This is a genomic window from Streptomyces sp. H51 (assembly GCF_035656535.1).
GTDB lineage: Bacteria > Actinomycetota > Actinomycetes > Streptomycetales > Streptomycetaceae > Streptomyces.
On sequence record NZ_JAYMHD010000067.1, the window covers coordinates 1 to 57,671 of the forward strand.

Here is a 57,671-nt window from a genome sequence, read left to right on the forward strand (position 1 = left end):
GCCGTATGGAACATCGACTCCTTCGACCAGTGGGGCGTCGAACTCGGCAAGGTGCTGGCCAAGCGCGTCGAACCCGCGCTCACCGAAGGGTCCGACGTCCCCGGCCTCGACCCCTCCACCAGCGCCCTGGTGGCCGCGTACCGCGAGCTCAAGGAAGTGAACTGAACCATGACTGCTGTGCAGTTGGGCCTCATAGGCCTCGGGAGGATGGGCGGCAACATGCGCGAGCGGCTGCGCCGCGCGGGCCACACCGTCATCGGCTACGACCGCAACCCCGACCTGTCCGACGCGGCGAGCCTGGCCGACCTCGTCGACAAGCTCGCCGCCCCGCGCACGGTCTGGGTGATGGTCCCGGCCGGCTCCCCCACCCAGTCGGTGATCGACGAGCTGGGCACGCTGCTGTCCCCCGGCGACGTCGTCGTCGACGGCGGCAACTCCCGCTGGACCGACGACGAGAAGCACGCCGCCGAACTCGGCGCCAAGGGCATCGGCTTCGTCGACGCCGGCGTGTCCGGCGGCGTGTGGGGCCTCGAGAACGGCTACGCCCTGATGGTCGGCGGCGACAAGGAGCACGTCGACCGGCTCCGGCCGGTCTTCGACGCCCTCAAACCGGAGGGCCCGTACGGGTTCGTCCACGCGGGCAGGGTCGGCGCCGGGCACTTCTCCAAGATGGTCCACAACGGCATCGAGTACGCCATGATGCAGGCGTACGCGGAGGGCTGGGAACTGCTGGAGAAGGTCGACTCGGTGGACAACGTCCGCGAGGTGTTCCGCTCCTGGCAGGAGGGCACCGTCATCCGCTCCTGGCTGCTCGACCTCGCGGTCGACGCCCTCGACGACGACGAGCACCTCGACAAGCTCCGCGGCTACGCGCAGGACTCCGGCGAGGGGCGCTGGACCGTGGAGGCGGCGATCGACCACGCCGTGCCGCTCCCGGCGATCACCGCGTCGCTGTTCGCCCGGTTCGCCTCCCGGCAGGAGGACTCCCCGCAGATGAAGATGGTCGCGGCGCTGCGCAACCAGTTCGGCGGTCACGCCGTCGAGGCGAAGGGCTGACCGTCAGGTGGGCGACCTCCTGCTGGTTCGGCACAGCGAGACGGAGTGGAGCGTGTCGGGCCGGCACACCAGCCGGACCGACCTGCTCCTCACCCCGCGCGGTGAGGAGCAGGCCAAGGCGCTCGCTCCGCTGCTGTCGCACCGGCCCTACGCCCTGGCCCTGACCAGCCCGCTGCACCGGGCGACCCGCACCGCGGAACTGGCGGGCCTGACGGGGACGATCACCGACCCCGACCTGCACGAGTGGGACTACGGCGGCTACGAGGGCATCACCACCGTCGAGATCCACCGCACCCGGCCCCACTGGGACCTGTGGCTGCACGGCGTGCCGCCGGCCCCGGACGGCGCTCCGGGCGAGTCGCCGGCCGAGGTGGGCCTGCGGGCGGACCGGGTGCCGGCCCGCGTCGACGCCGCGCTGCAGAACGCCTCCGGCGACGTCGTGCTGGTCGCCCACGGCCACTTCCTGCGTGTGCTGACGGCACGCCGGCTCGGGCTGGCCCCGGCGGACGGGCGGCTGTTCCAGCTGGCGACGGGAACCGTGTGCCGCCTGTCCACCGAACACGGCCGCCCGGTCATCGCCGAGTGGAACACCAGGCCGTAGAAGCCGATGGGAACACCAGGCCGTGGAACTCGTGTCGGGACACCGGGTCGTGGGCCCCGGCGACCGGCCAGCTAAAGTCCCCGCCTGATGGACACAGACGAGCTGACACCCGCCGAGCGGCGGGTGTGGCGGGCCTACGCGACCGGCACCACGGTGGACTTCGGCGAGGGAGAGGAGGAGCAGGCCCGGGACCCGGCGCACGGCGACGGCTGGGGGCCGGAACGCACCGTACGCGCCCGGGTGTTGCGCGCACTGCTCCTCAACGGCCCCCAGGAGCCCGGTGAGGTGGCGGCCCTGAAGGTGATGGGCGCGCGGATCACCGGGGTGCTGAACCTGCGGTACGCGACCGTCGGCAGCGTCGTCCACCTGGGCCACTGCCGCTTCACCGACGTCCCGGACTTCTCCGGGGCGCAGCTGACCTACCTCAACCTGCGCGACTCCGTGCTGCCCGGCCTCCTGCTCCCGCGGACCCGGGTCGACGGCAGCGTCCGGCTGACCCGCTGCCGGATCGACGGCCCCGTACACCTGGGCGGGGCGCAGATATCCGGGATGCTGATCCTGGAGCGGGCGGAGCTCACCGCGTCCGGGCCGGAGCCGGTGCTGAAGCTCAACCACGTGAGCATCGAGGACGACCTGTGCGCGCCGGGGCTGCGCACGCGGGGCGAGATACGGCTGGACGGGGCGGCGGTCGCCGGCTCCGTCGACTTCGAGGACGCGCGGCTGCACCATCCGGGCAGGGCCGTCATCGACGCGCAGACCCTCGTGGTGGAGGGCGACCTGCTGATGCGGCGGGTGTCGACGTCCGGCTGGATCGGGCTGCGCGGCGCCCGCGTCGCGGGCCGCCTCGACCTGTCGTACGCCCGCCTGTCGAACCCCGGCGACACGGCCCTGCGGGCGAGCAGTTGCACCGTCGGGGAGCTGTGGCTGCGCGGCGGTCCGCCCCTGGACGGACGGCTCAACCTGCGCCGCGCCCAGGTCGACGTCCTCTTCCTGGAGCCGGACGTGGTGCCCCGGGAGGTCCAGCTCGGCAATCTCGTCTACACCACCCTCACCCCCCATGTGCCCGCCGAGCGCCGCCTGGTCATGCTGGAACGCGAAGCGGAGGGCTATGTCCCGCATTCCTACGAGCAGTTGACCGCCGCCTACCGCCGCGTCGGCGACGACCAAGCGGCCCGGCTGGTCCAGCTCGCCAAGCAGCGCCGCCTGCGCTCCACCCGCGCCTGGTACGGGCGGATCTGGGGCTACGTCCAGGACGCCACCGTCGGTTACGGCTTCCGGCCGCTGCGCGCCTGCGCCTGGCTGCTGTCCCTGCTCGCGGTCGGCTCGGTGGCGTACGCCCTGCACCATCCCCGCCCGCTCAAGGCGGCGGAGGCCCCGCACTTCGACCCGGTGTTCTACACCCTCGACCTGCTGCTGCCGGTGATCTCCTTCGGCCAGGAGGGCGCGTTCGCGCCGGACGGCTGGTACCAGACGCTGTCCTACGCGCTCGTGATCACCGGCTGGATCCTGGCCACGACGGTCGTCACCGGCATCACCCGCACCGTCAGCCGCCAGTGAGGCCCGGCTCTCCCGGCTGGTTCCCCAGTGGCCCGGAGCCCCGGAGGCCGGCGTGGCCTCCGGGCGCCCGAGTGTTCACTGCACGCCGGGAGACGTCAGCACCGTCGTGCCGAGGTGACGGCCTGACGCCACCACCCGCACCACGAGCGCCACGGCGCCGGACGCCACGGCCTCCGATGCCCTCACACGTTCGACCAGCCCCGCTCGCACAGCGCCAGCCGGTAGCCGCCGGGGTCCTGGACGGTGACGCCCCACCGGTTCCCGTGCGGGTCGGGCGGAGAGCACGCGCCTGCCACCGTGCGCCTCCAGCCGGGCGACCAAGTCGTCCGGCACCGGCCCGTCGACGTAGATCACCAGCAGGTCCCCTCGGTCCGCCACCCGACGGACAGCCCGAAACCGTCCGCCCAGAACCGCTCGGCGGCGGCCAGTTCCCGGGAGGGACGGGCGATGCGGAGATGGCTGCGGCCGTCGATGGGCACCCGGCCACCCACCGGACCATCGGCCGTCCGCCGTCCGCCGTCCGCCGTCCGCCGTCCGCCGTCCGCCCTCCGCCGTCCGCCCTCCGCCGTCCGCCCTCAGCCTTCGGATCAGGTCGGCTGTGAGGTACGGCGCCCCGGGGCCGATCCGAGCGCAGGCTCCCGTCGGCGGACCGCCGCGCGGCGTCAGGAAACCGCCGCGTCGAGGACCGGGGACAGCTCGCGGACGACGGTCTCCAGGGCGCGCACGTCCTGTTCGGCGCGGGCGATGAGGATGGCTCCCTCCAGGGCGCTGATCATGAGCGTGGCGAGCGGTTCGGCGCGCCCGGCCGGCACCCCCATGCCGGTCAGCGCCTCGGCGACCGGCGCGGTCCAGGCGGCGAAGGCCGCGGCCGCCGCCTGCCGGGTGGACTCGGCCGACTTCGCGCACTCCACCGTCGCCGCCGCGACCGGGCAGCCGCCGGCGAAGCCGGCCTGCCGGTACTCGTCGGTCCACTGACCCGCCATCGCCGCGAACAGGCCGCCCGGCGTGGGCCGTTCCAGGCCGGCCAGGAAGCGGGCGACGCGCTTGGCGGCGTAGCGGCCCGCCCAGGCCACCGCCTCGTTGACGAGCTGTTCCTTGCCGCCCGGGAAGTAGTGCTGGAGCGAGCCGCGGGGCGCCTCGGCGTGCGCGGCGACATCGCGCATGCCGGTCGCGGCGACGCCCTGGCGCCGGATGAGCTGGGCCGCGCTGAAGACCATCCGGTCACGCGGACCCCGTTCGGGCACCGCCATCGCCCACCTCCCGTCCCGTCGGTCCTCCGTGACGCACGGAACCTTTCACCCGGCGCACTCTATGACAGCCGTCATGACAGCGGCTACTATGACGGCCGTCATAGAACTATGACCGTCGTCATGAACGGCGGCCACGCGGACAGGAGGCGGTGCACCGTGCACGTCGGCTTCGTCGGGCTCGGCGTCATGGGCCGGCCCATGGCGCTACGGCTGGCCCATGCGGGAACGCCCCTGGTCGTGTGGAACCGCACGCCCTCCCGCGCCGAGCCGCTGCGCGCGGCCGGGGCCGAGGTGGCGACCGAGGCCGCCGAGGTGTTCGCGCGGGCGGAGGTGGTGATCCTCATGCTGGCCGACGACCTCGCGATGGACACCGTCCTGGGCCGCGGCACCCCGGCTTTCGCCGCCCGCGTCGCCGGGCGCACGGTCGTTCACATGGGCACGACCTCGCCCGAGTACTCCGCGGCGCTCCAGGCCGACGTCCGCGCCGCGGGCGGGAGCTACGTCGAGGCCCCCGTCTCCGGCTCCCGGGTCCCGGCGGAGAACGGGCAACTGGTGGCGATGCTGGCCGGGGAGCTGGAGGACGTGCGGACCGTACGGCAGCTGCTGGCCCCCATGTGCCGCGAGACGTTCGTCTGCGGCCCGGCGCCGAACGCCCTGCTGATGAAGCTGGCGGTCAACCTGTTCCTCATCACCCAGGTCACCGGCTTCGTCGAGGCCTTCCACTTCGCCGACCGGCAGGGCCTGGACCGGCGGCTGTTCCTCCAGGTCCTGGACGCGGGCCCGATGGCCAGCGCCGTCTCCCGGATGAAGGCGCCCAAGCTGCTGGACCGGGACTTCGCCGTGCAGGCGGCGGCGCTGGACGTGCTGAAGAACAACCATCTGATCGCCGAGGCCGCCCGCAAGCAGGGCCTCGCCTCACCTCTCCTCGACGTCTGCCACGCCCTCTTCCGGGAGACGGTCACGCTCGGGCACGGCGGCGAGGACATGGCGGCCGTCCTGCACGCGCTGGAGGCGCGCACCGCGGACGGCGCCACCGGCTGACACCCGGGCGGCACCGGCCGGCCGTCATCCCCGGTTGCCGCCCCGGGCGACCCCGTACGCCCGCTCCACCCGCAGCCGCACCACCAGCCGCCGGTCACGGACCATCGCGGCCCGGAAGTCGTCCCAGTCAGGGTGCTCGCCGAGCACGTCGCGGTAGAGCCGGACCAGTTCCTCGACCGTGTCGTCGTGCGGGTCCGCGGCGACGGGCGAGAGGTCGGCCGTCCCCTCGACGACCGTGTACGCCCACCGGTCGGCGGTGGTCGCGTGGTACGACGCCCGCGGGTCCCGGCGCAGGTTGCGGGTCTTGGCACGGTCGTCGGTGACGGAGATCCGGACGATCCGCTCCTCCGGGTCGTAGTGGTGGCTGACGTTCGAGAGCTGGGGCCGGCCGTCGCGCTTGAGGGTGACCAGCACCCCGCCGCGGACTTCGGAGAGCAAGCTGAGCAGCGCGTCCTCGGTCATACCGGGGTCAACCGCCGCTGCCGCCCGCCGCATTCCCGTCGACGCCCGCCGCATTCCCGTCGACGCCCGCCGTATTCCCGTCGAGGCCCGCCGCAGGAGCCGCGCGCCCCGGTGGCATATGACCGGTGAGCAACGGGGCCGTATCCGTGTTCCTACGGGATCATGGGGTGCGGGGCCGGTCGGGACGCCTGCCGGGCGGGGTGTGCCGGACCGCACCTCGGGAACGTGATCGGAGGAGAGCGATGGGACACTTGCGACAAGAGGTCGATCCGGGCGAGGCGGGGCTGGACGCGAAGGCGCTCGACCGGCTCGACCGGCACTTCGCCCACCACGTCGACGAAGGACGCCTGCCCGGTTTCCTGGTGGCCGTGGCCCGCGGCGGCCGGGTCGCCCACCTCACCGCGCACGGCCTGCGCGACATCGCGGCCGGGCTGCCCGTCGAGACCGACACGCTGTGGCGCATCTACTCCATGACCAAGCCGGTCACCGCGGTCGCCGCGCTGATCCTCACGGAAGAGGGCCGGCTGTCGCTGGACGACCCGGTCGCCCGGTACCTCCCGGCCTTCGCCGACCCCCGGGTCCACGTGAGCGGCACGGGCGCCGACGTCCGCACCCGCCCGGCCGCCGGGCCGATACGGATCCGGCACCTGCTGACCCACACCGCCGGCCTGACCTTCGGCTTCTACCACGCCCACCCCGTCGACGCCCTCTACCGCGCGGCCGGCCTGGAATCCTCGGTGGTGCCGGGCACCGACCTCGCCCGGACGGTCGACGTGTACGCGAGCCTGCCGCTGCAGTTCGATCCGGGTACGCGGTGGAACTACTCCGTCGCCAGCAACGTCCTCGGCAGGGTCATCGAGGTGGTGTCCGGTCAGCCGCTCGACGCGTTCTTCGCCGAGCGGATCTTCGGCCCGCTCGGCATGGCCGACGCCGGATTCCACGTCCCGGAGGAACAGGCGCCCAGACTCGCCGAGTTGTACGGCGACACCGGCGACGGCGGCATCGAGCCGATCCCCGGGCTGCCGTTGCGCGGACGGCCCCGCCTGCTGTCCGGCAGCGGCGGCATGGTGGCCTCGGCGTACGACTGGCACCGCTTCATGGAGTTGCTGCGCCGCCGCGGCGAACTCGACGGCGTCCGCCTGCTCGCGCCCGGGACGGTGGACCTGATGACCAGGAACCACCTGCCCGGCGGCGCCGACCTGCGCTCCTTCGGCAGCCGCCCCGCCCACGACGTGCCCGGCAACGACGGGGTGGGCTTCGGTCTCGGTGTCTCCGTGGTCGTCGACCCGGCCCGCACCGTGGCGCCCGTCGGCCTGGGCACGTACGGCTGGAGCGGGGTCGCCACCACCACGTTCTGGGTGGACCCCGGCCGCGACCTGACCGTGCAGTTCTACACGCAGCTGCGGCCCAAGTCGTCCAACGTGTTCTTCCCCGAACTCAAGCGGCTGGTGCACGAGGCCGTCACCGGCTGAGACCGCCCTCCCCGCTGCCGGTGCCGACGCCGAGTTCACGGCAGGCGAGCCGGAAGCGGTCCAGGCAGCGGCCCCACGGCCCGCCGACGCCGAACGCCAGCAACTGGGGCAGCAGCGCGGCCGAGAAGTCGGTGCTGGACTCGCTCGGCAGCAGGGACGGCAGGTTGTCGATGGCGATGAGGTCGAGCGGCGGCTGCTCGCGCAGCCGGCGCGCGGGCTCGTCCCAGTCGGTCGTGCGGTCGTAGACCGGCAGCACGTTCAGGGGCGAGCCGACGTCGCAGGTGACGTCGCAGAGGGTGCGCAGGCGGCGAGCGGGGTCGTCGAGGTCCTGCTCGCGCAGGAAGGGCGGGACGGGGCTGGTGGCGAGCACCGCGTTGACCATCACGTCGTGCCCCAGCAGGGCCCGGCGGTCGAGGTCGCGGGTCTCGGCGAGGTCCCAGCACGTCGGCTCGACGCCGGCCGCCCGGAAAGCGGCGCGTGCGCCGCGACCGCTGCGGCCGAGAGCGCCGATCACCAGAGCGGTGAACTCCGGGTCCCCGGCGGCGGGCCGGAGCGTGGCGTCCAGTTCGTCCTTCGCCGTCGGCGTGAGGGGCGCGACCAGCCGGCCGCGGTGCCGCAGGACGGCGAGCGCGGCGCCCAGGTAGCCGGCCCAGAAGCCGAAGGCGGCGAGGCGGCGGCCGGTGTCGTCGACCAGGTATTCGAGGTCGTAGAGCGCGCCGCCGCCCGCGGCGAACCGGCGCAGCAGGTCCGCGGCCCCGGGCTGCCGCTTGTAGGCGTGCCCGAAGAAGACGTGCCGGTGCGTCAGCTCGTCCGGGCCGTCGGGGAGTTCCTTCAGCCCCAGCACCACCGCGTCCTCCGGCGCCGACACCCAGGAGCCCGCGGGTGCGACGTCGCAGCCGGCCGCCTCGTACTCCTCGACCGGGAAGATCCGCTGCGGGGACTCCTCGACGGTCATCCGCACGCCGCTGTCGACCAGCCGCCGGGCGTCGGACGGCACGACGGGCGTGCGCCGTTCGGTGCTGCGGACCTCGTGGCGCAGCCACAGGTGGAGCTCTGTCATACCGGGTGGGCCTCCGGGGCGCGGGGCGCCGGCCGCGACACGGCCGGCGCTCGAAGGGCTGACGTCCACGAAGGGTACGCGGCCCGGAACGGAGCCGCGGACCACCCCGCCGGTCGCCGGGCTCTACCGGAGGTGCGCCACCGCGTCCAGGTGGGGCAGGTGGTGATCCAGCCGCTCCCGCTTCGTGCGCAGGTAGGTGATGTTGCTCTCGCACGGCGGGATCAGCAGCGGCACCGTCTCGGTCACCTGGATGCCGTGCCGGGTCAACGCCTCCCGCTTGCGCGGGTTGTTGGACATCAGCCGTACCGAGTTGACGCCTAGGTCGTGCAGGATCCCGGCGGCGACGCCGTAGTCGCGCGCGTCCACCGGCAGCCCGAGCGCCAGGTTGGCCTCGACGGTGTCCAGGCCCTCCGCCTGCAGCGCCATCGCCCGCAGCTTGGCCAGCAGCCCTATGCCGCGCCCCTCGTGGCCTCTCAGGTACACGACGACGCCGCTGCCCTCGGCGGCGACGGCGCGCAGCGCGGATGCCAGTTGGTCGCCGCATTCGCAGTGCTGCGAACCGAACGCGTCACCGGTGAGGCACTCGGAGTGCAGGCGCGTGAGAACATTCTCGGTGCCGATCTCCCCGTGCACGAGCGCCACTTGCTCGTCACCGCGGTCGTGGTCCAGGTAGCCGACCGCACGGAATTCCCCGTACACCGTGGGCAAGGGGGCATTCACGATCCGCTCCACGCCCGTGCGCTGCGCCGGCTTCTTGCCGAGTACCCCGATTTTTTCTGTCATGATCTGATTCCTAAACAGAGACGAAAGGCCGTGAGGGAATGGATGGTTCGGGCGCGCGTACGGCGGCGTACGGTCTGGTGCCGACGGACACTGCGGAGGAGGTACGGACCAGAGGCGCGGGCGTCTCAACGCAGGTGGCCGTCCTTCCGGTCGGCAGCTTCGAACAGCACGGTCCGTTCCTCCCGTTGGCGACGGACACGCTCGTCGCCTGTGCCGTGGCCCGGGAGATCGCCGCGGCGTACCCGGTGCACCTCCTTCCTCCGGTGACGGTCTCCTGCTCGCACGAGCACGCGGGCCGGCCGGGGACCGTCAGCATCTCCTCCGTGACCCTGCACGCGGTGGTGCGGGACATCGCCGACTCGCTGCGCCGCTCCGGCGTGGACGCCCTGGTGGTGGTCAACGGGCACGGCGGCAACTACGTGCTGGGCAACGTCGTCCAGGAATCCTCCGCCCGCGGCGAGCGGATGGCTCTCTTCCCGGCCGCGGAGGACTGGGAGACGGCCCTGCTGCGCGCGGGGGTGGTCACCTCGCCGCTCACCGACATGCACGCGGGAGAAATCGAGACCTCCATTCTTCTGCACGCCCACCCCGAAATGGTCCGACCCGGTTACGAGAGTGCCGACTTCGTCGCGGACGACCGGCGTCATCTGCTCACCCTCGGTATGTCCGGCTATACCGATTCGGGCGTCATCGGGCGCCCTTCGCTGGGTTCCGCGGAAAAGGGCCGGGAGTTGCTGGCTAGCCTGACGGAATCCTTCGGCGCGTATTTCTCCCTGCTCACCTCGCTGACCTCGCCCACCTCGCGGGACGGGTCCGCATAGTCTTCCCCGCCGGCCGCCGCCGTGGAAGCCGCGCGCAGACCCTCGTACCAGCGGACGACGAGGACGACGGCCCCCGGCAGGCTCGCCACGAAGCTCAGCACCCCGTAGACGACGGCGACCGCCAGGCCACTGCTCGCGCCGATTCCGGCGGCGCCGAAAGCCCAGGCGGTGACGCCCTCGCGGGGGCCGAAGCCGCCGACGTTCAGGGGCAGTCCCATGGCGAGCAGTGCGAGCACCGCGAGCGGCAGCAGGACCGCGACGGACGCCCCGGCCCCGGCGACCCGCGCGGACAGCACGAACATCGCGACATGACCGGCCAGGACGAGGACGGACGAGACGACGACGCCCGGCCCGTTGCGGCGCGACAGCAGCGCCTCGCGCGCCTCCCGCGCCTCGGCGAGGGTGGCGCGCAGGACGCGTCCCCGGCGGGAGGACGTCCCGTTCATCCGCAGGGCCACGACGACGGCGAGCGCGCCCGCGGCGGCGAGGACGGCGAGCGGCGCGAAGTGGCGGGCCTCGCCCAGCACCGGGGACGGCATGGTCAGCAGCACGGCCACGCCGACGACGGCCAGCGCCGCCTGTCCGGCGGCGCGTTCCAGCACGACGGTCCGCACGCCGCGGCCGAGGTCTCCCTCGCTCCGCCCGTGCCGCACGGCCCGGTGCACGTCGCCGAGAACGCCGCCGGGCAGCGCCGCGTTCAGGAACAGGGCGCGGTAGTAGTCGGCGACGGCCGCGCCGAACGGCAGCCGGATCCGCAGTCCCCGGGCCACCAGCGCCCAGCGCCAGGCACTCAGCACGGTGGTGGCCAGACCGATGCCGAGCGCCGCGAGCAGCGTCGTCGCGTCGATCCGCCGCAGCCCGTCCAGGAACACGCCGGTGCCCAGCCGCCACATGAGCACGGCGAGGATGGCGACCCCGGCGACGGTCCCGAAGTGCGTCCGCACGGCACGCGACGCGAACAGGGCCCGCCACCGGGCCGCGCGAGGACGGGCCGCGCGGGGACGGGCCGCGGCTCCGGCGGGGGGCTCGGCCGGGCCCACGGACTCGGCCGGGCCGAGGGCAGCCCCGGCCGGGAACTCGGCGAGGGCAGCCCCGGCCGGGAACTCGGCGAGGGCCCGGCCACTCCCGGCCCTGAACTCGGCGAGGCTCGGAGCGCCTTGAGCCGGGTGTCCGGCGATGCCTGGGGCGGTCTCAGCGGGCGAGGACCCGGCGGTCCGCTCGACGGCCGGGTCCTCGCCCGCCCCGGCCCCGCCGGGTGCGGCCCCGCCGGGTGCGGCCCCCCGCGCCGTCACCGTCACCGTCTCCACGCTCATGCTCATGCTCACGCCCGCGCACCGCCCGCCGACGGCCGGGGCAGGGCCAGCAGGTCGCTGTGGTGGACGACGACGTGCAGTTCGCCGGCCTCGCGGGCGGCCAGCCGCTCGCGCAGATACCGTTCCGCGCGCGCCTTCAGTTCGGGGCGCTGTTCGACGGCCGCGCCGACCCAGCCGCGCAGCCACTGGACCGTCAGCGCGGCCTCGCCGGGGCCGAGCCGCCACGGGCTCGGCTGGATGCGTACCGTCGCCCCGCGCTCGGAGAACGCCTCGGCCGCCGCGGTGACCGCGTCGGGTCCCAGCAGCCCGCCCCGGCGCTGGTGGGCGTTGAACGCCTCGATGATCTCCTGGTCCAGCGGATCGGACGGGGTGAGTTCGACGCGTCCGGCGACGGACAGGGTGAGCAGCGCCGGGCAGCCCGCCCCGGTGCAGGCGGCGGCCAGCGTCTCGACCTCCTCGCGGTCGAGCACGTCCAGCAGCGCGGACGCCGTCACCAGCGACGCGCCGGCAAGGGCGTCCGGGGTGAGCCGGGCGACGTCGCCGCGCCGCGCCTCGACGGTGACGCGGCTGCCGTCGGCGGCGGAGCGCGGTCCGGTGGCGGCCGCGAAGTGCAGGAGGTAGGGGTCGCGGTCGTGCAGGATCCAGTGCTGGGCGCCGTCCAGTCGAGGGGCGAGCCAGCGGCCCATCGAGCCGGTGCCGCACCCGACGTCGTGGACGATCAGCCCGGACCGCCCCGGCAGGTCGGCGAGCCGGACGCGCAGCGGGTCGAGCAGGTCGTGCGCGCGGGCGGCCGCGTCGACGGGCTCGCGCAGCTGGAGCCATTCGGGGGCGTAGCGCGGCGGCTCGGACTCGTCCTGCGGCCCGTCCTCGCGCAGGCGTACGGTGGCCCGTTCGCCGGGCCGGAGGGTCGGCCCGGTGGGCCCGGCGCCGGGGATCACGGCGCCCTCGCCGGGAACGACGGAATCCCCGCCCGGGATCGCGGCGTCCTCGTCGGCGATCACGGCGTCCTCCGTCCCGTCGGCGTCCGTGGAACGGGCCGCCGCCCGCGCGCCGTCGGCGCTGCTCGGCCCCGGCTGGGCCGGGATCGTCCCGCTCACCCGCGCCGTCCCGTTCATGCCGCCCTCCTGGGTTCGTTCGGCAGCTTGCCCAGTACGCCGGCGAGGCTGCGGGCCGTGGTCGCCCAGCCGTCCAGCGCCGCCCGCCGGCTCCGGGCGGCGGCCTTCAGCCGGCGCCGTACGTCGGCCTCGCCGAACCAGCCGCGCAGTTCGGCGGTGAGGGCGGCCGGGTCCTCCGGCGGGACGAGGATGCCGGGCACCCCGCCGTCGGGGGCGCGGCCGACCGCCTCGGGGAGGCCGCCGACGTCGGTCGCGAGCACCGGGACGCCGCGGGCGAGGGCCTCGGTCACCGCCATGCCGTACGTCTCCGCGTAGGAGGTGAGGACCATCAGGTCGGCGGCGGCGTAGCTGGCGTCGAGTGCGGCGCCGGACCGCGGCCCCGCGAGGTGTATGCGGTCCTCGAGACCGTGCCGGCGGATCAGCGCCCGCAGTCGGGCGACGTACTCCGGGTCCTGGCCGAGTCCGCCGACGCACACGCAGCTCCACGGCAGGTCGGCCGCCGCCGCCAGCGCCTCCACCAGCCGGTGCTGGCCCTTTCGGGGTGTCACCGCGGCGACGCACAGCAGCTGGGACACGCCGTCGGTGCCGGAGGCGAGCGGCGCGATGTCGGCGCCGGGGGCGGCGACGTGCACCCGCTCGGGGGCGAGGCCGTGGTGGGAGACGAGGCGGCGGACCGCCCAGTCGCTGGTGGCGACGACGGCGGGCACCGCCCGCAGGACCGCGCGTTCCCGGGCGTCCAGTTCGGCGGCGGCCGCCGGTTCCAGGCCCGTCTCGTCGCCGAGCGGGAGGTGCACGAGGACGGCGAGCCGCAGCCGTTCCGTCTCCGGGACGACGATCTCGGGGACGCCGCAGGCGACCAGGCCGTCCAGCAGGACGACCGAGCCGTCCGGCAACGCGCGCAGCACGCTGGTGAGTTCGGCGCGGGCGGCGACGTCCGGCCGGGGCCAGCCGCCGCTCACCGCGTGCTTGTGCACCTGCCAGCCGAAGCCGGGCAGGTCCAGGCTGACGCGCCGGTCGTAGGCGTTGCCGCCGCTCGGCGCGGCCGGGTCGTCGACGCCGCCCGGCATGACGAAGTGCACGGAGCGCAGGGACATGGGGATGATCTCGGCGTTCTCGAGGGCGGAGTGCTGCACGGGGACGTAGTCCAGCCGCGCCCGGTCCATGGTCGTGTCGGTCACAGCGCACGCTCGTAACTCGCCCAGGCGACGTGCGACTCGTGCAGGGTGACGGCGATCCCCGCGATGCCCTTGGCGCCCTCCCCGAGGGCGCCCTTGTGGATGCGCTCGGCGAGCCGGTCGGCGATGACCTTGGCCAGGAACTCCGTTGAGGTGTTGACTCCGGCGAAATCCGGCTCGTCGTCGAGGTTGCGGTAGTTCAGCTCGCTGACGACCGCACCGAGTTCCTGGGTGGCCAGCCCGATGTCGACGACGATGTTGTCGTCGTCCAGCTGCTCGCGCCGGAAGGTGGCGTCCACGAGGAACGTCGCTCCGTGCAGGCGCTGCGCCGGTCCGAAGACCTCGCCACGGAAGCTGTGGGCGATCATGATGTGATCGCGGACGGTGACACTGAACAACGGACGACCCTCCAGGTGCGGCGCGTCGGGTCCCCGGGCCGATTGCCGCCCGGGGGTACCGACTACTACGGCTGTCGACTTCCCCGCGTTCAGCCGCCTCTCACCCTTTTCTCAGGTCAGGCGCCCGCGTCGTACCGGATCCACGGATCCCCCGGACCCACCGGCCCGAACGAACCCACCGGCCCGAACGAACCCACCGGCCCGAACGAACCGACCGGCCCGAACGAACCGACCGGCCCGAACGAACCGAACGAAGCGAACGAACGGGACGGTCAGACGACGGGATCGTCGTACCGCACACGGTGGCACAGCGCCGGGATCCGCCCGGAGGCCAGGCCCGGCATCACGTCGGGCAGTTCCTCGAAGTGGCTCTCCCCGGTGACCAGGGCGTCCAGGGCCGGATCGGCGAGCAGGTCGAGGGCGAGGGCGAGCCGGTCGCCGTAGGAGCGGTTCGCGCGGGCCGGGGAGACGGTGCCGACCTGGCTGGAGCGGATGGTCAGCCGCCGGGAGTGGAAGGCCTCGCCGAGCGGGAGGCTCACGCGCCGGTCGCCGTACCAGCTCAGTTCGACGACGGTGCCCTCGGCGGCGAGGAGTTCCAGGCAACGGGCGAGGCCCTGCTCGGTGGCGCTGGCGTGCACGACGAGGTCGCAGTCGCCGAGGGCGTCCCCGGGCAGCGCGAAGCCGACGCCGAGGGCGGCGGCGGTCTCGGCGCGGGCCGGGTCGGCGTCGACCAGTTGGACGCGCACGCCCGGGAAGCGGGCGAGCAGGGCGGCGACCGAGCAGCCGACCATGCCGCCGCCGACGACCGCGATCCGGTCCCCGACCAGGGGCGCGGCGTCCCACAGCGCGTTGACGGCGGTCTCGACGGTGCCGGCGAGCACGGCACGCCCGGTCGGCACGGCGTCCGGTACGACCGTGACGGCGCCGGCCGGGACGACGTACCGCGTCTGGTGCGGGTGGAGGCAGAAGACGGTACGGCCGGTCAGCTCGGCGGGCCCCTGCTCCACGACGCCGACGCTGAGGTAGCCGTACTTCACGGGGGCGGGGAAGTCGCCCTCCTGGAACGGCGCGCGCATGGCCGCGTGCTGGCTCCCGGGGACTCCCCCGCGGAAGACGAGCGTCTCCGTGCCGCGGCTGACCCCGGAGTAGAGTGCGCGCACCAGCACCTCGCCCTCGCCGGGCTCCGGCAGCTCCACCTCCCGGATCTCGCCTTCACCCGGACGGCTGAGCCAGAAGGCGCGTGCGCTGCGTCCCATCGAGCATCCTCCTGAACGATCGGCAAGTGGTTCACGTACCGAGATGTGCACAGGCCGCGCACGGTACGCGGCGTTGATCGACTTTGTCATACGGCCGGAGGATGTGCGGTGGCCCTGAACAACACTTACGACGCGAGGCCGGTCCAGCAGGAGACCGCTGTGGGGGCGGGCGTGCAGGTTCTGCTGCTGGCCCTGCTCGGCACGGCGATCGGCATGGGGCCGGCGGGCTGGCTGACCGGCCTCGCCTTCGCCGTCGCCACCTGGGCGGTGCTCTCCCGGGCCCTGCACCGGACCCGCCCGGCGTCCTTCGGCCCGGCCAACCGGGTCACCCTGGGCCGTTCCATCCTGGTCGGCGGCGTGACGGCGCTGGTCGCGGACTCCTTCGAGAGCTCCCCGCCGGTCACGGTCTTCGTCGGTCTGACGGCCGTCGCCCTGATCCTCGACGGCGTCGACGGCAAGGTCGCCCGCGCCACCGGCACCTCGACCCCGCTCGGCGCCCGCTTCGACATGGAGGTCGACGCGTTCCTGATCCTGGTGCTCAGCGTGTACGTCTCCATGTCGATGGGCCCCTGGGTCCTGCTGATCGGCTCCATGCGCTATGTCTTCGTCGCCGCGGCCCGCCTCCGGCCGTGGCTCACCGCCCCGCTGCCCCCGAGCACGGCCCGCAAGACGGTCGCCGCGATCCAGGGCGTGTTCCTCCTCCTCGCAGCCTCGGGCCTGCTGCCGTTCCTCGCCTCCGTCGGCGTCGTGGCAACGGCCCTGGCCCTGCTGGTGTGGTCCTTCGGCCGGGACGTGGTGTGGCTGTGGCGGAGGTCGCGGACGGCCGCGCCGGAGGGCCCCGCAGCGCACCGCGCGGAACTCGAACTGGCGTCACGCTGAACGCTCCTCGTCACCACCGGGTCACAGACTTGCGAGGAGCCCGTCCAGCGGGGCCGGCGCCCTTCCGGGGTCGATTGCCTCCACGAGAAGGCGGCCGTAACGGATCTTGCGTCCCTTCTTCGTGCCGAGGAAGCGCCGCAACTGCTGCTGCCGTGGCCGTCCTTGCTGAGCGGGCTGGTGCAGGAAGGTCTGCCAGGCCCGGAGGTCGCCCTCGGCCCGGACGACCTCCTCGACCCCGGCCGTGCCCAGCGCCCGGATGAGCTCGTCCTCCAGATCCGTCACGCACACGAAGAAGCCCCGGCGCGGCGCCCCGGCGCGCCGCAGGCCGCGGTCGTAGAAGGGCTGCTCGCGCTCGTCGCACAGTCCCGCGAGGCGCAGGCCGAGACCGGGCGGCCCGAGAAGGCCGGCGTAGCGGCCGACGTTCATCGCCCCGCCCATCGGTACGACGCCCACTCCCTCGGCGGCCAGGTCACGGCCGCGGCGGGCGGCCAGCGCCTCGACGGCCGCGAGGTCGCTCAGCCCTTCCAGCAGCACCGCCGTCCGCAGCCCCAGCCGCACGGCCAGATCATGCGCCGGCCCGCACGGACCACCGGCCGCCCAGCCACGGACGGCGTCCCGGAACGCCCGCATCTCCGCCATGTCGCGAGTCTGCCCCTCCGCCGACGGCAGGGCACGGAATTTTTCGACGGCTCGACTCCTGCCTGACCGGCCCCTCTCGCGGATCGGGGAGCTGTGGGAGCGGATCGGGGATGCGGGATTTGACAGCGCTGCTCGACACCCCCTACAACCTACCGACATGACATTCATTTTCAAAAAGTCGGAGCGGTAGTGCGGATCGCGTTCGTCGGCAAGGGCGGCAGCGGCAAGACCACCCTGTCGGCCCTCTTCACCCGGCACTTGGCCCGATCCGGCGCGCCCGTGCTCGCCGTCGACGGCGACATCAACCAGCACCTCGCCGAGGCGCTGGGCCACGACGGCCCGCTGGACGCGCCGCCCCTGGGCGCCCACCTGACCGAGATCAAGGACCTGTTACGTGGCACCAACCCCCGTGTCCCGTCCGCCGAGGCGATGATCAAGACCACCCCGCCCGGACGCGGCTCCCGTCTCCTGCGCCCGCTCGGCGACGACGAACTGCACGCGCGGCACGTGCGGCGCGCGGGCGGCGTACCGCTGATGGTGACGGGCGAGTTCGACGAGAGCGACCTGGGAGTGGCCTGCTACCACTCCAAGCTCGGCGCGGTGGAGCTCTACCTCGGCCACCTGGTCGACGGCCCCGGCGAATACGTCGTCGTCGACATGACGGCCGGCGCGGACGCCTTCGCGTCGGGCCTGTTCACCCGCTTCGACCTCACGTTCCTGGTGGCCGAACCGACCCGCAAGGGCGTCTCGGTCTACCGCCAGTACCGGGACCACGCCCGGGAGTTCGGGATCCGGATCGCCGTCGTCGGCAACAAGGTGACCGGCGAGGACGACCTTCTCTTCCTCAAGGAGCAGGTCGGTGACGACCTGTTGACGTACCTGGTCCACTCCCCCTGGGTACGCGCCGCCGAACAGGGCCGCGGACACGGTGATCCGGATTCCCTGGAACCGCACAACCGCCACGCCCTGGACGTCCTGCGGGAGACCGTCGACTCCCACGTCCGGGACTGGCGGACCCTGCACCGCCACGCCGTCGACTTCCACCTGCGCAACGCCCGCGCATGGGCGGACAAGGCGACCGGCCTGGACCTGGCCCGCCAGGTGGACCCGGACTTCGTCCCGGCCCCCGCAGCACACGCCTGACCGGCCGCACGGCACCACCGCACGGCACCACCGCACGGCACCACCGCACGACATCACCGCACCGACGACCAGACAGGACACCCCCTTCTCATGTCTCTCGACGTCTCCCCGAAGCTCCTCGCCGAAGCCGAGCACGGCGACATCCGCGAGGAGGACTTCGTGGACACCGTCCGCACGTCCCTCCCCTACGCGTACGACCTCATCGGCTCCCTCGCCATCGAACTCAGGGGCGGCACCGCCGAGTTCGCCGACAACCAGACCCCGCCCCCGTCGGAACGGGAGCGCGGCCAGCTCCTGCGCGCCCTCGCCAGCGACGCGATCCGCGGCGCCCTGGAACGCCACTTCGGCGTGAGCCTCGCCTTCCAGAACTGCCACCGGGTGGCGGCGTTCCGCCCGGAGGCGCGGGGCGGGGAGACCTACACCCGCTTCACCTCGGTACGGTCCCAGGTCCTGAACCAGTCGCCGGAGTTCAGGGACTGCTGAGCCCCGGAGCGCGGGGGCCCCGAGCCAAACCGGTTCGCGACCCCCGCGGCCGACGGGCTTACGCCCGCGCGCACCCGCCCTGTGCGACCTCGCCGTCACAGCACCCCGGGATGGCGGGTCCTCAGTCGGTGGCGGTGAGGACGTCGAGGAACCTGGTGCGGTCGACAGAGATGGAGATCCGCGTTCCGGTGTCCGCCGCGAGACGTGCTCCCCATGCGCCCCGCTCACGGTAGACCTCGACCTCGCGGAAGGTGCAGACGGATTCGTCGAGCGCGACGGCCGCGGCGAGTGGATCGTGGAAGGCCTTGCCGCCACTCCGCTTGGCCAGGTAGACCTCCATGCCCTCGCGGACGAGTGCCATGCCTGGAGTGAGCCGCCGAGCGGACAGCGCGGCGTGCATCTCGCCGTCGTAGACAACACCGTGACAGACGTTCTTCGAGACGAGGACCCGCTCACGGACGTGGGGAGAATTCAACAGCTTCAGCGCGGCCGCGGGAGCACCGTTGAAGTTGAACGTCGGACACGTCTCACGGCCCTCGAACTTGGGGAGACGGTGTTCGGGCGGCACCACGGAGTCGCCCGCGAAGCCGCCCTGCGCCACCCAACGAGGGATGTGGACGTCGGGCTTCGCTTCCAGCAGCGCGCCGGGATTCTTCAGCGGCGCCCCCGTGAGCAGGGTCGCGCCCTCCTGTGCGAACGCGCTCAGAAGGAGCTGCCGGGCCTCGGCATCGGGCTCCGCGGGAGGGACCTTCCCGAGCCATTTCCAGTGGAAGCCCGACACCACCTTCATGTCCCTGCCTGGCCGGTGAGCGCCGACCGGCACGGTCACGCCGAGGCGCCCGAGGATGTGCCTGACGATGCCTGTCTGCTCGTCCGAGCCGGGCATGACCGTCACGGCCACCAGCCGCGCCCATGGGTGCGTCGCGAGAACGCAGAGTGTGAAGACGTCGTCGGGGTCGTTGGTTTCCATGTCGAACACGATCGGGATTGCCATGACAGCGACCGTACAAAGCTGATGAGTTCGACTTCAACAGAATAAGATGACTCCCGCTCCGAACACCTCACTGAATCCGAAGTGCAGGGAATATGTCACCACGGTAGTCCTTGGAAACTCCCGCCCCCTCGCCGACCTTCGGTCGGTACTTCCACCAGTTGAACTGAACGCTGAGGCGAGTCTGTGAGGGTTGCGCCACTGCTTCCTCCATTGCCTCCTCAACCTCCTCGACCTCTTCTCGACTCGAGACCGTGTGCCACAGGGTTCCTGGGAACATGACGAAAGAATTCTCCGCGGGGAAGTACGCTTCCCAGTCCTTCGCCTCGATCTCGGGCGGCCCGTCGAACACGACGAGCGGCCCGTCGTCGTTTGTGGTCAGGTAATAGACGGAGCTGATCGAGGGATGTTCCCTGGCCAGCGTCACCGGGTTCCTCCCGACATCCTGGTGCGCTTTGAACGGAAAATTCGCATGGTAGGGGAATTCGAGCCGGCCCAGCCACCATTCGAAGCCCACCACCTCCGCCTTCGCTTCAGCCGGCAGATGGTCGAAGAGATCCATGGCCACCTGCTCGACGTAATTGGTGGGACTCGCGTCGAGATCGTGCCAGAAGGCGAAGTGATACAGCTTGCCCACGTCCATCGACGCGGTTGCCTCGTGGACGACATTCCGAAAGTCGAGAAAGGTGTCCGGGGGCATCGCCCTCTCGACCGTTTTCAGATGAGCCATGATTGATCAACCTTCGCGCTGCCGAGCACCGTGTGGCGAATTTCCTTGGAGTGACCCCCCAGTGTCGGCCATCATGGCGAGCCGCCTCTCCCGGAAACATGAGTAACCGCGACTCCACTCGGGTCGTGGGCCGGCTACTCGATGCCCGTCGCGTCGAGCAGGCGGACCAGGTCCCTGCGCCCGTACCCGAGCCGGCGGGCACGGTGGGCGCACATCAGCATCAGATGAGCGACGGTCTCCGCCGCGCAGCCGTTCTTCGTGCCTGCGTCGTACCACTCCTCGGGTTTCTCGACTCCCAGGCTGTTCATCACCAGCCCGTGCTCACGGCGGACCTCCGCCACCGTCCCGGCGATCGCGTCGAGCAGCGTCTTCCCCGGCCGCTCGCACCGCAGGGTGAAGCCGTAACCGTCCCCGCCGTCCGGTACGCAGCCCTCCGGTGGACGCGCTCGCAGACTCGCGTACCGTTCGTCCTCGTCCCCTCCCGAGGCCGACTCGTCGCGCACCAGAGCGAACCGGTGGAAGCCGGGCGGAACCGGGGGCGGTGGAGGTGTGTACTCCCACCCGGCGTCTTCGTACAACTGCCGCTTGACCTCCTCTTCTTCGGCGTGGGTCACCGTGAAGCCATTGGCGTCGTTCCGCCCGGTCGTCGTGCCGTCGGGGTTGCGGTGGAAATGCAGGCCCATGTGTGTACTCCCGCGGTCGTGGTGGGTAGGGGCGGGGAACCCCGTCGTCGGATCGAACGGGTGACGGCACCGGCCCGTGCCCGATCCTCGAAGCATCACCCGATCGCGTGACGGCACGGGCTCGATGGACCCGCGTTCGACCACAAGCGGTTGTCGGCGGCAGGGGCTATCCTCGCAAAGCGCTTGTGACACATGTGTCTTCAGACCACGGGGGGTGTCCATGCACGGCGGTGACCGCGAGTTACTTCAGGACTGTCCGGGTGGTCACCCGGGCATGTCGACCGAGGCCGGTATCGATGTGCAGCGACAGCTGGAGTCGCTGATCCAGGACTTCCGGACCAGCGACTCCCCGATGCCGGTCATCGTGCTGCACGCCGAGGACCCCGCCGACGACAACCGCGTCACCGCACTGCTCGAGGAACTGCGCGAAGGGCAGCAGCGCCACGGGACACGCCTGGCCGTCGCCCCGACCGAGCCGCAGCCGGGGGACGCCGGCCCCACGGCACGGGCGACGCGGCTCCTGTGGGACCTCGGGGACTCCAAGAAGTGGGGCGACCGGTCCGCCACCTACCGGCCCTACAACTTCCCCCGCCTCAACCTCGTCCGCGCCCTCCAGGAGGCCGCCGACGATCCGGAGATGCGCGAGCACTGGCCGACCGCGCCCGACGGCACACCGGACGGCGCCACGCAGCGGGAGCTGGCCCAGACGCAGTTGCTGCGCATCCTGGCCCGGCAGCGCTGGCGGCCCCGCAGACCCGCGCGCCGGAACCGGCAGATGCTGATCACCGATGTGCAGCAGTTCCTGCCCATGGGCATCCTGGGCGCCTTCACCGCGCTGCTCACCCGCCCCGAGTGGTATGTGGCCGCCCTGGCGGGCATCGGCCTGATGATCCTGCTCGCCGTCCTCAACCACGTCCCGGGGCGCGCTCCGCTCTTCCTGTGGCTGCGCCGGGAGAGCCGGTGGTTCCTGACCACGACGTTCCTCCAGTCCGCCGCCCGCCGTCAGTCGACCAGCGTGCGGCTGCTGCGGCCGGTCAGCTCCTGGCGGGCGATAGCGGCCCGCGCGTACGACGTGTCCGAGGCGATGCGGGAGGGCGGCCCGTTCCCGCTCCAGCTCTATGTGCTGGCACTGTTCGAGGACTTGCGGGACAGTCACCGGCGCCGCAGCTGGGATCTGCGGGGATTCAAGCGGACGCGCCCGCCGGTGCTGTTCCTGCGCCGCATAAGCCAGGAGAACGGCGGCGTCGAACTGATCAAGGCGGTCAGCGACGTCCGCAGCCGGCGCAGTGAGCTGGACCCGCTGCTGATCGTGGCGGGCGTGGCGGCGGACGACGCGGCGCTGCTGGACCGCGGCACGGACGGCGAGCCGCAGGCCAACCGGCCGGAGCCGCCGTCCCGGCCCGGGCGTCTGCAGCAGCGGCTGCGGCACTGGTACGACGAATGGGCCGGGAACCTCCGGGCCGACCAGTCGCCGAGCCGGACCAACGCCCTGCCCTGGGTGCTCAGAGTGCCGCTGCCCCGTGCGGAGTTGGTGGAGCTGCGGCAGTCGGACTGGGCCTGCGTCCGGGCCAGGCACCGGCCGCCGCTCGTCCGCGTGGTGTGGTCGACGTACAGCCTGCTCCTCGTCCTCGCCCTCGCCGTCGGCGCGGGTGTGGTGCACGCCCGCGACCTGCACCACACGTACTGCTCGGCGGGGATGCTGAGCGCCAACCGCGACACCGTACGGCGGCCCGCGTCCGGCGGCGGCACGGAGTGCGTCGGCATAGCCACCGGAGACGTCCGGTTCGGCACGTACCTCCAGGGCGGATCCGGCGGGCAGGGCGAGCGGCTGCGCGAACTGGAGGACCTGGTACGCGCCGAGAACGCGGACGTGCTGCGCCGTCATCCCGGCAAGTACGTCACCGTGGTGTACGCGGGACCCCTGAGTTCCTCGGCCGCGGACTCCTCGCTGGTCAAGGGCGCCGAGGAACTGACCGGCGTGTACCTCGCCCAGCGCGTGGTCAACGAGAACTACACGGTCAAGCTCCGGGTGCTGCTCGCCAACGGGGGCGTGGACATGGACCAGCAGCGCGTGACGGCGGACGAGATCGCCGAGTACGCCGAACACGACCCGACCGTCGTCGGTGTCGTGGGCTTCGGACGCGACCTGCAGAGCAGCCCCGACGTCACGCGCCGCCTGCACGCGGTGGGGCTGCCGATCGTCTCCGGCACCAACTCGGCGACCTACCTGCCGAAGCAGTTCTCCAACTGGTTCAGCCTCGCGGCTCCCGACGAGGACCAGGCGAAGGCGCTCGGGCTCGTCGTCCGGCAGTTGCGCGCCCGGACCAAGAACCCGTACGCGCTGGTACTGGCCCGCAACACCAAGCAGTCACAGGACCGCTACACCGACGAACAGGCCCGCTACGGCGGGCAGATGCTGCACCGGGAGGGTTTCCGGCTGCTGGGCGGGCAGCGGTACGACGTGGCCAACGGCAACCCCGAGCTGCGGCTGCACGCGGAGAGCATCTGCCGGGGCCGGAACGTCCCGTCGGTGATCTACTTCGCCGGCCGGGTCGAGGACATCGGACCGCTGATGACCCAGCTCAGCACCGTACCGGGCTGTGCGAGCCGGGAGATCTCCATCCTCACCGGCGACGACCTGAGCAAGGCCAGGTTCTCCGGCACGGGCGGCCGTGACGGTGTGGCCCCGCGGATCACCCTGTACCACGCGGCCCTCGCCGAGCTGAAGGAGGCTTCGTCGACGACCGCGTTCTACGAGGAGGCCGTCCAGTACCTGCCGTGGCTGAAGGGCAAGCAGGCCACGTACGACAGCCCCGACTTCGCCAGCGGCCAGACGGCCCTCGCCCACGACGCCACGCGCGCGCTGTACTGGGCGGCCAGCCTCGACGACGTGCCCCAGAGCCGCGCGGCGACCTGGGTCAACCTCAGGGGGGTGAAACTCGACGGGATGGCGACCGGAACGATCGACTTCACCCACGCGCCGCTGTACGGCGAACGGCACGGCCACAGCATCGTGCTCAAGCGGGTCACCAGAACCCCGCAGGGCCTCTCGGAGGCCGAGGTCCTGTGCAGCAGAACGGCCGGCAGCACCGAGCCGCTCAGCGTGCGGGAATGCTCGACAGACCCGGGACGCGGTCGTCATTGACGAGACGCGACCTCATCGACAAGGGTTCCCCGGGCGACCGGTCGGCCCGCAGGCGGGCCCCGCCCACGGACGCCCCGCTGCCGGCCGTCGTGCGGCCGCCGTCCGACGGTTCCGAGTCGGTCGGCCGCCGGACCGTCCGGTCTGCCTACTGAGCCGTGCCGCAACCGACAGCGTGGCTCATCCGAACGTCGTCGTGGGGCTCCCGCCGACGGCCGCGGGGCGCGTCGCCGGCAGGGAGCGGTCGATCTCCGCCATGATCGTGCGCGCCGAGGGGTGGAGGAAGAAGTGTCCGCCGGGCAGCATCCGCAGCCGGGACCCGCTGGACGACTGGCGGCGCCAGTCATGCAGCCGGGCCGGGGCGACCAGGGCGTCGTCGGTCCCGCCGAACACCGTCAGGGGCACCGGCAGCGGAGGGCCGTCCAGGTACTCGTAGCTCTCCAGCACGGAGAAGTCGGCGCGCAGGACGGGCAGCACGAGCTCCATCAACTCGGGGTCGTCCAGCACCTCCTGGGGCGTGCCGCCGAGGTTCCGTAACCGCTCCAGCACCTGCGCTTCCGGCGCGTCGTGAATGCGCGGCCGCTCGGGGGGCGCGTCGGGCGCGGAGCGGCCGGACACGAAGAGGTGGGCGGGCAACGGCAGGCCCCGCCGCAGCAGGGTCCGGGTCAGTTCGAAGGCGAGCAGGCCGCCCATACTGTGCCCGAAGATCGCGAACGGCCGGTCGAGGAACGGTCCGACCGCGCCCGCCAACCCGTCCACCAGCGGCCGGAGTCTGCTGATCGGGGGCTCGCCGAGGCGGCTGCCCCGGCCGGGCAGCTCCAGCGGGCAGACCTGGATGTGCTCGGGTGCGATCGCGTGCCACTCACGGTACGCCGCGGCCCCACCGCCGGCATACGGGAGGCAGAACAGGCGGTAGTCGGCATGCTCTTGAGGCACCCAGCGGCCGAACCACGGGTTGTTCACGTCGGTTCTCCTTCACGGCGGTCGCACCGGCGGTGCGGTCAGTCGGCCCCGGCCGGGGCGTCCAGCAGCTTCAGGGCACGGGAGGGACAACGCCCCACGGCACCCCGGACGGCCTCGGCCCGCTCGGCCGGCGGGTCGGACCGCAGCACGACCACCGTGCCGTCCCGGTCGGACTGGTCGAACAGGTCGGGTGCCGTCAGGGCACACATGCCCGAACCGACACACGTCTCGGGGTCGGCCTCGATGCGCATGCTCGTCCTCGTTCCCGTTCGTCAAGAGGTGGTGACCGGGCGACCGCGGTCAAGACGGCGGTTCCGGCCGTTGGCGCGGGGAAAATACGTGGGGGCGCGGATCCGGAGGAATGCGCAGAATCCTTTCACACTCAATTTCCTCGATTATGACTGGATTCGTTTCCTGCGCATCGACCCAACCTTCCAAGAATCAGGCCGACTCGGTCAAGAACTGCTCTGCCGCGTCCGCGCGGGGCTCCGCGGGCCGAAGCGTGGTGGGACGGACGGCGCGCCGACGGGCCGGACGGCACGATCCGGCCATTTGCGGGTGGCCGGCCGACAAGCCATTTGCGGGTGGCCGACCGACAACCTGTGCAGGCGACGGTACGGACGTGGGCACCGCACGAGTGGAACGCGCGTAGAGCGACGGCGCTGAGAGGGAATCCGCACTGTTGACACCCGCATCGGGCGCCCCCGATATTGAGCCGTCAATTCTTCTGTGGATGACGGCGGCTCGGGGAGGACTTCATGCGAAAGAGCGGACGATCCGCACGATACACCAAGCGCCGGGACAGCCGGACGACCCTGATGCCGGTGTCCGCCACCGGCGCCTCCGCCGCCCGTCGCACCTGGTACGGGGCACACCTCCCCCGCCGCTGAGCCGATCGGCAGCGGTGCCCGCACCGCCACGGCCGAGGCCGTCACCGCGTCAGCACCCCACTGCCGTACCCGGCCACGCAGGTCGGGGCCGGCCGGTATTCCGCGCGTTCGCCGCCGTTCCCTCTCGACGCGGCGCGTCACGAGTGCCGACGCCGTTTCCGGTGGCCCCCGTACAACACCGAACCGGGTTGCCGCCGCGCCCACCGGCCCGGACTGAACCAGCGCCAAAGGAACTCGCCGGCTCACGGCGAGAAGCTCAACGTTCGTCCAGTGCAGAGCTATGGAGGGAGTGCCGCGTGTCCCCATCACAGCCCGACGAGAAGTCCCAGGCGCCCGTCGACGAACAGGTCATTTCCCAGCAGCCGCATCTGATCCCCGTCAGATCCTTGGCGGCGGCCGACTCTCCACGGCTGGCCGGAGAGATCGAGGAGCACGCGAGGACGCTGGCCGAGTCGCAGGCCGTTCTGCCGCCCATCGTCGTGCACCGCCCCACCATGCGGGTCGTCGACGGCATGCACCGGCTGCGGGCGGCCGTGCTGCGCGGCGACGAGTCGATAGAGGTCCGGTTCGTCGAGGGCACCGCGGAGGACGCCTTCGTCCTCGCCGTCAAACTCAACGCCGAACACGGGATGCCGCTGTCCCGGCAGGACCGGGTGGCCGCGGCCCTGCGCATCATGGAGAGCCATCCGGTCTGGTCCGACCGGCGGATAGCCGCGGTCACCGGCCTGTCCCCCGGCGCGGTGGGGTCGCTTCGCGCCCGAGCCGGAGGCACCCCTCAACTCACCCTCCGTATCGGCCGGGACGGCCGCAAACGGCCGGTCGACGGAGCGGCCGGACGGCTGGCCGCCAGCCGGGTCATCGCCGAGACCCCGGACGCCTCGCTGCGGGAGATCGCGAGCAGGGCGGGCATCGCCGTGGCCACCGCACGGGACGTGCGCAGACGGATGCGCCTGGGGCAGGACCCGGTGACGCCGAAGCTCCGGCCGACCGGCCTTGACACCACCGAGAAGGTCCCCGAGCGGTCCGACGCCTCCGCGTCGACGCCGTCGCCGTTCGGCTGGAAGAACATGCTGTCCAGCATGCGCCGGGATCCCTCGCTGCGGATGTCGCAGATCGGCCGCACCCTGCTGCAACTGCTGGGCGCCCACCTGCTCACCGCGGAGCAGCGACAGGACCTCATCGGCGCCATCCCGGCGCACCGCGCCGCCGACGTGGCGCAGATGGCCCGGTTCTGCGCCGCCCGGTGGCTGCAGTTCGCCGAGGACGTCGAGGGCAGTGCCCCGGCCGCCCGGGGCGGAGCCGGCGAGCAGCACGTGCGGCCGCTCTCCTCCAATGCCTGAGCGGTCGGCACCGGCCTCCGCCCTGCCCCGGTCCGCCGGCCGCGGCAGCACACCTGGAACGCCCCCGCGCACCACATACGACAAGGGAACCCCGGATGACCGATCCGTTCGATGATCAGCAGGCTCGTTGTCTCGTGCTCGTCGACGCGGAGGGCCGGCACTCGCTCTGGCCCGCCGACGCCGCCGTGCCCGCCGGGTGGAGCGTGGCGCACCCGGCGGCGGAGCGTCAGGAGTGCCTGGAGCACATCCGGAGAACCTGGACCGATCTGCGGCCCAGATCCCTGGTCACCGCGCTCGGCCGGGACTGACGCCGAACCCGGCCGGGTGCGCGGCGGTGCGCGGCGGTACCCGCGCGCCCGCTGCCCGGCCGCGGGCGCGGCCGCCGTACGGAATATTTCGTTTCACCCGCCAGGATCACGTCGACGATCTTCTGCATGCCGGAAGTCCTCCGCATGCGGGAAGTCACCTTCGATCGGGGAGAAATGAGCGGCTGATCGCCGTGATGTCTGTCCCGGGATCGCGCGGCCGGAAGGCGGGGCCCGCCCGCCATTCATGCTGCACGCGGCGAGCACACGAGTCCAGGAAGCCCGGTCCGGTCGGTCACCGCCGCGTGTTCAACTGTTCGGGACGGTCGGTTGAACACGCTCGGCTTTCGGCCGAACAGCCTTGCGGCTGAGGTTTCTTGACGAGGCGTGTGTGCTCATGGATGCTGGCTTGCCGAGCGGGGGAATGGTGGCTGAAACAACACCAGACCGGCGATTTTGAATTTGGCGACCGCCCGCACCGGCTGTTGTCCGGCCGGGCCGGAGCGGACGTCCTCCGCAGGGAATACAAGGATCAATTCCACCTGCAGGGCGATTTGTTGCAGCTTCCCGCGACGGCTATTTCATGGACGCCCAGTGTGAGAGGTAGGTCTGATGCCGGGTCGCGATTCCGAATCGCTTGTCGACCATTTCCGGGTGACCTTCGGCGAGCATCCGCAGCACCGGACCTTCCGGTTCCTCGTGGACGGTGAGGGCGAGCCGCACTGCCTGACCGACGCCGAGGTGGACCTGCGGGCGCGCACCATCGCCGCCGTGCTCCGCGAGCGGCACCGCGCGGGAGAACGGGCGCTGATCCTGTGCCCGGCCGGGCTGGACTACATGGTGTCCTTCTTCGCCTGTCTCTACGCCGGCATCATCGCCGTGCCCGCCTACCCGCCGGACCCGGCCTTCCTCAAGCGGACCCTGCCGCGACTGGTCGGCGTCATCGAGGACGCCGAGCCGGTGGTGGTCCTCGCCCCGGCGAGGACCGTCGCCCTGGCCGGCTCCTTCCAGGAACACGCACCGGCCCTGCGGGACCTCGCCTGGCTCGCGGTGGACGACCTGGACACCGCGGCGGCCGACGGATGGCGGCACCCCGGGACCCGCCGGGACGACATCGCCTTCCTGCAGTACACCTCCGGCTCCACCAGCCGGCCCAAGGGCGTGATGGTCAGTCACGGCAACCTGCTGCACAACCTCGACGCCATGTACGGCCGGTTCTTCTCCCACGACCCCCGCCAGCACGTGGTCAGCTGGCTTCCGCCCTTCCACGACATGGGGCTGATCTTCAGCCTGCTGACCCCCGCGTACGCGGGGTTCCCCGTCACCTTCATGGCGCCGTACTCCTTCCTCAAGCGGCCCTTCCGCTGGCTGAAGGCAATGTCGGACACCGGGGCGACGGCCAGCGCCGCCCCCAACTTCGCCTACGGCCTCGCGGTGGCCAAGGTGACCGCGCGGGAGCGCGAGACCCTGGACCTGAGCCGGTGGCGGGTCGCGGTCAACGGTGCGGAACCGGTGCGGCTGCAGACCCTGGAACGCTTCACCGCCGCCTTCTCCGGCTGCGGGTTCCGGGCCACGACCCACCAGCCCTCCTACGGCCTGGCCGAGGGCACCTTGATGGTCTCCACCGGCGGCCTGGACGGCGACCCCGTATGGCGCGGCCTCGCGCCGGACGCTCTCGCGGCGGGCCGGGCCGAGGACGCCGCGCCGGGCGCACCCTCCCTGAGAGTGCCGGGTTGCGGCACCTCGCTGTTCGACCAGCGGCTGGCGATCGTGGACCCGCAGACCCGCACCGCCCTGCCCGACGGCCGGGTGGGCGAGATCTGGGTGGCCGGGCCGAGCGTCGCCCACGGGTACTGGCGCAGGGGCCCGGAGACCGAGGAGATCTTCCGGGCCCGTCTGGCCGACACCGGGGAGGGCCCCTTCCTGCGCACCGGCGACCTCGGCTTCACCGACGGCCCGGAGCTGTACGTCACCGGCCGGCGCAAGGACGTCGTCATCGTCGCCGGCCGCAACCACTACCCGCACGACATCGAGCGCACCGTGGAGGCGGTGGACGGCGGACTGCGGCAGGACTGCGGAGTGGCGGGTTCCCGCGAGATCGACGGCGAGGAACGTCTGATCGTCGTCCAGGAGTACCGCGGCAGCAAGGACCCCGCGGAACACCGGCGGGTCATCCTCGCGATCCGGGAGGCGGTCGCCCGGGAGCACGGGCTGCAGGCGTACGCCGTCGCCCTCGTACGGCCCGGCACGGTGCCGAAGACCACCAGCGGCAAGCTTCAGCGCGCCGCCTGCCTGGACGGCTTCATGAGCGACAGCCTCAAGGCGGTGGCCGTCTGGCGCCACGACCGGGACGGCGCCGTGCCCGGCCTGCCCGACGGTGGCGTCCCCTCCGGCGCTCCCGTCCTGGCGGGGGCCCAGGAGATCGAGGAATGGCTGCGGGAAGCGCTGGCCGAGGCGACCGGCAGCCGGCCCGAAGCCGTCGACCCGACCGTGCCGCTGGCCGCGTACGGCCTGCAGTCGGTGCAGATGGTCACACTGGCCGGTGATCTCGAACGCCGCCTCGGCCGACCGGTGGCGGCCACCGTCGTGTGGGAACAGCCCACCGTGGAGAAGCTCGCCAGGCACCTGGCCGGCGAGACGGCCACCGCCACCGCGGCGGCCCCCGGTCCCGCCGCCGACGGCACACCCGGTACCCCCGCCGCCCCCGGTACGCCCGCCCTCCCCGGCGACACCGGTGCGGCGATCGCCGCCCGGCTCCGGCCGTCGGCCCCTGCCGCGGTGCCCGGCACGCGGCCGGCGGCGGCCGAGCCCGTGGCCGTCATCGGCATCGGCTGCCGTTTCCCGGGCGGTGCGGACGGGCCGAAGACCTTCTGGCAGCTGCTGCGCGAGGGACGCGACGCGATCACGGAGGTGCCCGAAGAGCGGTGGAGGAGCGAGGACTTCACCGCCGAGGACCCCAAGGCCCCCGGCCGGACGGACAGCCGCTGGGGCGGCTTCCTCGACGGCGTCGACCTGTTCGATCCCGGGTTCTTCGGCATCGCGCGTCAGGAAGCCGCCCGCATGGACCCGCAACAGCGGCTGCTCGCGGAGGTCGCCTTCGAGGCGCTGGAGGACGCGGGACTGCCCACCGACCGGCTGGCCGGCTCGCCCACCGGCGTCTTCGTCGGCGTCTCCAGCTTCGACTACGCCACCCGCCAGCTGCACGACCTGGAGGCCATCGACGCCTACACCGGCACCGGCAGCGCGCTCAGCATCGCCGCGAACCGCCTGTCGTACCTGCTGGACCTGCACGGCCCCAGCATCGCCGTCGACACCGCGTGCTCCTCCTCGCTGGTCGCGGTCCTCCAGGCCGCCGCGAGTCTGGAGCGCGGCGACTGCGAGCTGGCGCTGGCCGGCGGAGTGAACCTGGTGCTGTCCCCGGCGCTGGCCATCAACTTCAGCAAGGCGGGCGTGATGTCCGCCGACGGGCGGTGCAAACCCTTCGACGCCGCCGCCGACGGTTACGTCCGGTCCGAGGGCGCCGGGGTCGTCGTCCTCAAACCGCTCGGCCGGGCGCTCGCGGACGGCGACCGGATCTACGCCGTGATCCGCGGCGGCGCGATCAACTCCGACGGCGCCAGCAACGGCCTCATGGCCCCCAACCCGCAGGCGCAGGAGGCGGTCCTGCGCGCCGCGTACGCCCGGGCGGGGGTGCGTCCGGCGGACGTCGGCTACGTCGAGGCGCACGGTACCGGCACCGCCCTCGGCGACCCGATCGAGACCAAGGCGCTCGGCGCCGTGCTCGGCGAGGGCCGCGACCCGGCCCGGCCGTGCCTGATCGGTTCGGTGAAGTCCAACCTCGGGCACATGGAGTCGGCGGCCGGTATCGGCGGCCTGATCAAGACCGCCCTGGTCCTGCACCACCGCGCCGTGCCGCCGACGGTGCACTACCGGCAGCCCAACCCGCACATCCCCTTCGACACGCTGCCGCTGCGGGTGGCGGACGCCCTTCTGCCGTGGCCCGCCGACGACGGCCGCCCCGCCCTGGCGGGCGTCAGCTCGTTCGGCTTCGGCGGAACCAACGCACACCTGGTGCTCGAAGCGGCCCCGCCCGCCGCCCCCGTCACCGCCCCGACCGGACCCGGCGAAGCGGTGCTGCTGCCCCTGTCCGCCCGCACCGGGCAGGCGCTGCGGGATCTGGCCGCACGCCACGAGTCCCTGCTGAGCACCGCCGGCCCCGGCCTCAGCCCCGGGGTCCTCGCCTCGGCGGCCGCCCTGCGCCGCACCCACCACGAGCACCGGCTGGCCTGCACGGCCACCACCCTGGACGAACTGCGCGCCGGGCTGGCCGCCTTCGCCCGCGGCGAGCAGACCCCCGGGCTCACCTCCGGCATCCGGCGCGTGGGCCGTCGGCACCGGCCGGTGTTCGTCTTCTCCGGTCAAGGCCCCCGCTGGTGGCCGGTCGCCGCGGACCTGCTCACCGGCGAGCCCGTGTTCCACGCCGCCGTCGAGCGCGCCGACGCGCTGCTGCGCCGGCACACCGACTGGTCACTCCTCGAGGAGCTCACCGCCGATCCGGACCGGTCCCGGCTGCTGGACACCGCGGTAGGCCAGCCCGCGCTGGTCGCCGTCCAGACCGCCCTGGCCGCGCTGTGGCGGTCCTGGGGCGTGGAACCGGCCGCCGTGGTCGGGCACAGCGTCGGCGAGATCGCCGCGGCCCATGTCGCGGGCGCGTTGTCCCTGGAGGACGCCCTCGTCGTCGCGTTGCACCGCGGCACCGTGCTGCGCGCCGCCGCCGGCAAGGGCCGTATGGCCGTGGTCGGTGTCCCGCCGGACGAGGCGGAGCGGCTGCTCGCCGGGCGCAGGCCCGGACCGGTGTGGGTGGCGGCGGCCAACAGCCCCGGTTCCACCGTGCTGTCCGGCGAGGCGGCGGCCCTCACGGAGCTGGCCGGCGCCCTGGAGGCCGAAGGCGTCTACTGCCGGGTCCTGGAATCCGTCGAGTTCGCCTCGCACTGCCCGTTGATGGAGCCCGTCGCGGGCGAGCTGTGGCGGCTGCTGGCCGGGCTGACGCCGCGTGCGTCCGCCGTCCCGATGCTCTCCACGGTCACCGGCGAGCCGGTCCCGGGCGATGCGCTCGACGCGGAGTACTGGGCCGCCAACCTCACCCGGCCGGTGCTGTTCGACCGCGCCGTCACCGCACTCGCCGAGGCCGGGCACGACGTGTTCCTGGAGCTCTCGCCGCACCCGATGCTCACCGACGCGCTGACCGAGCGGCTCTCCGCGTACGACGAGACGCTCGCCGTGTCCTCGCTGCGCCGTGACGAGCCGGGCCGGTCCGCCGTGCTGGCCGCCCTCGGCCGGCTCTACAGCGCCGGATTCCAGGTGGACTGGACCCGCGTGTACGAACCGCCCGGTCCCGTCGTCGCCCTGCCGACCTACCCCTGGCAGCGCACCCGCTGCTGGTTCGCGGACGGCACCGCCGTACGCCGCACCGCAAGGGACGGCCATCCCGTGCTGCGCTCCCATGTGCGCTCCGCGGTCGCACCGCACGCCGACCACTGGTCCGCGCCCGTGGACCTGGAGGGCTTCGGCTACCTGAAGGACCACCAGGTCGCCGGGGGCGCCGTGCTGCCGGCGAGCCTGGTGCTGGACGCCGTACTCGCCGCCGCCCGTACCCGGCTCGGCCCGGCCGCGGCCGTCACCGACCTGCACCTGACCCGGCTGACCTCGGTGCCGGACCGCTGCACCCGGGACACCGTGCAACTGGTCCTGCTTCCCGAGACCGCCGAGACCGGCTCGCTGCGCCTGTTCACCCGCGGCGGTGAGGACGACGAGTGGGCGGAGGCGGCTCACGGCTCCTACCGCCGCGCCGCCACCCGGTCCGGCGCCGACCCGCTGGCCGAGCTGCGCGCCCGCTGCACGGACGCCGTCGGGGCCGGTGACCACTACGCCGCCATGCACCGCTCCGGACTGTCGTACGGCCCGGCGTTCCAGGGAGTCGGCGAACTGTGGCGGGGCTCCGGCGAGGCTCTCGCCCGACTGCGCGACCGGGCGGAGCTGACCGACGACCGCGGCGCCCACCTGGTCCACCCGGCCGTCCTGGACAGCGCCCTGCAGGCACTGGGCGCGGCCCTCGGCGGCGCCCACGGGCCGTCCCCGGACGCCACGTACCTGCCGGTGCGGGTGGACGGCTTCACCCTCTTCACCGGCCGTGCCGCGCCCCGCTGGGCGCACGCGTCGGTCGCCGCGCCGCAGCCGGACGCCGACGAGATCACCGACGCCGCGGTGGTGCTGTACGACGACTCGGGCGACGTCGTCGGCGAGCTGACCGGGGTCGCCCTGCGCCGGGTGAACCGTACCGACGCCGGGGGTCCGGCGGCCCGGGACCTGTACCGGATCGACTGGGAAGAGGCCGGCACGGAGCCGGTCACCGCGCCCCGGCCGGGACGGTGGCTGCTGTTCGCCGACCGCGGCGGCGTCGCCGGGGACATCGAGGCCGCTCTCACCGCCCGCGGGGGCATCTGTGTGACCGTCACCGCCGGGCCCGCGGACCGCGGGACGGGACCCGGCCGCCACGAGATCGACCCCGAGCGCCCGGACGGCCTCGCCGCCCTGCTGTCCGGCCTGGACGGGCCCGTCCCGGACGGCATCGTGGACGCCCGGGCCCTGGACCTCGGCCTCGCCGAGGACGCCACCCCCGAGGATCTCCTCTCCGTGCACGACGCCGCCTGCGTCCCCGTGCTCCGCCTGGTCCAGGAACTCGCCGCCGCCCAGCCGGAGCCGGCGCCCCGCCTGGTGCTGCTGACCCGGGGTGCCCAGCAGGCCGCCGACGGCGACCGGCCGGCCGTCGCCCAGTCGCCGCTGTGGGGTCTGGCCCGGGTCGTCGGGCTGGAGCACGGCGAACTGCGGCCTCTGATCGTCGACCTCGACCCGGCCCGCCCGCACGGTGAGGCCGACCGGATCGTGGACGAGATGCTGCGCCCCGGTGACGACGACCAGGTCGCCCTGCGCGCCGCGGGGCGCCGCACCCCGGCGCTGCGGCCCTGGACGGACGGCGGCACCGGCGGGCAGCCGGTGCGCCGCTGGCCCTTCGACCCCGCCCGCGACGGCAACCACCGCCTCCTGGCCGCGCGTCCGGGCCTGCTGACCAGTCTTCGGTCCACCGTGTGGCACCGCGTCCCGCCCGGCCCGGGCCAGGTGGAGATCGAGGTGGCCGCGGCCGGCGTCAACTTCAGCGACGTGCTCAAGGCGATGAACGCCTACCCGGGCGCCGAGGGGATCGTGCCGCTGGGCGCCGAGTGCGCGGGCCGGATCAGCGCCGTGGGCCAGGGAGTGACCCGGTTCCGGGTCGGCGACCCGGTGCTGGCGGTCGGAGCGAACGGCATGGCGGCCTTCACCACCGTCGGCAGCGGCCTGGTCGCCCCGCTGCCGCCGGGCCTGAGCCCCGAACAGGCCGCCGGCGTGCCCATCGCGTTCCTCACCGCGGTCCACGCCCTGGAGCGGCTGGCCCGCGTCCGCAAGGGCGAGAAGGTGCTCGTCCACTCCGCGACCGGCGGAGTCGGCCTCGCCGCGCTGCAGGTCGCCCGGCGCAACGGGGCCCTGGTCCTCGCCACCGCCGGCACCGAGGAGAAACGGGACCTGCTGCGCATGCTCGGCGTCGAGCACGTGATGGACTCCCGCTCCCTGGCCTTCGCCGACGAGGTGCTGCGGACCACCGACGGACGCGGCGTCGACGTGGTGCTCAACTCGACCACGGGTGAGGCTCTGGTCCGCAGCATGCGGTTGCTGGCACCCGGTGGACGGTTCGTGGAACTCGGCAAACGGGACATCCACGACGACAGCCACATCGGCCTGGGCCTGTTCAAGGACAACCGGGCGTTCTTCGCCGTCGACCTGGAGCGCACCGTCCACGAGGAGGACGGCCTCATCGCCGAACTCCTCCAGGACATCGGCCGGGGCTTCGAGCGGGGGGAGTTCACCGCGCTGCCGGTGACCGTCCACCCGTACGCCGAAGCCGCGTCCGTCTTCGCGACGATGGCCAGGGCCCGGCACATCGGCAAGCTCGTGCTCCGGCCCGCCGCGCGCGAACCGGTCACCACGGGCCCGGAACAGGCCCCCGTGCGGCCCGACGCGACCTACCTGATCACCGGCGGTCTGGGCGCCCTCGGCCTGGAGACCGCCCGCTATCTGGTCGCGCAGGGTGCCCGGCACCTGGTGCTGGCCGGCCGCAGCGCCCCCTCGCCCGAGGCCGAACAGGCCCTGGCCGGGCTGCGCTCCTCGGCGCAGGTGGACACCGTCCGCGCCGACCTGTCCCGGCGCGACGCCGTCGAGGACGTCCTGGCCCGGATCGACGCCACGATGCCGCCGCTCGCCGGTGTCGTGCACGCCGCCGGCGTCCTGGACGACGGGCTGCTCACCGGACTCGACGGGGACCGGTTCCGCGCCGTCGCCGGCCCGAAGTCCGTCGCCGCCTGGCATCTGCACCGCGCCACCGCCGAACGCGACCTGGACTTCTTCGTCCTGTACTCCTCCGCCGCCGCGGTGCTCGGCTCGCCCGGCCAGGGCAACTACGCCGCCGCGAGCGCCTTCGTCGACGCCCTCGCCCACCACCGCAGGTCCCGCGGCCTGCCCGCGCTCAGCATCGACTGGGGCCCCTGGGCGGAGATCGGCCTGGCCGCCCGGCCCGACCGCGGCGGCGCCCTGTCCGCCCGCGGTGTCGGGAGCATCGACCCCGGACAGGGCATCGCCACCCTCGACCTGCTGCTGCGCGGCTCCGCGACCCAGGTCTGCGTCCTGCCGCTGAACCGCGACAAGCGGGCCGGCCGCATCGGCGGGGGCATGCTGCGCACCCTGATCGACGGCCCCGGGGCCGCGGCCGGCCCGCAGGGACCGGACGAGGTACGGCGCCGGATGCTCGCGGTGGAACCGGGGCGCCGCCGCAGGGCGGTGCTGCTGGAGCACTGCCGTGCCCTGGCGGCCCGCGTGGTGGGTGCCGAGCCGGCCGCGATCGACACCAGCGCCCCGTTCACCGCGCTGGGCTTCGACTCGCTGCTCTCCCTGGAGCTGCGTACGGGCCTCGAAACCTCTCTCGGCGTGTCGCTGCCCTCCACCGTCACCTGGCGGTTCCCGTCCCTCGACCGGCTGGTGCCCTTCCTGGCCGAGCGCATGGAGATCGACCTGGAGGCGGCCCCGGCCGCACCCGGACCGCGGGAGCAGCACCCGCCCGCACCCGCCGCCCCGGCGGCCGTCGGCGACGACGGGCCGCCCGACCTCGACACGATGTCGGCCGCCGAACTCGAAGCCCTGCTGCTGGCCAGGACGAACCAGATCGACGAAGGGGCCCAGCGATGACCGGACCAGGACAGGGCGGCGTTTCGGCCGACACCCTCAAGCGCGCCTATCTCACCATGGAGCGGCTGCAGCGCCGGATCGAGGAGTACGAACGCTCCAGGAGCGAACCGATCGCCATCGTGGGTGTCGGCTGCCGCTTCCCCGGCGGAGTGACCGACACCGACACCTACTGGCAGTTGCTCACCAGCGGCGTCGACGCCGTCCGGGACATCCCGGCGGACCGCTGGGACAACGAGGCCTTCTACCACGAGGAGCGCGGCGGGCCGGGCGTGATCAACACCCGTTCCGGCGGATTCCTGGACCGCATCGACCGGTTCGACCACGACTTCTTCGGCATCTCCCGGCGCGAGGCACTGGCCATGGACCCCCACCAGCGGCTGACGCTGGAAGTGGCCTGGGAGGCGTTGGAGAACGCCGGTCAGGCACCCTCCGGCCTGGCCGGCAGCCGCACCGGCGTGTTCATGGGCGTGGCCACCTCGGACTACATCACCGCCCACGTCCGCCGTGCCGAGGACGTCAGCGCCTACACCAGTTCGGGCGCCGCGCTCAGCTTCATACCCGGCCGCATCGCCTACCTCCTGGACCTGCGGGGCCCCAACCTCGCCGTCGACACCGCCTGTTCCTCGTCCCTGGTCGCGGTGCACCAGGCGTGCCAGAGCCTGCGCAGCGGGGAGAGCGACCTGGCGCTGGCCGGCGGCGTCAACGTGGTGCTGTCCCCGGTGCTGCTCCTCTCGCAGTCGCAGTTCGGGTCGGTGTCCCGGAAGGGGCGCGCGATGACCTTCTCCGACGACGCGGACGGCTATGTGCGCGGTGAGGGGTGCGGTGTCGTCGTCCTCAAACGGCTCTCCGACGCGGTGCGCGACGGCGACCGGGTGCTGGCCCTGGTCCGCGGGGGCGCGGTCAACCAGGACGGCCGCAGCTCCGGCATCACCGCCCCCAACGGAGCGGCCCAGCGCGAGGTGTACCGGGCCGCCCTCGCCGCCGGCGGCGTCGAGCCGCACCAGGTCGCCTACATCGAGACGCACGGCACCGGCACCCGGCTCGGCGACCCGATCGAGGCCGAATCGCTCGCCGACGTCTACGGGCGGCCCGAGGGCAGCCCCGTCCATCTCGGCGCCGTCAAGACCAACTTCGGCCATCTGGAGGCCGCGGCCGGCGCCGCCGGGCTCATCAAGGCCGCGCTGTGCCTGGCCCACGGCGAGATCCCGCCCAACCTGCACTTCACCCGGCTGAACTCGAACATCTCCTTCGAGGGCACGACCTTCCGGGTGCCCACCCGGGTCACGCCCTGGCCCGACTCGGACGGACCGCGCTTCGCGGCGGTGAGCAGCTTCGGACTCAGCGGCACCAACGCGCACCTGATCCTCGAACAGGCCCGGCCGGCGCCCGCCCCCACCCGCGACGAGCGCCGCCCCGCGTCGGTCCTCGCGCTGTCGGCCAGGAGCGAGACCGCCCTGGCCGGCCTCGCGCGCCGCTACCGGGACCGGCTGCGCGCGGCGGACGACGCCCTGCTGGCCGACCTGTGCCACACCGCCGCCACCGGCCGCTCGCACTTCCGGCACCGGCTCGCGGCCGTGGGCGCCACCCGTGAGGAGGTCGCCGCCCGGCTGGACGCGTTCCTAGACGGCGCCGCCGACCCGGGACTCGCCCACGACGAGGCCGGGAACACCGAGGTCGCCTTCCTCTTCACCGGCCAGGGTGCCCAGCGTCCGGGCATGGCGGCCGGCCTGTACCGGACCCAGCCCACCTTCCGCCGGGCCGTCGACACCTGTGCCGAGATCCTCCAGCCGCTGCTGGACCAGCCGCTGCTGTCCGTGCTGTTCCCGGCCGACCCCGAGGACGGCCGGGTCAACGACACCGCGTACGCCCAGCCCGCCACCTTCGCCGTGGAGTACGCGATGGCGCAGCTGTGGCGGTCCTGGGGCGTGGAACCGGCCGCGGTCCTCGGCCACAGCTTCGGGGAGTGCGTGGCCGCCTGTGTGGCGGGCGCGATGTCGCTGGAGGACGGCCTGGCGTTCACCGTGGACCGGGCCCGCATCATCCAGGAGTTCTCCAAGCCCGGCACCATGGCCGCGGTGCTCGCCCCCGAGGCCGAGGTGGCCGCCCGGATCGCCGACGACCTCGACCGGATCTCCATCGCCGCCGTGAACGGCCCGGCCAACACCACCATCTCCGGGGAGCGGGGACTGGTGGAGGAGGTGTGCGCCGAGTTCGCCGCCCGCGGTGTCACCACCAAGGTGCTGCACATCGCCTCGGCGGGCCACTCACCGCTCATGGACCCGGTGCTCGACCCGCTGCGCGAGGCCGCGCGGAAGATCGCCTTCAGGGCCCCGGCCGTCCCGCTGGTCTCCAATGTGACCGGGGAGCTGTGGCCCTGGGACCGGGCGCCCGACGCCGACCACTGGTGTCGGCACGTCCGGCAGACCGTGCGGTTCTCCGACGGCGTGCGGACCCTGCACGACCTGGGGTACCGGGCCTTCCTGGAAGTCGGCCCCGCCCCCACGCTGCTCGGACTGGTCAGCGCCGCGCTGCCGCCCGACCATGACGACCTCCTGCTGCCCAGCCTGCGTCCGAAGACCGACGACTGGGAGGTCCTGCTGCCGACCGTCGCGGCCCTGTACACGAGCGGCGCAGCGATCGACTGGGCCGGTTTCGACCGGGACTACACGCGCACCAGGACGGCCCTGCCCACCTATCCCTTCGACCCCACCGAGTGCTGGCAGCCGCCCCGGCCGTGGCACGATGCCTCCCCCTCCCCCGCCGACGCCGACGGCAACGAGGAGGAGACCGCCCCCACCGAGCGGCGCCAGGAGGACGCGCCCCCGGTCCGGCGTCGCGGCAGGCGCCGGCAGAGCCCGATCCCCACCGCCGAGGAGCTGCTGGAGCTGCCCGGCCAGGACCGGCTCGCGACGCTCACCGAGGGATTCGTGCAGGTCGTCCGGGGCGTGCTCGGCTCGGTGTCGGCCTCCGTGGACCTGGACGAGCCGCTGACCCACCTCGGCCTGGACTCGCTGATGGCCGTGGAGCTGCGCAACGACATCCAGAGCCGGCTCCACGTCACCCTGCAGGTGTCCGACTTCCTCGGCGGGTCCACCCTGCGCTCCGTGGCGGAACGCGTCATCGTCCAGCTCACCGTCGGCGGCGACACCCCGTCGGCCCAGGACGGCGCGCCCGCCCAGGACGGCGCGTCCGCCCGGGCCGGCACAGGTGCGCGATCCGCGCCCATCCGCCGCCGGCGGCGCCGCACCGACGACAGCGCCGCCGAGGTGCTGGCGGGCCTGGGCGACCCCGTGACCGGCGAGGAACGGCCGGCCACGAAGGGAGGGGACCAGCCGTGAACGACGACCTCGAAATGCGGCTGGCCGCCCTGTCACCGGAGCAACGGGCCCGTTTCGACGCGCTGATGGCCGAGCGGAAGGCCGAGGACACCTTCCCGCTGTCCGTGCTGCAACGCGGGACCTGGTTCCTCGAACAGCTCCGGCCGCGCAACCCCGGCTACATCGTGCCCGGCGCCGCCCGGATCGTCGGGCCGCTGGACGCGGACGTGCTGCGCGCCGCGGTCGCCGAGATCGTGCGGCGCCACGAGGCACTGCGCACCACCTTCCGGGTCGAGGACGGCGTCCCGGTCCAGGTCGTGCACCCCGACCTGACCGTGGACATCCCCGAGACCGACCTGCGGGGCGAGGGTTTCACCGCCGCCGAGCGACAGCGCCGCATCGACGCGGAACTCGCCGTGCCGTTCGACATCACCACCGGACCGCTGCTGCGGGTGAGCCTTCTGCGCACCGGCGCCGACGAGTCGGTGCTCGTGACCGCCATGCACCATCTGGTCTCCGACCGCTGGTCCACCGCGGTGTTCCTGTCCGAACTGTCGGAGCTGTACGAGACGTTCGCCGCCGGCCGGCCTTCTTCGCTGCCCGAACTGGAGATCCAGTACGGCGACTTCTCCGACTGGCAGCACCGGCAGCTGTCCGAGGGCGCCTGGGACGAGGACCTGAAGTACTGGCGCAAGCACCTCGACGGCGTCCCCTCGGCGCTCGACCTGCCCACCGACAGGCCCCGCCCGGCCGTGCAGGGCTTCAACGGCGGCTCCGTCCCCGTCGAGCTGCCCGCGCCGCTGATGCGCGAGCTGGGCGCGCTGGCCGGCCGGCACGGCGCGACCCCGTACATGGCGCTGCTCGCCGTCCTGCAGATCCTGCTGCACCGCCACAGCGGCCGGCACGACATCGTCGTCGGCGTGCCCGTCGCACAGCGGGACCGCACCGAACTCGAACCGCTGATCGGGTACTTCGTCAACACCCTGGCGATCAGGACCGACCTGGGCGGCAACCCGTCGTTCAGCACCGTGCTGGCCCGGGTCCGCGACGCCTGTCTGGGCGCCTACGCACACCAGGACGTGCCCTTCGAACTCGTCGTGGCGGCACTGAACACACCCCGCGACCTCAGCCGTCCCCCGCTCGCCCAGATCAGCTTCAGCTACGGCCGCGAGCCCGTGCCGCCCCGGGCGCTGGGCGGCGCGCACCTGAGCCGACTGCCGGTGCGCAGCGAGGGCGCCCGCTTCGACCTGGAACTCCAGGCGTTCGACAGCGGCGGGGCCCTCACGGGCTGGTTCGAGTACGACCGGGACCTGTTCGACGAGGCCACCGTCGTCCGGCTGGCCGCCCGCTTCCACCGGCTGGCCGGGCAGGCCGCCGCCCGGCCGGACACCCCGGTGGACGACTTCGAGCTGCTGGACGACGCCGAGCGGCACCAGGTCCTCACCGAATGGAACGCCACCGAACGCGACTGGGGCCGGGCCGGCTTGGTCCACGAGTGCTTCGAGGAGCGGGCGCGCCGCCACCCGGACGCCGAAGCGGTCCGGTTCGCCGGCGAGTCGCTGACCTACGACGAGCTCAACCGCCGCGCCAACCGGCTCGCGCACCTGCTGCGCCGCCACGGCGTCGGGCCGGACGCCGTCGTCGGCGTGGCCGTGGAACGCTCCCTCGACCTGGTGGTCAGCCTGCTGGCGGTGCTCAAGGCCGGCGGGGCGTACACGCCGCTGGACCCCGACCTGCCGGCCGCACGTCTGGCGGCCATCGCCGAGGACGCCCGCCCCCCGCTGGTGCTCACCCACGGCTCGGTGCCGGACCGGCTGCCGCCGCTGGAGTGTCCGGTGCTCCGCGTCGACGGCCTGGCCGCCGAACTGGCCGCGGAACCCGACGACGACCCCCAGGTGGCGGTGGACGGCGAGAACCTGGCGTACGTCATCTTCACCTCGGGCTCGACCGGCCGGCCCAAGGGAGTGATGAACGTCCACGCCGCCCTGCGCAACCGGCTGCTGTGGATGCAGGACGCCTACCGCCTGGACGCCTCCGACCGGGTGCTGCAGAAGACGCCGTTCTCCTTCGACGTCTCGGTGTGGGAGTTCTTCTGGCCGCTGATGACCGGCGCCACCCTGGTCGTCGCCCGTCCCGGCGGCCACCGCGACAGCGGCTACCTGGCCCGGACCGTCCAGGACGAGGGCGTCACGACCCTGCACTTCGTTCCCTCCATGCTCCAGGTCTTCCTCACCGAACCGGTGGAGAAGTGCACCAGCCTGCGCCGGGTGATCTGCAGCGGCGAGGAGCTGACCCGCGACCTGCACGACCGGTTCCTGGCCCGCTCCGAGGCCCAGCTGCACAACCTGTACGGGCCCACCGAGGCCGCCATCGACGTCACCTCCTGGCACTGCCGCCCGGACGGCGGCGACCGGCGGCCCGTCCCCATCGGCCGCCCCATCGCCAACACCCGGCTCCATGTGCTCGACCGCCGGCTGCGCCCGGTGCCCGTCGGAGTGCCCGGCGAACTCCACATCGGCGGCCGGGGTCTGGCCCGCGGCTACCTCAACCGCCCGGACCTGACCGCCGAACGGTTCATCGACGACCCGTTCGTCCCCGGCGAGCGCCTCTACCGCACCGGCGACCTGGCACGGTACCGGAGCGACGGCGCCCTGGAGTTCGTCGGCCGCCTGGACCACCAGATCAAGCTGCGCGGGCTGCGCATCGAGCTGGGCGAGATCGAAGCGGTGCTGACGGCACACGGGACGGTCCGGGAGGCCGTGGTCGTCGCCCGGGAGCACGCCCCCGGCGACGTCCGGCTCGCGGCGTACGTGACCTGCGCGGGCGACACCGTGCCGGCGGCCGGGGAACTGGCCGCCCATCTGCGGCTGCGGCTGCCGGAGTACATGGTGCCGGCCTCCTTCACCGTCCTGGAGCGGCTGCCGCTGACCCCCAGCGGCAAGACCGACCGCAAGGCCCTCCCGCCGCCCCGGACCGACCGGCCCGGACCGGAGTCCGGGTTCGTCGCGCCGGGCGACGAGACGGAACACGCCCTCGCCGGGATCTGGCGTGACCTGCTGGGCGTGGAGCGCGTCGGCACCCGCGACAGCTTCTTCGACCTCGGCGGGCACTCGCTGCTCATGGCCGAGTTCCGGACCGTCCTCGCCGCCTCGCTCGGCCACGAGCTGACCATGGTCGAGTTGTTCCAGCACCCCACGGTGGGGTCGCTGGCCGAGTACCTCGGCAGGGGACGAACCGCCGAGGCGGACTCCCCCGACGGCGCCCGACAGCGCGCCGAGAACCGTCGTCAGTCCCGCAAACGGCGGCAACAAGCGGCCGGACGCCGGGCTCTTCCCCGCGAGGACAGGTGATCACGTGCCGGAGCCAGACCACCACCAGGACCACGGCGAGGAACGGGACCTCGACCGTGTAGCCGTCATCGGCATGGCGGGCCGCTTCCCGGGCTCCCCCGACATCGACACCTTCTGGTCCCACCTCGAACAGGGCCGGGAGGGGATCACCGCCTTCTCCGACGCCGAACTGATCGCCGACGGCGTCGACCCCGCCCTGCTGCGACGGGACGACTACGTCAGGGCCAAGGGCTTCCTGGAGGACGCCGACCTGTTCGACGAGGGCTTCTTCGGCTACAGCCCCCGCGAGGCGGAGATCATGGACCCGCAGCACCGGGTCTTCCTCGAATGCGCCTGGCACGCCCTGGAGTCGGCCGGCGTGGACCCCCAGGGCTTCGACGGCCGGATCGGTGTCTTCGCCGGGGCGGGCTTCAACTCGTACCTGCTGTTCAACCTGATGAACAACCAGCCGGTGCTGGACTCCGCCGGCATGTACCAGGTCCTGCTCGGCGGCGACAAGGACTTCCTCGCCACCCGGACCTCGTACAAGCTCGGTCTCAGGGGCCCCGGTGTCACCGTCCAGACCGCCTGCTCCACCTCGCTCACCGCGGTGCACCTGGCCTGCCAGAGCCTGCTGAACGGCGAGTGCGACATCGCCCTGGCCGGCGGGGTCTCCGTCTCCGCGCCGCTGCGCGCCGGCTACCTGTACGAGCCCGGTGGCATCCTGTCGCCCGACGGGCACTGCCGTGCCTTCGACGCGCAGGCGTCCGGAACGGTCGCCGGCAACGGGGTGGGCGTGGTGGTGCTGCGCCGCCTCGCCGAGGCCCGGCGGGCCGGGGACACCGTCGACGCCGTCGTCCTGGCCTCCGCCGTCAACAACGACGGCTCCCTGAAGGCCGGTTACACCGCGCCGAGCGTCGACGGCCAGGCAGACGTGATCGCGGAGGCGCTGGCCCTGGCCGACGTGGACCCGGCCACCGTCGGCTACGTCGAGACCCACGGCACAGGCACCCCGCTCGGCGACCCCATCGAGATCGCCGCCCTCACCCGGGCGTTCCGGGACGGCACCGACGAGCAGGGCTACTGCGCGATCGGCTCGGTGAAGAGCAACGTCGGCCACCTGGACGCCGCGGCCGGGGTCACCGGCCTGATCAAGGCCGTCCTCGCCCTGAAGCACCGGGCCGTCCCGCCCACCCTGCACTGCGGGACACCCAGCCCCGATCTCGCCCTGGACACCAGCCCGTTCTACGTCAACACCGCCCTGCGCCCGTGGCCGCGCACCGGCGAGCCGCGCCGGGCCGGCGTCAGCTCCTTCGGCATCGGCGGCACCAATGTGCACGTCGTCCTGGAGGAGGCGCCGGCCACCGCCCCGGCCGGCCCGCACCCCGGCCGGCCGCTGCGGCTGCTGACGCTGTCCGGGAAGACGCCCGCCGCGCTGGCCGACAACGCCCGCCGCCTGGCCGACCACCTGGAACGCCACCCGGACACCGACCTGGACGCCGCCGCCCACACGCTGGCCTGCCGCAGGCCCGCCTTCGACCACCGCGCCACCGTGGTCTGCCACACCCCGGAGAACGCGGTGGCGGCACTGCGCGACCTCGCCGAGGCCGCCCCCACGCCGGCGGCCGGCGAACGGGCCCCGGTGGCCTTCCTGTTCCCCGGCCAGGGCGCCCAGTACGTGGGCATGGGACGCGAACTGTACGAGCGGGAGACGGTGTTCGCCGCGGAGTTCGACCGGTGCGCCGACCTGTTCACCGCGCACCTCGGTCACGACCCGCGCGGCCCGGTCCTCGCCCCCGACGGTGACGGCGAGGCGACCGCCCGGCTCACCCGCACCGAGTTCGCCCAGGCGGCCCTCTTCTGCGTCGAGTACGCGCTCGCCCGGCTGTGGTCCTCCTGGGGTGTGACGCCGCGGGCCATGGCGGGACACAGCGTCGGCGAGTTCGTCGCCGCCACGCTGGCCGGGGTGTTCTCCCTGCCGGACGCGGTGCGCCTGGTCGCCGCCCGGGGGCGCCTGGTGGCGACGATGCCCCGGGGCGCCATGCTGACGGTGTTCCTGCCCGAGGCCGAGACCACCGCGTGGCTGGAGGAGGGACTGACGGTCGCGGCCGTCAACTCCACCGCCCTCACCGTCGTCTCCGGCGGCGAACAGGCGATCGACGGTCTTCAGGCGCGGCTGAAGGCCGCCTCCGTGCCCTGCCGCCGGCTGCACACCTCGCACGCCTTCCACTCGCCCGACATGACCGGCGCCGTCGAACCCTTCACCGACGAGGTGCGCAGGGCCACCCTGAAGCCCCCTCGGATCCCGTTCCTGTCCGATGTCACCGGCACCTGGATCACCGACGAGCAGGCCACCAGCCCCGAGTACTGGGGCAGCCACCTGCGGCAGCCCGTCCGCTTCCGCGACGCCCTCGACGTCCTGCTCGCCGACCCGGCCCTGGTGCCCCTGGAGGCCGGCCCCGGACAGACGCTGGCCAACTTCGTCCGCGCCCACCGCTCCTGGACGGCCGGCCGGACCGTCGTCGGCTCCCTGCCGCACCCCGGCGACCGGACCGGCGAGGCCGCCTTCCTGCTGACGAACCTGGGCGCGCTGTGGAGTGCGGGGGCCGTCGTGGACTGGGCGGCCTTCCACGGCGACGAGCAGTCGCGCCCGGTACGGCTGCCCGGCTACGCCTTCCAGCGACGGCGCTACTGGGTGGAACCGGCCCCGCGGACCGAGGCCGGCCGGACGGCACCCGCGGACCGTCGGAAGGCACCCACGGACGCCTCCGCGGCCGACCTGTTCGCCGGCCCCGGCTGGAGACGCATGCCGTTCACGCCCGCGCCGCGGGACACCCCCCGCGGAGGCGTCTGGGTGCTGCTCGGTGCCGAACTCCCCCTGGGAGGCGCACTCGCCGCGCGGCTGACGGCCGCGGGCGAGCGGGTCGTCCCGGTGCGTGCCGGTGACACGCCGGGTGAGGACGGCGACGGCGGGTGGACCGCCGGCCCCGCCGACCGCGAGCAGCTGGCCGCGCTCCTGCGCTCCCCGGCCGTGCGGGAGGCCGGCGGGGGCCGGGCGGTCCACCTGGTGCACCTGTGGAGCACGGGCACCGCCCCAAACGACGGGCCGCCGACCGGGCAGCGGCTGGACGAGGCACGGCGGCTCGGCTTCGACAGCCTGCTCGCCCTCGCCCAGGCCCTGGCCGACGCCCGCATCGGAGCGCCGGTGACGCTGGACGTCCTGTGCCGCGGCGTGTTCGCCGTGACGGGGGACGAACCGCTGCAACCGGAGAACGCCACCGTGCTCGGCGCCTGCACGGTGATCCCGCAGGAGGTGCCCGGCGTCGCCTGCCGCACCCTGGACATCACCGGCGCCGACCCCCACGACCCCGGCGACGGTCCGGTCCGGGCCGTGCACGCCGTGCTGGCCTCGCCCCCCGACGAGCCCGAGCTCGCGCTGCGCGGACGGCACTGGTGGCGCCGGGAATTCGACCGGGTGACGCTGGACGGCGCCCGGCGCACGGGCCTGCGCGACGGCGGCGGCTACCTGATCACCGGCGGCCTGGGCGGCATCGGCCTGGCGACGGCCGAGCACATCGCCCGCACCGTGGACCGGCCCGTGCTCGGCCTCCTCGGCCGCTCCCCGTTCCCCGCCGAGGACGCCTGGGACGCCTGGCTCGCCGACCACGACCGGCAGGATCCGGTCGCCGTCCGCATCCGCCGGCTGCGGCACCTGGCCGAGCTGGGCGCCCGGGTCGTCGTCCTCCGGGCCGACGTCACCGACGAGGGGCAGACGGCGCGGGCGGCCCAGCGGGTACGCGACCTGGCGGGCGCCCTGAACGGCGTCGTGCACGCCGCGGGACGGCCCTCCCAGGGCATGATCCTCACCAAGTCCCGGGCCGAGGCCGACGACGTGCTCGCGGCCAAGACGCTGGGCACCCTGGTGCTGGACCGCGTCTGCCGCGACGACCGGCTGGACTTCCTGCTGCTGTGCTCCTCCGTCACCGCCCTGCTGGGCGGCCCCGGCCAGAGCGACTACGCCGCCGCCAACGCCTTCCTGGACGCGTTCGCCCAGTGGAAGCGGCAGTCCGGCGACACCGCCGTCACGGCCGTCGGCTGGGACACCTGGCGCGAGGTCGGCATGGCGGCCGGGCTCCAGGACCGGCTGGGCACCGGCACACCGGCCTCCCCGGCCGCGCATCCGCTGCTGGACGGCCTGGTGCACACCGGCCCCCGATCGCGCACGTACTCCACCACGTTCAGCACCGCGTCCCACTGGATCGTCGACGACCACCGCATCATGGGCCACGGCCTGGTGCCCGGCACCGCCTACCTGGAACTGGTGCGGGCCGCCGTCGCCGACCAGGCCGCCGGCCGCTCCGTCGAGCTCGGCGACGTGCAGTACCTGACCCCTGTCGTCGTCCCCGACGGGCAGAGCCGCGAGGTGTTCACCACCGTCGAGGAGCGCGACGGCCAGTGGCGGTTCGCGGTGCGCAGCCGCACCGGCGCGGGCGCCTGGACCGAGCACGCGCTGGGTCGCGTGGCCTTCCACGACCCCGCCCCCGACACGGTCCTGGACCTCGCCGCGCTCGCCGCCGGCTGCGGTGTCACCCAGGTCCTGGACACCGCCGAGGCGATCACGGAGGGCCTGCGGCTGGACCGGTTCCAGCACGGCGGACCGATCGAGTTCTCCTTCGGCCCCCGCTGGGACTGCATGCGCCGGATCGAGGCCGGTCCGCGGCAGCTGTTCGCCACCCTCGAACTCGGCGCCGAGCACGCCGGCGACCTGGACGACCACCTGCTGCACCCCGCGCTGCTGGACGCCGTCGGCGGAACCGCCCGGGTCTACGCCACCGACACGTACTACCTGCCCTTCAGCTACCGCGGCCTGCGCGTCCACCACGGTCTGACCCCGACGGTCCACTGCCATGCCCGGCTGAAGGAGTCCACCGACGCCACCGGCGAGACCATGACCTGCGACCTGACGGTCCTCGACCCGGACGGCCGGGTGCTGGTCGAGGTGGCGGACTTCACGATCAAGCGGATCAACGACCTGGAGGGCCTGCGGGACCAGATCGCCCGCTCCGCCGCGCCGCCCCCCGAGGCGGGCCCCGACGGTCCGGACGGCACCGCCGGCGGCATCCTGCGCGCCCTCGGCGAGGGCATCAGCGAACAGCAGGGCCAGGACGCCCTGGCCCGCGTCCTGGCCGCCGCGGACCGGCCCGGCCATCTGCTGGTCTGCCACCGCGACATGGCGGACCTGCGTGACCTGGCCCGCTCCCTGACCCCCGAGCTGCTGGCCCAGGAGATGGAGCAGTTCGCCCCGCCCGGGGGCGTCCACCCGCGCCCCGACCTCGACACCCCCTTCCTCGCCCCGCGCACCGAGCGGGAACGGGCCGTCGCCGGCATCTGGTGCGACGTCCTCGGCCTGGAACGGGTCGGTGTCGACGACGACTTCTTCGCCCTGGGAGGCCACTCGCTGGCCGCGGTCCGCATCGGCGCCCGGATCAAGAGCCTGCTCGGCGTCGACCTGGACCTCAGGGCGTTCTTCGACCGCCCCACCGTCGCGCACACCGTCGGCCTGCTGACCGCCGGAGCGGCCGCACCGGCGGCCGAGGACAGCATCGAGGTCCTCGCCCGCGACGACCGCGGCGCGGACCCGGAGCTGCTCGACGACCTGTCCGACGAGGAAGTGGAAGCCCGGTTGCGGGCCCTGCTGGCGGCCGAGGGAGAGCATTCATGAGCGGCCCGGCGGCCCCGGTGGCCCTGGTCTCCGGCGGCACCCGGGGCATCGGCCGGGCGATCGCCCTGCGGCTGGCCAGGGACGGCTTCGACATCGCGGTGTGCTACGCGTCCGCCGACGCCGCCGCCCGCGAGCTGGAGAAGGAGATCACCGCGCTCGGCCGCCGGACCTGCGTGCGCCGCGCCGACGTCGCCGACCCGGACGCGGTGGACAGCCTGGTCGAGGAGGCCGAGGACACGCTCGGCCCGCTCGACGCGGTGATCGCCTCGGCCGCGGTGCTGCGGGACAGCCCGCTGACCGCGATGGAGGACGACGACTGGCACGACGTGCTGCGCACCAACCTCGACGGTGTCTACCACCTCTGCCGCTCCGTCATCGAAGGCATGGTCCGCCGTCGCCGCGGCGCGCTCGTCGCCCTGTCCTCGCTCGCGGGCATCCACGGCAACGCCGGACAGACCAACTACGCCGCTTCCAAGGCCGGGATCATCGGCTTCACCACCTCACTGGCCCGGGAAGTGGGCCGCTACGGGATCCGCGCCAACGTGGTGGCGCCCGGCTTCATCACCACCGATCCGGTGCTGGCCCTGCCGGAGGACCTGCGGGACGACTTCGCGCGGCGCATTCCGCTCGGCCGCTTCGGCCGCCCGGAGGAGGTCGCCGACCTCGTCTCCTTCCTGGTGTCGGACCGTGCCGGATACATCACCGGCAGCACCTTCCGGATCGACGGCGGTATGGGCGGCTGACCCCGGCGCCCGTACCCAGGGACCACCCGAACACCCCGACGCGTCGGCGGGAGCGCGGCCGCGGGAGTTCCTCACCGCGGCGTCCGCCGCCGAGACCGACGATCAGGAGAGCGACGCATGACCGACATCGACCTGACCAGCCTCACCCCGGAGCAGAAGCGCGCGTTGCTGGCGGAGCGGCTGCGGCGCCAGGGCGACGGACGGCCGCCGGCGCGCGAGCGGCGGTTCGCCGCGTCGTTCCCCCAGCAGCGCATGTGGTTCCTGGACCAGCTCACCCCGGGCAGCGCCGCCTACAACATCCCGGCGGCGGCGCGGGTGCGCGGCCCGCTCGACGTGGAGCTCTGGCGCCGCAGCCTCGCCGAGATCGTCCGCAGGCACGAGTCGCTGCGCACCACGTTCGACGAGGCCGACGGTGAGCCGGTGCAGGTCGTGCACGACTCCGGCGAGCTGGAGCTGACCGTCGTGGAGTGCGGGCACCTGCGCGGCCCCGACGGGGAGGCGGGCGTCGAGGAGCTGGCACGTCAGGAGTTCGCCCGCCCGTTCGACCTGGGCACCGGGCCGCTGATGCGGATGAAGTTCCTGCGGCTGGCGGCCGACGAGCACGTCCTGCTGCTCACCATGCACCACATCGTCGCCGACCTGTGGTCGACGTCGGTCTTGTTCGGCGAGCTGACCGCCCTGTACCGGAGCCATCTCACCGGCACCGCGGCGGAGCTGCCCGCACTGCCCGTGCAGTACGCCGACTACGCGGCCTGGCAGCGCAAGAAGCTGGCGGGCCCGGGTCTCGCGGCGGAGCTGGAGCACTGGCGCAGGACGCTCGAAGGCGCCGCACCGGTCCTTGAACTGCCCACCGACCGGCCCCGGCCCGCCGTACTGGGCACGGCCGGCGATTCGCGGCCCTTCCACCTGCCGGCCTCGGTGATGAACGGCGTGCGCGAGCTGAGCCGGCGGACCGGTGTCACCCCGTTCATGACCCTGCTCGCCGCCTACGTCGTACTGCTGCACCGCTACAGCAGGCAGGAGGACATCGTCGTCGGAGTGCCGGTGGCCAACCGGGGGCAGTCCCAGATCGAGCCGCTCATCGGCTACTTCGTCAACACCCTCGCCATCCGCAACGACGTCTCCGGCAATCCGACGTTCACCGAACTGCTCGGCCGGGTGCGCCGCTCGGCCCTCGACGCCTTCGCCCACCAGGAGGTGCCGTTCGAGCGGCTGGTGGAGGAGCTGTCGCCGGAGCGGGACCTGTCCCGGTCACCGCTCTTCCAGGTGTCGTTCGTGTTCCAGAACATCCCGGTGCCCGAGTTCGACGCCGGAGGGCTGAGCTTCGAGCTGCTGGAGGTCGCGAGTTCCAGCGCGCGGTTCGACCTCGAACTGCAGGTGTTCGAGCAGGGCGACGCGCTCGGCGGCTGGTTCGAGTACAACACCGAGCTGTTCGACGCGGCCACCGTCGACCGCATGGGCGGCCATCTGAAGGTGCTGCTCGACAACCTGCTCGCCGACCCCGGCCGGCCGGTCCTGGACGTGCCGCTGCTCACCGAGGCCGAGGAACGCGAACAGCGCAGGGAGTGGGAGGACACCCGCCACGACTGGCCCGACCGGCTCCTCACCCACCAGCGCGTCGAGCAGCAGGCGGCGCTGCGCCCGGCCGCCGAGGCGGTGTACTGCCAGGGCGAGACCCTCACCTACGCCGCGCTCGACGCGTCCGCGAACCGGCTGGCCCGTCGGCTGAAGAGGCTCGGCGTCGGACGGGACGTGCTGGTCGGGGTGTGCCTGGAGCGCTCGCTCGACATGGTCGTCGCGGTACTGGCCGTGCTGAAGTCGGGCGGCGCCTACGTGCCGGTCGACCCGAAGCTGCCCAGCGAGCGCATGGCGTTCATGATCGAGGACGCCCGGCTGCCCGTCGTGATCACCCAGCGCGCGGTGGCTCCGGCCCTGCCGGAGTCCGGGGCCGTGACCCTGTGCCTGGACGAACTGCGCGAGGAGATCGCCGCCGAGTCCGCCGGCCCCCTGGACGAGCCGGTCGCGGGCGAGGACCTCGCCTACGTCATCTACACATCGGGCTCGACCGGGCGCCCGAAGGGCGTCCAGCTGCCGCACCGCGCGCTGCACAACCTCTTCCGCGCCATGAAGCAGTGGCCGGGCATCGACGCCGACGACAGCCTGCTCGCGGTCACCACCCTGTCGTTCGACATCGCCACGCTGGAGTTGCTGCTGCCCCTCGTCGAGGGCGCCCGCGTGGTGCTCGCCACCCGTGAGGTGGCCACCGACGGCAAGCTGCTGGCCGACGAGATGGCCACCACCGGCGCGACCATGATGCAGGCGACCCCCTCCACCTGGCGGATGCTGCTCGACGCCGGCTGGCCGGGCCGGCCGGGGCTGCGCGGGCTGGTCTGCGGCGAGGCGCTGCCCCCCGACCTGGCCCGGCGTCTGCTGGCCAAGGGCGTGGAGCTGTGGAACATGTACGGCCCGAGCGAGACCACCATCTATTCGCTGGGCACCCGCATCGTGGACGACACCGTCACCATCGGCGTGCCGATCGCCAACACCGAGGTGCACATCCTCGACCCCGGGGGCCGTCCCGTGCCGCCGGGCGTCCCCGGTGAACTGTGCATCGGCGGCGCCGGTCTGGCGCGCGGCTACCTCGGCCGGCCGGAGCTGACGGCGAGACAGTTCGTCGCCAACCCCTTCGAGTCCCGCCTCGCCGACCGTCTGTACCGCACCGGAGACCTGGTGCGGCGCCGGGTGGACGGCCGCATCGACTACCTCGGCAGGCTCGACCACCAGGTCAAGCTGCGCGGCTACCGGATCGAGCTCGGCGAGATCGAGTCGGTGCTGATGTGGCAGGAAGAGGTGCGGGACTGCGTCGTCGTGGTCCGCGAGGACCAGGCGGGCGACCAGCGCCTGGTCGCCTACCTGGTGTCCGACCCGGCGGCCGGCGCCGTCGACGAGCTGCGCCGCCGGCTGCGGGCAGCGCTGGCCCGGAAGCTGCCCGACTACATGGTCCCGGCCGCCTTCGTGTTCCTCGACGCGCTGCCGCGCACCCCGAGCGGCAAGACCGACCGGGGCGCGCTGCCGGCACCCGAGCCGGGACAGCAGACGCGAGCGGCGGCGGCGTACGTCGCGCCCCGCGACCCGCGGGAGCGGGCCCTGTGCGAGCTGTTCGCCCAGGTGCTGAACGTGCCCAGGGTCGGTGTCGACGACAGCTTCTTCGCCCTCGGCGGGCACTCGCTGCTGGCCACCCGACTGGTGGCCAGGATCCGCGCCGCGCTCGGCGTCGAGCTGCCGGTGCGCGCGCTGTTCGAGCAGCAGACCGTGGCCGGGCTGGCCGGGCTGCTGCGGCAGGGCGGTGACGACCCGCGTCCCGCACTGACCCGGATGCCCCGGCCCGAGGTGCTGCCGCTGTCGTTCGCCCAGCGGCGGTTGTGGTTCCTGCACCAGATGGAGGGCCCGTCGCCCACCTACAACCTGCCGCTGGTGCTGCGCCTGACCGGCGCGCTGGACGTGGACTGCCTGCGGGCCGCCCTCGCCGACGTCGTCGCCCGCCACGAGGCGCTGCGCACCGTCTTCCCGGACACCGGAACGGTGGCCCGCCAGCACGTCCTCGACCCCGGGCAGGCGCGGCCCGCGCTGCCGGTGACCGAGGTCGACGACGCCGGTCTGGACGACGCCGTGGCCGCCGCGGTCCGGCACGCGTTCGACCTGACCTCGCAGATCCCCCTGCACGCCGAGCTGTTCGCGGTCGGCGCCGACAGACACGTACTGGCCGTCGTCGTGCACCACATCGCGGCGGACGGCTGGTCGCTGACGCCGCTTCGGCACGACCTGGCGACCGCCTACCGGGCACGGCTGGCCGGCCACGCCCCCGAGTGGACACCGCTGCCCGTGCAGTACGCCGACTACGCCCTGTGGCAGCGCCGGTACCTCGGGGCGCCGGACGACCCCGCCGGCACGTGGTCGCGCCAGCTCGACTACTGGCGCGGCGCGCTGGAAGGCCTGCCGGAGCGGATCGCCCTCCCGGTCGACCGGCCGCACCCCGCCGAGGCGTCCCACGACGGCGACACGCTCACCTTCCGGTGGGACACCGGCCTGCACGAGGGCCTGGCCCGCCTGGCCCGCGACTGCGACGTCAGCCTGTTCATGGTGCTCGACGCGGCGCTGGCGGTGCTGCTCGGCCGCCTCGGCGCCGGGACCGACATCCCCATCGGTGTGGCGACCGCGGGACGCGAGGACCAGGCCACCGAGAACCTGATCGGTTTCTTCGCCAACACCCTCGTGCTGCGCAACCGGACCTCGGACCGCCAGACGTTCCGGGAACTGCTCGCCGAGGTGCGGGAGAACACCCTCGACGCGCTCGCCCACCGCGACCTCCCGTTCGAGGCGCTGGTGGACAGCCTCCGGCCGGCCCGGTCGCTGGCGCATCACCCTCTCGTACAGGTCATGCTCTCCTGGCAGACCGTCACCGACGAGACCGTGGACCTGCCCGGGATCGAGACGGCGCCGATGGTGATGAGCACCGGCACGGCGCGCATGGACCTGGTCTTCCTGCTGCGCGAGCACCTCGCGGGCGACGGCACACCGGCCGGCCTCGACGGCGGCATCGAGTACAACGCCGACGTCTTCGACCCCGAGACCGTACGCACGATGGTGCGCAGGCTGCGCCAGGTGGTGCTGGCCGTGATCAGCGACCCCGACCGGCCCATCGGCGACATCGACCTGCTCACGCCCGCCGAACGGCACCGTCTGCTCGTGGAGTGGAACGGGGCTGAGGGCGAGGTGCCCGCGGCGGGACTGCACGGACTGTTCAGGGCGCAGGCCGCCCGCACCCCGGACGCCGTGGCCGTCCGCCACGGCGGGGAGCGGCTGACCTACGCCGAGCTCGACGAGGCCACGGACCGGCTCGCCGCCCGGCTGCGCGAGCGGGGGATCGGTGCGGACGGGGCCGAGGACGCGGTGTGCCTGCTGATGGAGCGTTCGCTGCGGCTGCCCGTGGCGATCCTTGCCGTGATCAAGGCCGGCGGCGTGTACGTGCCGCTGGACCCCCGCTACCCCGGATCGCGCATGCGGTTGATCATGGCCGACACCGGGGCGAAGGTGCTGCTCGTCGACGGCGACGGGCTCAGGCACCCCGGCGCCGAAGGGGTGGAGGTCCTCGACCTGGCCTCCGAACCGGCCGCCGCGGACGGCACGGCCGACGGCGTGACGCTCACCTTCGAGGGCGGTCCGGACCGGATGGCGTACATCATGTACACCTCCGGGTCCACCGGGCGGCCCAAGGGCGTCGCGGTCACCCATGGCAACGTGGCCGCTCTTGCCGCCGACCGCCAGTGGCGCGGCGGCCGTCACCGACGCGTGCTGATGCACTCCCCGACCGCGTTCGACGCCTCCACCTACGAGCTGTGGGTGCCGCTGCTGTCCGGCGGCGAGGTCGTCGTCGCCCCGGCCGGGGAACTCGACCCGGACGTCCTGGTGCGTACCGTCCGGGAACACGACGTCACCGCGGCCTTCTTCACCACAGCGCTGTTCAACCTGCTGGTCGAGCGCGACGCCTCGGCGCTGGCCGGGCTGCGCGAGGTGCTGGCCGGCGGCGAGGCCCACGCGCCGCTGGTGTTCGCCAAGGCGCGGGCCGCCTGCCCGCGGACCGCCTTCCACAACATCTACGGGCCGACGGAGACGACGACCTTCGCCCTGCTGCAGCACATGGGCGAGGTGTCCGACGGCAGTCTGCCGATCGGCATGCCGATGGACGGCACCCGCGCCTATGTCCTCGACGAGCGGCTGCGGCCGGTGCCGACCGGCGTCCCCGGCGAGCTGTACCTGGCCGGCTCCGGCCTGGCCCGCGGCTATCTCGGGCAGCCCGCACTGACCGCCCAGCGGTTCGTCGCCTGCCCGTTCGGTGCGCCGGGCGAGCGCATGTACCGGACCGGTGACCTGGTCCGCCGACGGACCGACGGGCGGGTGGAGTACCTCGGCCGGACCGACGACCAGGTCAAGATCCGCGGCTTCCGCATCGAACCGGGCGAGATCCAGAAGACGCTCGGCGCACACCCGGCCGTCGCCGACGCCGCCGTGGTGGTGCGGCACAAGCCCTCCGGCGGCAAGGACCTCGTCGGCTACGTGGTGCTCGCCGACGGCGCGCACGCCGAGCCCGCCGGGCTGCGGGCCCACCTGGCCGAGCGGCTGCCGCAGTACATGGTGCCCGTCGCGGTGCTGGTGCTCGACGCGTTCCCCATGACGGCCAACGGCAAGATCGACCGTCGTGCGCTGCCCACGCCCGGCCTCGGCACCGACAGCGCGTCCCGGCCGCCGGCGACACCGGCCGAGCGGACCCTGTGCGCCGTGTTCGCCGAGATCCTCGCGGTGCCCGACGTCGGTGCCGAGACCGGCTTCTTCGACCTGGGCGGCGACAGCATCCAGGCCACCCAGCTGGTCGCCCGGGCCCGCACGGCCGGGCTGGTGTTCACCGTCCGGGACGTGTTCACCCACCAGACGGTGGCGGGCATCGCCCAGGTGGCGAGGGCGGCCGGCGAGGAGACCGGGGCGGGCGTCACCGACGTCGGCACCGGCGAGATCCCGCTGCTGCCCGTCATGGAACGGCAGCGGCGACTCGGCGGCTCGGTGGTCGGCTTCGACCTGTCCGCGACCGTCGGACTGCCCTCCGACGTGGACCGGGAGCGGCTGACCGCGGCGCTGCAGGCGGTCGTCGACCGGCATGACGCGCTGCGCACCCGGCTGGTGACCGGGCCCGGCGGGCAGTGGTCCCTGCACGCGGACGAGCCCGGCACGGTCCGGGTCGCGGACATCCTGCACCGGGTCGGCACCGGCGGCCTGACCGAGACGGAGGCGCGAGCACGCGTCGCCGAGGAGACGGCCGCCGCCAGGCGGCGGCTCGACCCGGCCCGGGGGGCGATGCTCCAGCCCGTGTGGTTCGACGCCGGTCCCGGGCGCGCCGGCAGACTGCTGCTCGCCGTGCACCACTTCGCCGTGGACGGCGTGTCGTGGCGGATCCTGCTCTCCGACCTCGCCACGGCCTGGGACGCGGTGGCCGCGGGCCGCGAACCGGTCCTCGCGCCGGTGGGGACCTCGCTGCGCGGCTGGGCGACCCGGATGGCCTCCACCGAGAACATCGCCCGGCACCGCGCCGAACTGCCCGTGTGGCAGGACGTGCTGAGCGACGCCCCGCCGCTGGTGGCCGGGGAACCCGACGCGGACCGCGATGTCACCGGCACCGAGGGGCGGCTGTCGGTGACCCTGCCGGCCGAGGACACCGGGCCGCTGGTCGGACAGGTGCCCGCGGTGCTGCGCAGCGGCATCCAGGACGTCCTGCTGACCGCCTTCGGGCTGGCTGCCGGACGGTGGCGGGCCCGCCGGACCGGCGACGGCAACGCCGGACCGGTGGTGCTGGACGTGGAGAGCCACGGCCGGCACGAGCACCTGGCCGACGGCGTCGACCTGTCCCGCACGGTCGGCTGGTTCACCAGCGTCCACCCGGTCCGCCTCGACTGCGGCGCGGTGTCCTGGGAGGCGGTGACCGGGGCGGGCGGCGAGCTGGCGGCCGCGCTCGCCCGCACCCGCGACCAGCTGCGCGCGATCCCGGAACGCGGCCTCGGCTACGGACTGCTGCGCCACCTCGACCCGCGGACCGCACCGCTGCTCGCGGCACTGCCCACCCCACAGGTGCTGTT

At 73.5% G+C, this 57,671-nt stretch carries 33 protein-coding genes and 2 pseudogenes (1 of these 35 running past the window's edge); 19 read left to right on the plus strand and 16 right to left on the minus strand.

Features of this window, described 5'->3' with window-relative positions; all coding sequences use genetic code 11:
- The 4 genes from VKA29_RS23445 to VKA29_RS23460 all read left to right on the plus strand — a co-directional run.
- The coding region (locus VKA29_RS23445; protein ID WP_324788098.1) for a hypothetical protein at positions 1-165 on the plus strand (165 nt) is incomplete at its 5' end.
- A 12-nt stretch (positions 166-177) separates the two neighbouring features.
- Positions 178-1,056 (plus strand): phosphogluconate dehydrogenase (NAD(+)-dependent, decarboxylating), encoded by an 879-nt coding sequence (gene gnd / locus VKA29_RS23450; RefSeq protein WP_324788099.1) that lies wholly within the window; start codon positions 178-180, stop codon positions 1,054-1,056.
- Between the two features lie 7 nt (positions 1,057-1,063).
- Positions 1,064-1,657 carry a histidine phosphatase family protein gene (locus VKA29_RS23455; protein ID WP_324787929.1) on the plus strand — a complete coding sequence of 198 codons (594 nt, stop codon included), beginning with the start codon at positions 1,064-1,066 and terminating at the stop codon, positions 1,655-1,657.
- A gap of 87 nt (positions 1,658-1,744) precedes the next feature.
- On the plus strand, positions 1,745-3,214 hold the full coding sequence (locus VKA29_RS23460) for a membrane-associated oxidoreductase (RefSeq protein ID WP_324787930.1): 1,470 nt from the start codon (positions 1,745-1,747) through the stop codon (positions 3,212-3,214).
- A gap of 182 nt (positions 3,215-3,396) precedes the next feature.
- Here VKA29_RS23460 and VKA29_RS23465 read toward each other — a convergent pair.
- Together VKA29_RS23465 and VKA29_RS23470 are read right to left on the minus strand one after the other, a co-directional pair.
- Positions 3,397-3,693, minus strand: a pseudogene (locus tag VKA29_RS23465) (VOC family protein).
- 183 nt (positions 3,694-3,876) lie between these two features.
- The gene (locus tag VKA29_RS23470; protein ID WP_324787931.1) at positions 3,877-4,464 is read right to left on the minus strand and encodes a helix-turn-helix domain-containing protein; all 588 of its coding nucleotides are present in this window, start codon (positions 4,462-4,464) and stop codon (positions 3,877-3,879) included.
- Positions 4,465-4,620: 156 nt separating this feature from the next.
- On the opposite strand from VKA29_RS23470, the gene VKA29_RS23475 reads away from it, so the two are divergent.
- Positions 4,621-5,505, plus strand: coding sequence for an NAD(P)-dependent oxidoreductase (locus VKA29_RS23475; RefSeq protein ID WP_324788100.1), 885 nt, complete (start codon positions 4,621-4,623; stop codon positions 5,503-5,505).
- Between the two features lie 24 nt (positions 5,506-5,529).
- On the opposite strand, the gene VKA29_RS23480 is transcribed toward VKA29_RS23475, so the two are convergent.
- On the minus strand, positions 5,530-5,967 hold the full coding sequence (locus VKA29_RS23480; protein WP_324787932.1) for a TIGR03618 family F420-dependent PPOX class oxidoreductase: 438 nt from the start codon (positions 5,965-5,967) through the stop codon (positions 5,530-5,532).
- Positions 5,968-6,209: 242 nt separating this feature from the next.
- Here VKA29_RS23480 and VKA29_RS23485 point away from each other — a divergent pair, with 242 nt between their 5' ends.
- The gene (locus VKA29_RS23485; protein WP_324787933.1) at positions 6,210-7,439 is read left to right on the plus strand and encodes a serine hydrolase domain-containing protein; all 1,230 of its coding nucleotides are present in this window, start codon (positions 6,210-6,212) and stop codon (positions 7,437-7,439) included.
- Here VKA29_RS23485 and VKA29_RS23490 read toward each other — a convergent pair.
- Together VKA29_RS23490 and ribA are read right to left on the minus strand one after the other, a co-directional pair.
- Positions 7,429-8,499 carry a saccharopine dehydrogenase gene (locus tag VKA29_RS23490; protein WP_324787934.1) on the minus strand — a complete coding sequence of 357 codons (1,071 nt, stop codon included), beginning with the start codon at positions 8,497-8,499 and terminating at the stop codon, positions 7,429-7,431. The two genes, VKA29_RS23485 and VKA29_RS23490, sit on opposite strands and share 11 nt — an antisense overlap.
- Before the next feature lie 123 nt (positions 8,500-8,622).
- The gene (ribA, locus tag VKA29_RS23495; RefSeq protein WP_324787935.1) at positions 8,623-9,282 is read right to left on the minus strand and encodes a GTP cyclohydrolase II; all 660 of its coding nucleotides are present in this window, start codon (positions 9,280-9,282) and stop codon (positions 8,623-8,625) included.
- A gap of 38 nt (positions 9,283-9,320) precedes the next feature.
- On the opposite strand from ribA, the pseudogene VKA29_RS23500 reads away from it, so the two are divergent.
- A pseudogene (locus VKA29_RS23500) lies at positions 9,321-9,980 on the plus strand (creatininase family protein); the annotation flags it as partial.
- Here the strand turns inward: VKA29_RS23500 and VKA29_RS23505 are convergent.
- The 5 genes from VKA29_RS23505 to VKA29_RS23525 all read right to left on the minus strand — a co-directional run bounded on the left by VKA29_RS23505 (position 9,953) and on the right by VKA29_RS23525 (position 15,360).
- Positions 9,953-11,422, minus strand: a complete 1,470-nt coding sequence (locus tag VKA29_RS23505; RefSeq protein WP_420718552.1) for a lysylphosphatidylglycerol synthase transmembrane domain-containing protein — start codon at positions 11,420-11,422, stop codon at positions 9,953-9,955. The pseudogene VKA29_RS23500 and the gene VKA29_RS23505 overlap by 28 nt on opposite strands.
- 2 nt (positions 11,423-11,424) lie before the next feature.
- On the minus strand, positions 11,425-12,531 hold the full coding sequence (locus tag VKA29_RS23510) for a class I SAM-dependent methyltransferase (protein ID WP_324787937.1): 1,107 nt from the start codon (positions 12,529-12,531) through the stop codon (positions 11,425-11,427).
- Positions 12,528-13,709, minus strand: a complete 1,182-nt coding sequence (locus tag VKA29_RS23515; RefSeq protein WP_324787938.1) for a glycosyltransferase family 4 protein — start codon at positions 13,707-13,709, stop codon at positions 12,528-12,530. Before VKA29_RS23515 ends, VKA29_RS23510 begins: the two co-directional genes overlap by 4 nt.
- Positions 13,706-14,104, minus strand: coding sequence for a 6-pyruvoyl trahydropterin synthase family protein (locus tag VKA29_RS23520; RefSeq protein ID WP_324787939.1), 399 nt, complete (start codon positions 14,102-14,104; stop codon positions 13,706-13,708). Before VKA29_RS23520 ends, VKA29_RS23515 begins: the two co-directional genes overlap by 4 nt.
- A 272-nt stretch (positions 14,105-14,376) precedes the next feature.
- Complete coding sequence (locus VKA29_RS23525; RefSeq protein ID WP_324787940.1) at positions 14,377-15,360, minus strand: dehydrogenase; 984 nt, start codon at positions 15,358-15,360, stop codon at positions 14,377-14,379.
- 108 nt (positions 15,361-15,468) lie between these two features.
- Here VKA29_RS23525 and VKA29_RS23530 point away from each other — a divergent pair, with 108 nt between their 5' ends.
- Positions 15,469-16,239 (plus strand): CDP-alcohol phosphatidyltransferase family protein, encoded by a 771-nt coding sequence (locus VKA29_RS23530; RefSeq protein WP_324787941.1) that lies wholly within the window; start codon positions 15,469-15,471, stop codon positions 16,237-16,239.
- A gap of 21 nt (positions 16,240-16,260) precedes the next feature.
- Here VKA29_RS23530 and VKA29_RS23535 read toward each other — a convergent pair whose 3' ends face one another.
- Positions 16,261-16,878, minus strand: coding sequence for a TOPRIM nucleotidyl transferase/hydrolase domain-containing protein (locus VKA29_RS23535; protein ID WP_324787942.1), 618 nt, complete (start codon positions 16,876-16,878; stop codon positions 16,261-16,263).
- 189 nt (positions 16,879-17,067) lie between these two features.
- Here VKA29_RS23535 and VKA29_RS23540 point away from each other — a divergent pair, with 189 nt between their 5' ends.
- Both VKA29_RS23540 and VKA29_RS23545 read left to right on the plus strand, forming a co-directional pair.
- Positions 17,068-18,021: an ATP-binding protein gene (locus tag VKA29_RS23540; RefSeq protein ID WP_324787943.1), complete on the plus strand. Its 954-nt coding sequence runs from the start codon at positions 17,068-17,070 to the stop codon at positions 18,019-18,021.
- A gap of 90 nt (positions 18,022-18,111) precedes the next feature.
- On the plus strand, positions 18,112-18,504 hold the full coding sequence (locus tag VKA29_RS23545) for an SCO5389 family protein (RefSeq protein WP_324787944.1): 393 nt from the start codon (positions 18,112-18,114) through the stop codon (positions 18,502-18,504).
- Positions 18,505-18,625: 121 nt separating this feature from the next.
- Here the strand turns inward: VKA29_RS23545 and VKA29_RS23550 are convergent, their stop codons facing one another.
- The 3 genes from VKA29_RS23550 to VKA29_RS23560 all read right to left on the minus strand — a co-directional run bounded on the left by VKA29_RS23550 (position 18,626) and on the right by VKA29_RS23560 (position 20,908).
- On the minus strand, positions 18,626-19,498 hold the full coding sequence (locus VKA29_RS23550) for a nucleoside hydrolase (protein ID WP_324787945.1): 873 nt from the start codon (positions 19,496-19,498) through the stop codon (positions 18,626-18,628).
- A gap of 67 nt (positions 19,499-19,565) precedes the next feature.
- Positions 19,566-20,225 (minus strand): hypothetical protein, encoded by a 660-nt coding sequence (locus tag VKA29_RS23555; RefSeq protein WP_324787946.1) that lies wholly within the window; start codon positions 20,223-20,225, stop codon positions 19,566-19,568.
- Positions 20,226-20,359: 134 nt separating this feature from the next.
- A complete protein-coding gene (locus VKA29_RS23560; RefSeq protein WP_324787947.1) occupies positions 20,360-20,908 on the minus strand; it encodes a hypothetical protein in 549 nt (182 codons plus the stop codon).
- Between the two features lie 274 nt (positions 20,909-21,182).
- On the opposite strand from VKA29_RS23560, the gene VKA29_RS23565 reads away from it, so the two are divergent.
- Entirely contained in the window at positions 21,183-24,053 is a 2,871-nt protein-coding gene (locus VKA29_RS23565) for an ABC transporter substrate-binding protein (RefSeq protein ID WP_324787948.1), read from the plus strand.
- Positions 24,054-24,230: 177 nt separating this feature from the next.
- On the opposite strand, the gene VKA29_RS23570 is transcribed toward VKA29_RS23565, so the two are convergent.
- Together VKA29_RS23570 and VKA29_RS23575 are read right to left on the minus strand one after the other, a co-directional pair.
- Positions 24,231-25,013, minus strand: coding sequence for a thioesterase II family protein (locus tag VKA29_RS23570; RefSeq protein ID WP_324787949.1), 783 nt, complete (start codon positions 25,011-25,013; stop codon positions 24,231-24,233).
- Between the two features lie 38 nt (positions 25,014-25,051).
- Entirely contained in the window at positions 25,052-25,264 is a 213-nt protein-coding gene (locus VKA29_RS23575; RefSeq protein ID WP_324787950.1) for a ferredoxin, read from the minus strand.
- A 935-nt stretch (positions 25,265-26,199) separates the two neighbouring features.
- On the opposite strand from VKA29_RS23575, the gene VKA29_RS23580 reads away from it, so the two are divergent.
- The 8 genes from VKA29_RS23580 to VKA29_RS23615 all read left to right on the plus strand — a co-directional run.
- A complete protein-coding gene (locus tag VKA29_RS23580; protein ID WP_324787951.1) occupies positions 26,200-27,243 on the plus strand; it encodes a ParB/RepB/Spo0J family partition protein in 1,044 nt (347 codons plus the stop codon).
- Between the two features lie 95 nt (positions 27,244-27,338).
- A complete protein-coding gene (locus VKA29_RS23585) occupies positions 27,339-27,551 on the plus strand; it encodes an MbtH family protein (RefSeq protein ID WP_324787952.1) in 213 nt (70 codons plus the stop codon).
- Positions 27,552-28,202: 651 nt separating this feature from the next.
- Positions 28,203-36,878, plus strand: a complete 8,676-nt coding sequence (locus VKA29_RS23590; protein ID WP_324787953.1) for an SDR family NAD(P)-dependent oxidoreductase — start codon at positions 28,203-28,205, stop codon at positions 36,876-36,878.
- The gene (locus tag VKA29_RS23595; RefSeq protein ID WP_324787954.1) at positions 36,875-40,216 is read left to right on the plus strand and encodes a type I polyketide synthase; all 3,342 of its coding nucleotides are present in this window, start codon (positions 36,875-36,877) and stop codon (positions 40,214-40,216) included. Before VKA29_RS23590 ends, VKA29_RS23595 begins: the two co-directional genes overlap by 4 nt.
- Entirely contained in the window at positions 40,213-43,545 is a 3,333-nt protein-coding gene (locus tag VKA29_RS23600) for an amino acid adenylation domain-containing protein (protein WP_324787955.1), read from the plus strand. The genes VKA29_RS23595 and VKA29_RS23600 overlap by 4 nt, the downstream gene beginning before the upstream one ends.
- A 4-nt stretch (positions 43,546-43,549) precedes the next feature.
- Complete coding sequence (locus tag VKA29_RS23605; protein ID WP_324787956.1) at positions 43,550-49,246, plus strand: SDR family NAD(P)-dependent oxidoreductase; 5,697 nt, start codon at positions 43,550-43,552, stop codon at positions 49,244-49,246.
- A complete protein-coding gene (gene fabG, locus VKA29_RS23610; RefSeq protein ID WP_324787957.1) occupies positions 49,243-49,989 on the plus strand; it encodes a 3-oxoacyl-ACP reductase FabG in 747 nt (248 codons plus the stop codon). Before VKA29_RS23605 ends, fabG begins: the two co-directional genes overlap by 4 nt.
- A gap of 117 nt (positions 49,990-50,106) precedes the next feature.
- Positions 50,107-57,671: the 5' portion of a non-ribosomal peptide synthetase gene (locus VKA29_RS23615; protein ID WP_324787958.1), read on the plus strand. Its footprint extends 1,732 nt past the window's final position; 7,565 of the gene's 9,297 nt are visible here — the first part of the coding sequence; its start codon is at positions 50,107-50,109; its stop codon lies off the right edge, out of view.

Coding starts and splice junctions, on each gene's coding strand:
- ribA (WP_324787935.1), bottom strand. CDS start 9,282: ATGACAGAAAAAATCGGGGTACTCGGCAAGAAGCCGGCGCAGCGCACG.
- VKA29_RS23485 (WP_324787933.1), top strand. CDS start 6,210: ATGGGACACTTGCGACAAGAGGTCGATCCGGGCGAGGCGGGGCTGGAC.
- VKA29_RS23565 (WP_324787948.1), top strand. CDS start 21,183: ATGTCGACCGAGGCCGGTATCGATGTGCAGCGACAGCTGGAGTCGCTG.
- VKA29_RS23545 (WP_324787944.1), top strand. CDS start 18,112: ATGTCTCTCGACGTCTCCCCGAAGCTCCTCGCCGAAGCCGAGCACGGC.
- VKA29_RS23560 (WP_324787947.1), bottom strand. CDS start 20,908: ATGGGCCTGCATTTCCACCGCAACCCCGACGGCACGACGACCGGGCGG.
- VKA29_RS23535 (WP_324787942.1), bottom strand. CDS start 16,878: ATGGCGGAGATGCGGGCGTTCCGGGACGCCGTCCGTGGCTGGGCGGCC.
- VKA29_RS23555 (WP_324787946.1), bottom strand. CDS start 20,225: ATGGCTCATCTGAAAACGGTCGAGAGGGCGATGCCCCCGGACACCTTT.
- VKA29_RS23595 (WP_324787954.1), top strand. CDS start 36,875: ATGACCGGACCAGGACAGGGCGGCGTTTCGGCCGACACCCTCAAGCGC.
- VKA29_RS23525 (WP_324787940.1), bottom strand. CDS start 15,360: ATGGGACGCAGCGCACGCGCCTTCTGGCTCAGCCGTCCGGGTGAAGGC.
- VKA29_RS23460 (WP_324787930.1), top strand. CDS start 1,745: ATGGACACAGACGAGCTGACACCCGCCGAGCGGCGGGTGTGGCGGGCC.
- VKA29_RS23585 (WP_324787952.1), top strand. CDS start 27,339: ATGACCGATCCGTTCGATGATCAGCAGGCTCGTTGTCTCGTGCTCGTC.
- VKA29_RS23505 (WP_420718552.1), bottom strand. CDS start 11,422: ATGAGCATGAGCGTGGAGACGGTGACGGTGACGGCGCGGGGGGCCGCA.
- VKA29_RS23480 (WP_324787932.1), bottom strand. CDS start 5,967: ATGACCGAGGACGCGCTGCTCAGCTTGCTCTCCGAAGTCCGCGGCGGG.
- VKA29_RS23510 (WP_324787937.1), bottom strand. CDS start 12,531: ATGAACGGGACGGCGCGGGTGAGCGGGACGATCCCGGCCCAGCCGGGG.
- fabG (WP_324787957.1), top strand. CDS start 49,243: ATGAGCGGCCCGGCGGCCCCGGTGGCCCTGGTCTCCGGCGGCACCCGG.
- VKA29_RS23470 (WP_324787931.1), bottom strand. CDS start 4,464: ATGGCGGTGCCCGAACGGGGTCCGCGTGACCGGATGGTCTTCAGCGCG.
- VKA29_RS23550 (WP_324787945.1), bottom strand. CDS start 19,498: ATGGCAATCCCGATCGTGTTCGACATGGAAACCAACGACCCCGACGAC.
- VKA29_RS23490 (WP_324787934.1), bottom strand. CDS start 8,499: ATGACAGAGCTCCACCTGTGGCTGCGCCACGAGGTCCGCAGCACCGAA.
- VKA29_RS23575 (WP_324787950.1), bottom strand. CDS start 25,264: ATGCGCATCGAGGCCGACCCCGAGACGTGTGTCGGTTCGGGCATGTGT.